Raw genomic sequence first — 57671 nt, forward strand, 5'->3', positions numbered from 1 at the left:
GAATGTGAGCGAAGCAGGCATGAGTGGCGTGCGCGAGAACCTGACCTACGAGAAGTTCGGCGTCGCCGTGCGCGAGCTCGCGCAGACCATCGCCGACGACGGCTACGAGCCCGACATAGTCCTCAGCATCGCCCGCGGCGGTGTCTTCGTGGCCGGCGGGCTCGCCTACGCCCTGGACTGCAAGAACATCCACCTGGTGAACGTGGAGTTCTACACCGGCGTGGGGACCACCCTCGAGATGCCCGTCATGCTCGCCCCCGTCCCCAACGTGATCGACTTCTCGCGGAAGAAGGTGCTGATCACCGACGACGTCGCCGACACCGGCAAGACGCTCAAGCTGGTCCGTGACTTCTGCCTCGACACCGTCGCCGAGGTGCGCAGCGCCGTCGTCTACGAGAAGTCCCAGTCGCTCGTGAAGTGCGAGTACGTGTGGAAGCGCACCGACGACTGGATCAATTTCCCGTGGAGTGTCTTGCCTCCGGTACACAAGTCCGGTGAGGCGCCCAAGGAGAACACGGAAGCGCTCTGACCTGCGGTTTCCTTGCGATTCATGCTGAGAGCCCTCTGGAGATCCTCCGGGGGCTCTCAGGCGTACTGGCCTTCTGATCCGTAGCTCTATGTGGATCAGTCACTGCGGTCATACCGGTCGCCGTACCGCCGCGTGAGTGCCCTACCGGACAGGACCGGTCGCTGTGGTTGCTGTATTTCGCTGCTGTACAGAAGATCGCGTGCGCGAGTGGGCGAGCGGGTGCCCATGAACTTTTCCTCATCGTATGTGGGACCCCGTCCTGCTCGCTTAGATGTCACCGTGGCTGAACAGTCGATCGCTCTCATCGGTGCTGCGAGCGCCCTTGCTGGTGCGGTTCTGGCAGGGGTCTTCACACTCATCAAGGGGCGCCAGGATCGCTTAGACAGGCAGCTGGATCGCACCCAGACCCGGGGCTGCCGGTTCCTCCGGAACTGCCTGGTGTGGAAGTAGCGATCACTGCCCTGTCGGAAGCTGGAGCCGCCGTGTCCCTCGAAGGGCCTGTTGAGATGAGTCTCGCGGCCCACGACTTGGTTGTGGCGTGCTCCTCTCTCCTCCAGGAGTGTGCCCAGCTGGCGCAGGACAACATTGGCAGCGATACGAGACTCTGGGCGTAGCTGTGCCGCGCGGTCGGTGGAGCGGCTTTGGGGGGGAGTTTCAATGGGCGAGTCAAGCGCTGCGGTGTGCGACCAGTAGCCGAAGAAGTGGTGGGCCGGGGGCCTGACCTGCGACCGTGCAATCGATCAACACTGCGACCTGCGACTTAGCTGTCGGTGGTTGTCAGCGTTGGTCGTGGTTGAGCGCTCTCGGACGGCCCAGAGACGGCCCCGCTCAGCTCGAAGACTGCGGTGGCTCCAGCCGGTGCTTGTCAGCGAAAGCGTTCATGAAGTCCACCGCGAACGCTCGTGTCTCTGGCCGGACGCTTTCTTCAGGATCTTCCCCGTACCAGAGGAACGTCTCCAGATTCTCCTCTGCCCCGTCCAACCACCAGGCCAGCCGGTTCAGCCTCCCCTCACTCAGCTGGATCGCGACCCGGTGTACTCGATCAGCCTGCTCAGTCTCGTAGGTCTCCAGGGTGCGAAGGGCGAGATCAAGCGACTCCGGAGCGAACGTTGCCCGGCACAGTTCGAGGACTTCAGCGGAGAGCGGCATACCCCGAGGATGGCTGCTGCGGGCCTCGACCGCCCCAGCCACGACGTGTTCTGACCCCATGCCGCCCGGCCAACCCTTACCAGGGCGCGCGTCGGCGCAGCGCGAGCGGCGCGGGCCGAAGGCGGGAGCGGCGCCCGCGCTGCACCGTCGACCGCCGCATCGGCAACGAGGAAGCTCTGGTGCTCCTCGGCGTCCCCGACCACCCGGCCCGGCTCATCGCCGCGTGCCTCGACCTGCACGCGCTGTACCCGGACCGCAAGCTCCGCGACTGGGCCCACATGCTCGGCTTCCGCGGCCACTTCTCCACCAAGTCCCGCCGCTACTCCACCACCCTCGGCGCCCTGCGCCAGACCCGCGCCGACTACCGCGCCAGCCAGCAACGCGAAGCCCTCGGCCTGCGCGACCCCGACGACGAGGGAGCAACCACCCTGACCCTCGCGCACTGGTCCTACGCCGGCCACGGCCACACCCCCGGCGAATCCTGGCTCGCCGCCAACATCCGCCGCGACATCCAACAAAACCGCGAAACCGCACGTGAGGAGACGGGAGGTGTCTGCGATGCGTCGAGCGACGAGCAACGCGATTCGACGCCTGAGGTCACGACGATGACTGCGGAGCAGTGGATTCAGCTGCACCTCAATCGCGCACCGCTTCGTGACGAAGAGTTCCACCGCCGCTCAGAGCTCCTGCTCAGAGCAGGATGAACGTTTCTTCAGGGGCGGCTCTACAGCATGAGATGTCAGCGCTGTCCACTCGAAGGAGTCACCCTCAAGGGTGACCCTTGTGCTTAGAGCGGAACGCAAACCTGCCTCAGCGCGTTGGGCAGCACGTCAATTGGGAATGAGTTTCCGCAAAGCGCGTGAGGCAGGGTGGGTGGGAGATTTACCCACCCTGCGACGTCCCGTCAGCGGGGGAGGTGTGCCATGCCCTATCGTCCTAGGTTTCTAACGGCCCAGGGAAGTGTTGCTGTCACGCCGAGCCCGAAAGTCATGTACACGGAAATGACCGCAGCCGGGCCGACGTCCATCCCCATGTTGGTGAGCAGCGCCATCGTATTTGGTCCCGTAGCGACCAAGCCGGCGATCATCGCCCCTTCGATGGGGCCCGGGGAGAGTCGACTGTGTTTGCGTGCATGGATAGCCGCGCACTCATCACAGTAATATGGACGGCCAGCATGATCGTGCTGGCCATCGGGGGCGAGAGTCATCGCGCTCCTGATTTGTGAGGCAGAGGCGCGGCGCCGGCATTACGTTCTTCGGCGTCCTTGCCCGACGCATGAAGAGCGCGGCGTCGCGTCCTCTGTGTTCTTGACCTCTTAACGACTCGCACTACTGGCGGGTTCGCCCCAACTACTCGAATGGGGGGTGCCCTGGGGTGAGTTGACTGACCCATCTAATAGGATCTTTGGTCAAGTCGGTTACGATTTTGGCGCTCAATGGCGAAGCAGAAGAAGTCATCGACGTTCATCTCGGCGGTGTTTTGCCTGCTCCGGCGTTGCCGAACTTCCTTGTGGAAGCGTGCCCGCTCCAGCTTCAGCTCGTCTCGGCTTCGCTCCTTCCGAGGGAGTAGCTGTAGAAGTTCTGCCACGCTGATTTGGCCGGAAGGCTCTGCGTCAATGAGTTGCCGGATCTCATCCTCGACCTGCCTGAGGTCTTCTTCGCGGTCCCAGCGCAGATCAGTCGAGTCGGCTCCCTCTGCGGCTCGCTGGCTCTGTTCTGCCAACACAAGTCGAGCTACGAGCCTGTCTACCGGCTCGCCGGTTCGAGCCACTTTGCCGCAGCCCCCGTTGACTACAGAGCACTGGTAGCTGAACCTCGCGGCTTTCGATCCCGGCTGCCAGCGCTGGTTGATCTGGCCTCGGATCTTGACCTTGCACAGTCCGCAGCGGGTGATGCCTGACGGCAAGTACTTCCGGGCGAGGGATCTTCCAGACTGATCCCTCTTCCGCTCGGCGATCGCCGCGCAGACGGCTTCCCATTCTTCGAGGGTGTTGATTGGCTCCCACTCGCCCATGACGGGCTGGCCGTCGTCACCGTGTAGAACCTCGCCGTGGTAGGTCCGGTAGCCGACCAACCTGGGGTTCGTCAGGATGTGCTCGACGTGATGATGGGCCATGCGCTTGGTGCCGTCGCGAGGGTTGCCCAACCCCTGCTCTTGCCAGCGAGTTCGGATCGTCCCGATGCGGACGCCGGCCAGGACCTCGCGTTGCGCCTGGCGGATGGCCTCGGCTGCCTGCGGGTCGACCTTGGTGCGGGCGTTCATGCACCATCCATACGACGCTGGCCCGCCGCTGTCCTTGCCCTGCTGGGCCAATTCGAAGTGTTTGCGCTTGAAGGCGGATACGTCGTTGTCCTCGTAGGCCTTCACGACCTGCCACGACCTGAGATCCGCGAGCCGCTCACAGTCCCGCTGCTGACGGGCGACTCCTAACGCCTCGCCCTCGTCATCCCGCGAGATCCGGGTGTAGACCCCCACCTTGCGTGCCACGATCAGCCCCCTGCCTCTGAGCAGGGCAGACCACTACCGTCATTGAGTCAAGTCAGCCCTGATTGTCGAACCGCCCGTCGTGCGCAGGGCCGGGCAGGTTCTCGACGCCTGACCGCCGTGACGCCAAAGAGGGGCTCCCCGATGTGGGGAGCCCCTCTTGCGTGTCGTGTGGCCTCAGACCGTGCCCAGCTTCACGATCGACAGCAGCGCGATCAGCTGGATCGCCGACGCGCCCAGGGCCTTCGGCCAGGGCAGGTCGTGGGAGCGGCTGACCATGAGGGTCAGCAGGGCGCCGCCCGCGACCCAGGTGGCCCAGCCCAGCAGCTGGACGAAGGTCGCGTCGCCGCCCGCGAACATCGCGAAGACCAGGCGGGGTGCGTCCGTGAGGGACATGATCAGCATCGACAGGCCGACCGTGGGCTGCCAGGCGCCGTCGCCGCCGAGCTGGCGGGCCAGGGTGTGGGTGACCACGCCCAGGACGAACGCGCTGAGCACCATCGCCACGGCCGTCGTCAGGACGATCGGCACCGCGTTCGACAGTGTGGCGTTTATCGCATCCTCGCGGGCGCCGTCGAAGCCGAAGACGGCGAGCAGGCCGTAGAGGAACGTGACGATGAGGGCCGGGCCCCACATCGAGTAGTCCCGCATCTGGAGGAACGTCTGGTTCGGGGCGAGGACGACCCCCCGGAGCAGGGCCTTCCAGTGCAGGCGCGGGCCGACCGGGCCGGGCGCGGGGGCCGCGGAGCCGGCGCGGTAGGTGTCGCCCTGCGTGTAGGGGTCCTCGCCGACGGAGAACGCCTGGGTGTGGCCCGGGTTGTTCGCCGCGTACGGGTCGGCCGGACCCTGCGGGCCGGGCGGGTACGCGCCGTCACCGAAGTACTCCGGCTCGCCCTGGCCGCCGTAGCCGCCGCCGTGCCCGGCGGTCGGCTGCGGCCACGAGGGGCCGCCGCCGTTGCCGTACGGCTGCTGCTGCGGGTACGGCTGCGGCGCCGGCGGGGAGCCGTACGACGGTCCCTGCGGCGTCTGCTGCCCGTACGGAGGGTTGTGCGGTCGCGTTTGAGGAGCGCCGTTGTTCCGGCCGCGTCCGATCCTGAATCCAGCCACGTCTTCGAACGTACCTGGTCCCCGGCAGTGGCGTGCCGGGCCCGGGCTTTCGGGCCCGGCTTTGCGGCCGAGCTGTGACATCCCTTAAGGGGAAGGGGCTTTGGGTGTCCGTGGAGTGTCAGGGTTGGGCCGTACGGGCCGTGTCCCAGGCCTCTGGGACCGACTCGGTCCCAGGGCCTGTCCCGGCCCGGTCAGTCGGCGAAGCCGCCGCCCAGCTCCGGCAGGGCGATCGCGCCGGTCCTCGTCGGGACCGTGCTCGTGCCGCGCATGAGCAGCGCGCCGCCCGCCGCGCCCACGGCCAGGTCCGCCTTGCCGTCGGCGGTCAGGTCGCGCAGGCGGAGGGTGTACCCGAAGGCGCTGTGGGAGTCGGCCGGACCGAGTACCGTCTGGGCGATCCACGAGGAACGCGCGCCGCTCAGGCCGCCGGAGCCGCCGCGGAAGACGTGGACGCCGCCCTGGTCCTCCTTGCCGTCGACGTCCTCGTGCGGGACGCCGACCGTGAGGTCCGCGTAGCCGTCGCCGTTGGTGTCGGCGGCCGAGATCGCGTATCCGAAGTTGTCGTCGGCCTCAGGGCTGCCGGAGACGCCGGAGGTGGCCTGGGTGAGGGTGACCGACGTGCCCGGACCCGTCGACGTGCCGCGCCAGATCGTGACCGCGCCCTTGCCGTTGTCCTTGTCGGGCACGCCGAGGGCGATGTCGCCGTGGCCGTTCTTGTCGAAGTCGCCGATCACCGGGCTCGGGTAGAGGCCCTGCTGCTGGTCGCTGAGGGTCTTGGAGACACCCGAGGAGAGGCCGGAGGAGGTGCCCTTGAGGTACCAGGCGCGCTCGCGGATCCGGCTGCCGTTGATCTCCGTGCCGATCACGACGAGGTCCGTCCTGCCGTCGCCGTCGACCTTTCCGGCGGCGAGGGCGGAGGAGTACCAGCCCGCGGACCCCTTGTCGATCTTGCTGACCTTGCCGGTGGTGCCCGGCTTGGTGAAGGGGCCGCGGTACAGCCACGCCTCCTCGCCGCCGATCACGGCCAGGTCGGGGGAGCCGTCGCCGGTGAAGTCACCGGTCGCCAGGTCGCCGCCGAAGTGGCCGCCGGCGCCGCCGACGGGGGCGATGTTGGTGCCGCCGGACAGGCCGGACTTCGAACCCCACAGGACGGTGACCGTGCCGCGGTAGTCGTCGCTGCCCACGTGCTCGGTGGGGTTGCCGACGACGAGGTCCGCGTAGCCGTCCTTGTTGAGGTCGGCGCTCGTGAGGGACTCGCCGAACTGGTCGTCCCCCTCGCCGGAGCCGGGGACGCCGGCGCTGTCCTGGTGGAAGCGTTTCGGGTGGGTGGTGTCGAGGCCGGTGGCGGTGGCGTACACGACGGTGATCGTGCCGCCCTCGCGGTCGACGTCGTTGTAGCCGCCGTAGGCGAGGTCGCGGCGGCCGTCGCCGTTGAAGTCGTCGTAGTGCTTGGCGACAGCAGCCGCGGCGGGGCCGCCGAGGAACACGGGGGTGACGCCGGTCGCGAGCAGGGCGGCGACCAGGGCGGTCGTGGTGGATCTGCGCATGGGGGTCTCCTGGTTCGTCAGCCGATGAGGCCGGCGCCGAACGCGCCGTAGGAGCGGGTCCGGCCGAGGCTGCCCGGGCCGAAGGTGCGGGCGCCGTCGGTGACGGGGCCGGTGGCGGAGCCGCGCAGGGCGGTGATCGCGCCGACGCCCTCGTCCTCGAAACCGGCCGTGACGGTGAAGTCGGCGTGGCCGTCCTTGCTGACGTCGGCCAGCAGAACGTCGGAGCCGAAGTAGTCGGAGGCCTCGGCGGAGCCCGGGACGCCGGCGGTGTCCTGGGTGAAGGTGCGGGCGCCGGTGCGCGACAGGCCGGAGGCGGAGCCGTTCATGAGGATCGTGGCGCCGGTGTTCTCGATGGTGCCGACGTCCTCGAAGACGACGCCGATGGCGAGGTCGCCGTAGCCGTCGGCGTTCGTGTCGCCGATGGAGAGGGCGCTGCCGAAGCCGTCGCCCGCCTCGTCGGCTCCGGGGACACCCTCGGAGTCCTGGGTGAGCTCGGCCAGGGGCGCGTCGCCGTTGACCGGGCCGCCCTGCGAGCCGCGGATGACGACGACCTTGCCGCCGAGGCTGCCGGTGTGGTCGTCCTCCTTGGAGAAGACGTTGCCGAGGGCGATCTCGTCATGGCCGTCGCCGTCGATGTCACCGACGGCGATCGACGTGCCGCCGTTCAGGGGGCGGGGGAGCGAGGTGTCCAGGCCGGTGGCGGTGCCGAGGTAGGCGGCGCCTTTGGACCAGCTGCCCGACTGGTCCGAGTCGAGGTGGACGCGGTAGGTGAGGACGAGGTCCGAGCGGCCGTCGTTGTTGGTGTCGCCCGCCGCCATGGCGTCGACGCTGTACGACGTCTCGGGCGTGCCGATCCGCTGCACGGCGCCAGTGGTGCCGGTGGTGGTGAAGCCGCCGCGGATGACGTACGGGTCGGCGTAGGCGCTCGCGGCCAGGTCGGCCTTGCCGTCGCCGTCGAAGTCGCCGGCGGTCAGCAGGTTGCCCCAGTTGTCGTGCGCGGAGACCGCCGGGTCCTTCACCGTGGTGCCGTTCTTCAGGCCGCTCGCGGAGCCCCACAGGACGGTGACGGAGCCGCCGTCGCCGTCGTCGCCGACGTCCTCGCCGGGGGAGCCCACCGCGAGGTCGGTGTAGCCGTCGCCGTTGAGGTCGGCCGGGGCGATCGCCTCGCCGAAGCTGTCCTCGGCCTCGGCCGCGCCGGGCACACCGGCGGTGTTCTGGCTGATCACGGTGTGCTTGGCCGGGTCGAGGCCGGTGGCGCCGCCGTAGACCACGGCGACGTAGCCGGCCATGCCCTGGCCGTCGACCTTCGCGTAGGGGGCGGCGAAGGCCACGTCGCCGTAGCCGTCGCCGTTGAAGTCGGCCGTGGGGCCGGCGGCGGGTGCGGCGGTGGCCGTCGTCGCGGGCAGGGCCGTGAGCAGCCCGGTGGTGAGGGCCGTGGCCAGGAGGAGGGTGCGCTTGCGCATCAGGGTCCCCGTTGCGTCGTCGGGTGTTCGGTTATGAGGTCGTCGGTGGTCGTCGGTGGTCGTCGGGCCGTCGCCCGGTGGGCCGTCGCCCGGTCGGCCGGCTGCCGTCGGGCGCCGGCCGTCGGGTCGGGCGGTGGGGCGTGGTCAGAAGTTGAGCGCTGTGCCGTAGCCGGGCGTGCCGGCCGTGGAGATGCCGGTCGTGCCCGGGCCGAAGCTCGTCGAGCCGGAGGTCGTCGGGCCGGTCGCCGTTGCGCGCAGGGACCAGACGGCGCCGTCGCCGGCGTTCTCGCCCGGTGCGGAGACGGACAGATCGGCGCGGCGGTCGCCGGTGTGGTCGGTGAGCGTGACGCGCTCGCCGAACCGGTCCCCCGCCTCGGAGGCACCCGGCACACCGGCGGTGTTCTGGGTGTACGACGTGGCGCCCTTGGTGGTCAGTCCGGACGCCGAGCCGTAGAGCACGGTGACGGCACCGGCGGAGCTGTTCTCACCCGCGGTGCCGATCGCCAGGTCGGCGTACCCGTCGCCGTCGATGTCGCCGAGGGAGACGTCGCTGCCGAAACGGTCGCTCTTTTCGGCGGCGCCGGGCACACCGGCGGTGTCCTGGGTGAGGACGAGCGGGGCGCGGTCCGGGTCCGGGCCCTCGGATCCGCCGTAGACGACGGTCACCTTGCCGCCGAGGGCACCACCGGGGTCGGCGGACGACTCCCGGTCGTTGCCCACGGCGATGTCGTCGTGGCCGTCGCCGTCGATGTCGCCGACGGCGGAGACGTAACCGGCGGGCAGTCGCTGCAGCCAGTCGGTGTAGTTGCTGATCTTCATGTCGGCCAGGGCGGTGGTGGCGGCGCCGTCGCGTGCGGTGCGGCCGTGCAGGACCACGTGGGGGTGGCCGTCGCCGGTGACGTCGCCGGAGGAGAGATGGGTGATGCCGCTCGCGGACGCCCAGCCCGTGCCCGAACCGCCGTTGGAGGCGCTGGTCCTGGTGATCGGGCCCGCCACGAGGGAGAGGGTGACCGGGCCGGTGGAGCCGACCGCGACGTCCACGTCCCCGTCGTTGTCGAAGTCGCCCGCGGCCAGGGCCTGGCCATAGCGGTCGTAGTCGGTGCTGAAGAAGCTGAACAGCGAGCGGGCACCGGACAGGCCGGAGGCGCTGCCCCACACGATGGTGACCGTGCCGTCGTTGTTGTCGCTGCCGTCCTCGCCGGGTGTGCCGACCAGCAGGTCGGCGTAGCCGTCGGTGTTCAGGTCGGCGGAGGACAGGGCCGAACCGAAGGCGTCGTCGGCCTCGGCGGTGCCCGGCATCCCGGCCGTGTTCTGCGTCAGCAGGGTCCGCGTGGAGCTCTTCGGGCCGCTCGTGCTGCCGTAGACCACCGACACGGCACCCGCCCGCGCCTGTCCGGCGACCGTGGCGCCCGGCGCGCCGATCGCGAGGTCGGCGTACCCGTCGCCGTTGAAGTCGTACGGGGCGGCCGCCGGCGCGGCGTGTGCGGCCGGGACGGACAGGGCGAGCGCGAGCGGGGTCAGGGCCGCGGCGAGGACGGTGGAAGCGATACGGGTGCGCATGAAGGTACGTGCCTCACGGGGAAGGGGACGGGGCGTCACTGGGCGATGGCGGAGCCGAAGTTGGCGCCGTACTTGAGGCCGACGGCGGTGGTCGTGAGGCCCTGGGCGCCGCTGGTGGTCAGGCCGGAGGCGGAGCCGCGCAGGAACCACAGGCCGCCCGTGGAGTTCTCGCCGTCGACGCCGACCGACAGGTCCGCCTTGCCGTCCTTCGTCACATCGGTCAGGTCGACCGCGGATCCGAACTGGTCCCAGGACTCGGCGGAACCGGGCACCCCGGCGGTGTCCTGGGTGTACGACTTCGCGCCACTGGTCCTCAGCCCCGACGCGGAGCCGAACAGCACGGTCACCGAACCGGCGTTGTACGCCGAGCCGAGGTCCTCGCCCGGGGCGGCGACCGCCACGTCGGCGTATCCGTCGCCGTTGATGTCGCCGGTGCTCACGGACGTGCCGAATCCGTCGTCCGGCTCGCCCGCGCCGGGCACGCCCTCCGTGTCCTGGTGGACGACGGTCGGCTGCTGCGCCGGGTCGGGGCCGTCCGGACCGCCGTACCAGACGGTGATCTGGCCGCCCTTGTGGCCGCCGGGCTTGAGGTCGTACGGGTCCCCGGAGTCGCCGAGGACGAGGTCGCCGTAGCCGTCGTGGTTGATGTCGCCGATCGCGCCCTGGGTGCCGTCCGCGTTCGGCAGCTCGGCCATCTTGTGCGACATGCCGTTCCAGCGGAAGTAGAGGATCTCGCCGCCGGAGTCGCCGTCCACGGTGAACGGGTAGACGCGCTCGGCCGCGCCGTCGCCGGTGAGGTCGCCCGCCATCACCTCGTAGGTGGTGCCGAGTTCGCCGACGCGGGAGTGGGTCAGCGGTCCGCCGGTCCTGGTGAAGGGGCCCTGGTAGAGACGGGTGTGGCTCTGGCCGGTCAGCGTGACGTCGAGGTCGCCGTCGCCGTCGAAGTCGCCGGTGGCGATGCCCTGGGAGAAGCCGCCGTACTCGGAGAGGGTGCTGGGCTGCGGCAGGCCCTTTCCGCTGGTCAGGCCCGACTTGCCGCCCCACAGGACCGTGCCGGAGCCGACGGCGTCCCGGTCGCCCACGCTCTCGCTGGTGGCGCCCACCACGAGGTCGGAGTAGCCGTCGCGGTCCAGGTCGCCGGTGGCCAGGGAGGCGCCGAAAAGGTCGCCCGACTCGGCGGTGCCGGGTACGCCCGTGGAGTTCTGGGTGATGACGGCCTTGCGGGTGGCCGACACGCCGGACGCCGAGCCGTACAGCACGACGACGGCACCGGCGCAGGAGGCGGAGCCGACGTTGGTGCACGGGGCGCCGGTCGCGATGTCCCGGTAGCCGTCGCCGTTGAAGTCCCCGGCGAGTCCGGAGGGGGCGGCGGTGGCGGGGGCGGCGGAGAGGAGGCCGGTGGTGAGGGCGGCGGCCATCAGGAGGGTGCGCTTGCGCAAGGTGGGACTCCGGGTGGGGAGGGGACCGGGTCTGGGGGGCCGGTCCCGAAGGGGATGCGGGGTGGCTCCGCCGGGGCGGGGGCTCGGGCGCCGTCGGTGGCTTCCGGGCCCCGCCGGGGAGGCGGCGGGGGCGGGGGGTGGCTCAGCCGGCGTGGGACGGCTCGATCGCCACGCGGTGGCTCAGCCGGCGAGGGGGGCTCGGTCGGCAGGGTCGGACTCGGTCGACAGGGGTGGGCCCGGTCGACAGGGGTGGGCCCGGTCGGCGCGGGCGGCTCAGTCGGCGAAGTTCGCGCCGAAGTTGGGGTAGCCCGTCGTCGAGACGCCCGAGTCACCGGGGGAGACGCTGCGCGAACCCGTGGCGGTGATCTTCGTGCCGTTGGACGGCAGGTAGAGGACCGCGCCGTTGCCGTCGTTCTCGTACGAGCCGGCCAGTACGTCGGCGCGGCCGTCGCCGGTGACGTCGTCGAGCTTCACGTCGGTGCCGAGGAAGTCGCCCTTCTCGTCCGAGCCGGGGACGCCCGCGGTGCTCTGCGCGAAGGACTGGGTGCCGGTGGAGGTGTTGATGCCCGCGGCCGATCCGTACAGCACGACGAGCTGACCGGCGTCGGCGACGGACCCGATGTCCTCGCCCGCCACCCCGACCACGAGGTCCTGGTAACCGTCACCGTTGACGTCACCCAGGTCCAGCTCGTATCCGAAGTAGTCGTTCTTCTCCGAGCTGCCCGGGACGTTGCCGGTGTTCTGGGTGATGCCGGTGGTGGAGCCGACTCCGTCCGCGGCGCCGTAGGTGATCCACACCTTGCCGCCGTCGGAGGCCCCGGGGAAGGTCACCCCGTCGTCGGTCTTGTTCCAGTGCATGCCGGTGACGATGTCGCCGTACCCGTCGCCGTTGACGTCGCCGATCCCGGTGATGACACCGGCCTTCAGCGGCTGCGCGCCTGCGGCGGACAGGCCCGAACCCGTTCCGGGCAGGAGGTAGTTGGTGTTCCAGTACTGGCCGGTGGAGGTCTCGAAGCCGTCGACGACCAGGTCGGTGCGGTGGTCGCCGTTGACGTCGCCCGCGGTGATGTTGAGCGGGCCCGAGCCGTCGCCCGACGCCTGGACCGGGGCCTTGACGCTGTACCGCCCCTCGACCGCCGTACCGGAGGCGCTGATGCCGCCCTTGAGCACGTAGACGACGTTGGAGGTGTTGCCGACGGCCAGGTCGGCCCTGCCGTCGCCGTCGAAGTCGCCGGCGGCGAGGTTCCGGCCCCACCGGTCGTGCTTGGTGGGGGCCGCGTCGGCGATCGAGACGCCCTTGCCGGTGATGCCCTGGGCCGAGCCCCACAGGATCGCGACGGCGCCGCCGTCCTTGTCGCTGCCGACGTCCTCCATCGGCGCGGAGACGGCGAGGTCGTCGTAGCCGTCGCCGTTGAAGTCGGCGAAGGCGCTGTCGGCTCCGAACACGTCGCCGGTCTCGGCGGTGCCCGGATTGCCGGTGGTGTTCTGGCTGATCGCGGACCGCTTCGCGGCGGACACACCGGTCTTCGTGCCGTACAGGACGACGAGCTGCCCGGCGTCCTTCTTGCCGCTCACGTACGCGCCCGAGGCGGAGAACGCCACGTCGCCGATGCCGTCGCCGTTGAAGTCGGCCCGCGGGGCGTGCGTGCCGTCCGCGGCCGTCGCCGGGCCGGCCGCGGCCGAGAGCAGCGTGCCGGTCAGCGCGGCCGCGGCGGCGGTCGCCAGGGCGAGCCGCACGCGGGAACGCCGGGACGGGTGGGCGGACGCGGGACGGCGCCCGGCGGGGCGCTCGTGCTGCTGCATGCGGGGTCTCCTGCTGCATGCGGGGGATGTCTGGCGGACATCCACAGTCGATGGAGGGCCGCACCGGCCGTGTTGGCCGGGCGTTGCCCGGGCGTTCACGCCTGGTCGGCGATCAAGAGACCCCTGGAGGGACGTAAGGGTTGTACGTGAGTTCGGTTAATTTCCGGGGCGCCGAGAGGGCCGGGCTCCGTCGCCGAGCGGTACGGGCGGGATGCGCATTTCGACCCGGGAGGCCGCGGTTCGGGCGCACCGTCCTCCACAGCTCGCTGCTCGCTGCTCGCCGCACGATCGTGTCCGGCGGGACGAGCTCCCGCCGGGCAGGCTGTTCCGTGTCGGGACACGGCTGTCCCATGTCAGGTCACGGCTGCTCCTGGCTCAGAACAGCTGAGGTGCCAGACCGGCGGTCGCGCCGCCGACGACGGGCACGAGCAGGACCGGCCAGCCGCGGGCGCTGCGCAGCGGGGACTCCTCCTGGCGGATGATCAGCGCCAGGGCCATGCCGGCCATGGCCGGCATGACGATGCCGAAAAGTGCCAGCGACAGCAGGTCGGGCACGGTGTGGCGGGTGACGGCCCACCCCGCGCCGAGGCTCAGCGCCGCGGCGGTGAGCAGCTCTCGGGTGGGCTGTATGAGACCCAGCCGCGGACGCTCGGCCCCGGCGACCCTCGCCCCGGTGCGGACGACGGCGAGCGTCCAGATGATGCCGGTGACGACCAGCAGGGTTTCGCAGACGAAGACGATCTTCGCTGCCAGCATGGATATGCCTCCGATCGTCGCTAGTGGCAGGCTGCCTTGACGCCTTCGAGCCCGAGGAGCTGGGCGCCGACCCACTGGAGGTCGTTGGCGAGTGTGTGTCCCTTGCCCTTGCGGATGGCCTTGATCGCGCTCACGATCCGCTTGACCCCGACGCGCTTCGCCACCTTCACGATCTTCACCATCTTCGCGGCGGGCAGGAGGTTGGTGCCGATGGCGACCGCGACGGCGCCCAGGCAGCCGAAGCCGGGCCAGCCCAAGCCGACCAGCGATTGCCCTGGCTTCCGGTTCTGCTGCTGCTGATTGAGGTAGGCGGCGGCTGCCTCGTCGCCCTGCGCGAGCACGTCCTCGGGTACGGACAGCATCGAGTTGAGCAGGGCTTCCCACTGGGCGTCGTCGGCGTCGTCGGCGACGGCGGAGGCCGGAGCGGTGATACCGGCGGAGACCGGAGCGGCCGTGCGAGGGGTGGCCTCGGCCGCGTGCGCACCGGTGCTCGCGGTGAAGATCGCGCCCGCGGTGAGGGCGGACACGAGCATGGCGGTGCCGCGCGTGAAGAGGGTCCGGTGGGTCGTTCTGGTGAACATCTGTCCCGTGTGTTTCTCATGGGTACTGCGCGCCCGCGCGACTGCCCGCCCTGGCAGGGCGGAAGAGACGCGCGTACGTGTGTGGTCGAGATCAACAGAAGCAGACCAAGATCGGACAGGCTGTGATGGAAGCCACGGTTCCGGCCTCTATGTCCGATAATTGTGGGGATGTCACGCCGTGATAACCATCTGATCCCAGGCGCGGCACCGATGGAACCTTCAAAACTCAACCAGCGCTGCTACGAGGCAAGACCTGCTGGCCTGCCCGTCTCCGCCGAGCCGGCCCTGGGCAGGACCGTCTTCGCCGTCAGCCCCCGAGACTGCCACGCGTTGTCCCGCAGCTTGAACAGCGCCCAGTAGCGGGTCGGGCACAGCAACACGATGTTCATGAACACGGCGGCCGGGGTGCCGACGAGCCAGGAGTGCCAGCGCTGACGGGCGGTCATGTCCGGGCGCATCAGCACGTAGAGCCCGGACTGGCCGAAGCGCACCACCAGGTACACAGCGAGATATACCAGGGCGATGCCCGGGTTGTGGTACCGCCCGCCCAGCGTCAGGAGCGTCATGACGACGATCCAGGCCAGCATCACCGGGGTGATGACCAGCTGGAGCAACCCGAACGTCGGCGATATGAGCTGCTTCAGCGACAGCCGCGCGAACACGAACGGCAGCATCCACCACCAGGAGCGGGCCCATCGCAGCCGCTGCCGGTAGGTCTTCCTCAGGGTCGTCGGCATGTCGGTGACCACCCCGGCCTCGTTGACGGCCACGACCTCGCCGCGCATGAGCGCCCTGAGCGCAAGCCAGCGGTCGTCACCCGTGCCGCACTCCACCTCGTAGGCGTCGAGGTGGTCGTAGAGCAACTCGGCACGGTAGAGGGCCAGGGCCCCCGATGTGGTCTCCAGGGCGCCGAGCATGGAGCGCGAGGAGCGCATCATCACGCACGAGGTGCCGATGTCGATGTCCGCGGCCCGGGAGACCCAGGTCTCCTCGAAGTTGCGGATGTAGATCATGCCGGTGGTGGCCTGGATTCGCGGGTTGCTCATGGCCCGCAGCTGCTGTTCCAGGGCGTCCGGGAAGGGCTCGCCGTCGGAGTCGATGGTGAGGACGAAGTCGAAACGCCTGCCCTGCTCCTGGAGGTGCTGGAGCACGGTGACCTGCGCACCGCGCTTGCCCTTGTTGTCCTGCCGGTGCCAGAAGACCCGGGGGTGGTCGAAGGGCTCGACGGGGTGCTGACGTGAGCCGTCGTCGATGACGTGGATCTCGTCGACCGGGTGGGTCTGCGCCAGCAGTGACCGCACCGTGCGGTGCAGGTTCTCCGTGGGTTCCTCGAACGCCGGGATGATCGCCACCGTCCGGCCCGGGGCGATGGGGAGGTGGGTGAAGGACCGGCCCTTCAGGAAGGACACCAGGCACAGCACGATCACCGCCATGCCCAGCCACCAGTAGAACGTCAGCACCGGGCTCTTGGACTGGATGTGCACCACCACGGTGGCGGCGGCCAGAGCCGCCACCACCACGCCGGTCACCGCGGTGAGCCTCACCCGCGGCGTACGGTTCCGGTACGCGCTCAAGCGGTCACTCGCTTGCCGCGGGTCGCCATGCGGAACGCGGCGACACCGCCGATCACAAGGAGCATGGCCGCCAGCACGATCCACCCGAGCGCGGTTCCGCCGGTCGCGGCCAGCGCGGCTCCGCCCGTGGCGGTCCCGATCGCGGCGCCCACACCGTTCTGTCCGTACATGTTGTACCTCTTCCTTAGGGGCTCTCTAGAGCCGTTCGATGTGGGGTGCGGCGGTCATGACGCCGCGGGTGTCGAGCACGAAAGCGGCCTCGTCGGCGAGTCGGGCTAGGTCGAACTCGCCGTGCGGGGTGAGCAGGACGACGGCGTCGAAGTCGCCGACGGTCGCCGCCGCGGACGTCGACCCGAACGGGATGTCGCGGCAACCGCCGTCCGTCTCGGGCAGATACGGATCGACGACGGTCACGTCAGCTCCCATCTGCCGCAGCCGGTCGGTGACTTCGACGGCGGGTGACTGACGGGCGTCCGAAGTGCCCGGCTTGTAGGCCGCCCCCAGCGCGAGGATCCGTGCCCCGTGGACGCTTCGGCGGAAGCGGCGGCTCAGGGCGTCCTGGAGGCGGCGGACCACGTAGTCCGGCTGGCTCTCGTTGATGTCCTGGGCCAGCTCGATGAGACGGAAGGTCTGCCCGTGCCGGGACTTCACGTGGTGGCTGAGGTAGACCGGGTCGATGGGCAGGCAGTGTCCGCCGACCCCGGGCCCGGGCAGGAACTTGGTGAACCCGAAGGGCTTGGTCGCGGCCAGTTCCAGCGTGTGCCAGACGTCGACGCCGAGCGTGTGCGCCATCCGCGAGAGCTCGTTGACCAGCGCGATGTTGACGTGCCGGTACGTGTTCTCGAACACCTTGGCCAGCTCGGCCTCCTCCAGGCCCGAGGCGGGCACGGTGACGTCGGTGACGGTGTCGTAGAAGCCCTTCACCCGCCGCAGACAGCCCTCGGTGAGGCCGGCGACGATCTTCGGTGTGTTCTCCAACCGCCAGTCGGCGTTGCCGGGATCGATCCGCTCGGGGCTGAACCCGACGTGGAAGTCCCGTCCGGCGACGAGGCCGGAGCCCTCCTCCAGCAGCGGGACGAGGACGTCACGCGTGGTGCCGGGGTGGGTCGTCGACTCGAGCACGACGGTCGCGCCCGGCTCGACCCACTCGGCGAGCGCCCGGCCGGCGTCCCGTACGCAACTCAGGTCCGGGGCACGGTCCGTGAGCGGTGTGGGGACGGTGATGACGGCGACGTCGAACCCCTTGAGGTCCTGCGGGTCGGAGGTCGCGTAGTAGGCGTCCGTGCCGAGCACCGCCCGGAGCCGCTCGTCACCGATGTCCTCGACGTACGACGATCCGGCGGCCAGCGCCGCGCAACGCGCGCGGTCGGGCTCGTAACCGGTCACGGTGTGCCCGGCCTCGGCGGCCCGCACGGCCAGCGGCAGGCCGACATAACCCTGCCCCAGCACACATATGTGCATGTGGATTCCTCACCCCTGAAGTACGGCTCCCTGTTCCTGAGGCAGGCAGCCGTGGCGTGGTACTGCGTGAGAAGCGGCGTGGGAACGGCACCACCGCCGCGTCACCGGTCTGCCGGGCCCCCTTGCCCGACCGTGCGCAAAGCGCAACCGGCGATCTTCACAAACCCCCCTCATTTGTGGACCTTCATGGTTCAACAATTATTCGCTGAACGGAACCCCATTTACTGATTCGAGATATGTGAGCTGGGCAACGCGCAGCTATGGCTAGAGGGTGACGCTCAGTCAACTGCGATCAGGTTGCAACAGCAAGGGATTGTGATCTTCACATTTCACGGCAAGGCCGGGCCCGACGTGTCGCGCTCGGAGCATGCATTCGCGAATATCGTGCGCCCCTGAGTGCGCCCCCGTATCGCTGCTCCGTACCACCGCACCGCAGAACCGCACTGCCACCGCCCCGCCACCGGTTACCCGCGGTCAGCCCAGGTGGCAGGGGATGCGGCGTCCGCCGCCGGTGTCAACCGCAGAGGACCTGAGCCACCGCCCTGCGGAAGTCGCCGGCCGCGAGCGCCCCGACCGGGATCGTGAAGTACAGCGTCCCGGCGTCGCCCCAGCCCCACCCGAGTTCGGGGTCCTCGGCCAGCTGGAGCAGGTGGACGGCCGGGCCGTCGGCGTCCCGGGGCGACACCGGCAAGGTGTGCGAGGTGTCGGGCCAGCCGAAGGCGCAGTGGCTGCCGGCGGTGTTGCCGTCGAGATCCGCCCACTCGGTGAGGAACAGCGACGCCGCTCCCCAGTGCTCGTCCCTGTCGTAGTCCAGGTCGCCGTCCTCGACGTCCCAGCAGTCGGGGAGCATGGCCACCTCGACCGCACGGACGGGCCTCGCCGGGTAACTCCGCGCGGGTTCGGGCGCCGTCACCGGGACGGCCCGCTCAGGGGCGGCGGGAATGACGCGCCCCGCCCCGGGTTGACAGACGTCCAGCTTGCGGTACTCCTCGTACGGCAGGTCCGGATCCAGGTAGAAGAAGTTCAGCAGGCCCGGCCGCACGGGCAGTTCGGGACCCAGCCAGGTGGCGAGGACGTCCGTGTCCAGAACGGCGTGCAGGGACAGCGGGACACCGCTCAGTTCGGGCCAGGGGGTTCCCGGTTCGAGGAGAGCGGCACCGCCGAGCCGGCACCGGCCCGTCGACCCGGCCCCGTCCGCCGCGGGGACCAGCCGAAAACCGCGACGCGCCATGGCGGCGAACTGCCGGCCGGCCTTCTCGCCGAGCCGCCGGACGCAGGCGTCGTCGAGACTGCCGTGATCGTCGAACTGCATGGAAGGATCCTGCCAACCACACGGCCGTCGTGCCACGGGCCGGTGCGTTCGGCGGTTCCGCGAAGGTCCCATGCTCCTCGCACGCGCCGACCGGAAAGCGGGCCGCCGCCCCGAAACGAAACTCCCGCTCCCTCGCCAATCCCGTGCGATAGAAAGGGCGTTCAGCCGAGTACACGGCTTCGACTCATCCTGTGGGGGGATCTTGTCCAGAACTCGGGCGGCTTCGGCCGCCATCGGTGTGATCGCACTCCTGGTGACGGGCGCTCCGGCGGCCGACGCCGCGGAGCCGCAGGCTCCCGACGTCCGGTACGCGCACAGCGCCACGGGCGATCTCGGCACCCTGGAGGTCGGCATCAGCTCCGACAGCGCCATCACGGGAATCCGGGCCCATCTCGTCTCCGCGGCCACGCAGCAGGAGGTCGCCGTCGTGGAGACCGAAGCGTTCGACCTGGTCTCCGGCACGGCGGACAACGGCGTGTGGCGCACCAAGAAGCCCCTGGACCTTCCCGACCTGGGCAGCTACACCGTCCGCATCGAGGCGACGGACGCCGACGGCGACCGCGACGTCGACAACTCCGCGGGCACCCTCGCCTACTACATCGCCGCGGTCTTCGAGGACGTCCGCCCCGACCGCACGGAGATCGACACCGACCATCGCCAGGTGCGCATCGACGGCACGCTGAAGGGCCGCTGGCCGGCGACCCGGGAGCTGAAGGCCCTGGCCGACCACCAGGTCGACCTCGACGTGGACAACTGGACGGAGAACACCGTCCGCACCGACGCGCAGGGCCGCTTCTCCGGCACGGTCACCGTGAACGACGCGGTGCCGGTCCAGGCCGTCTTCCGGCACGACAACGCCAACCCGTACGTCCTGTACGGCGAGTCCGAGTCGACGCGCATCGGCATCCGCCAGGTGGCCACGCGCTGGACCTTCCAGGCCCCGGCCGAAGCCAGGACGATCGACTACGGGGACGAGGTCACCGTCACGGCGACGCTGGAGCGCGAGACCCCGCAGGGCTGGGTGCCCTTCGAGGGCCAGAGCGGCGGCGTCCTCTACGAGGCCTCATCCGGCGGCCAGTGGGCCAGCGTCGGCTACTTCACCACCGGCGCCGACGGCAGGACCACGACCTTCACCCACACCCCGGGGGAGACCGGCACCTTCCGCGTGGCCTCGCACAGCGACGACCCGTTCATCGCCCCCGCCTCCGCCAACAGCGCCGAGATCACCGTCCTGCGGGCCTCCGCCTTCACCTCGTTCTCGGCCGCCCGCACCGAGGACGGTGGCGTGCGCGTCGAGGGCGCCATGGACTTCCCCGACGGCTGGACGCCCGCGGACATCCCGGTGCATATCCAGTACTCGCGCGACGGCAAGCGCTGGACGGACCTGGTGACGGCGCAGGCCACCTGGTCCGGTGAGGGCCACGCCTTCTCCGCGGACATCGCGGACGGGCGCCGGGGTTACTACCGCGCGCAGTTCGACAAGACGGAGTCGTTCCGCGGGGCGACGTCGGCGGTCGTGCGGGTGGGCCGCTGATGTCGGTGAGTCTGCGCAGACTCGCGAGCAGCGCGACGTGCGCCGCCGTGCTGCTCGCCGGGGGAGCTGCCGCCTGCGGGGAGGGCTCGGGGAGTGACTCCGCGCAGGAGAGTTCGACCGAGGCGACGCCCAGGGCGGTCGTGGCGAAGGCCGCGACGAACTCCGAGGACATCACCTCGCTGCACTATCGGATCACCGGGACCGTGCCGCAGACGGGCCGTCTGGAGGCCGAAGCCTCCATGACCACGGAACCGTCGGCCATGAGCATGCGGATCACCACGGCCGACCACGGTGAGGACGGCCGGCTGGAGGTCCGGTTCGTCGACGAGGTGATGTACGCGGGCGGGAGCGCGGTCGACTCCGGCAAACTGGACGGCAAGAGTTGGTTCAGCGCCGGCCCGGCCGTGTGGGGCCGTGGCGCGGTGGACAACAACTCCTACCGCGTACTGCCGAGTCAGCTGGAGGGCAGTCCGGTCGTGCAGTCCAGGATCCTGACCGCCGCCAAGGACGTGCGGAAGCTCGGGACGCAGACGGTCGACGGCACCCGGACCACTCACTACAGAGGAACGGTCACCTGGAAAGGCATCAGCGCGGCCCGTGACGCCGCCGCGAACAAGGCGGCCCGGGAGCGCCATATCGAGAGCCTGGATCAGTTCACGGCGCTGCGCATCGATGACACGCTCACCATGGACCTGTGGATCGACGACGCCGACCGCACACGGCAGTTCCGCATGCGAGGCGACACCCGTGCCACACGGGGCGGTGCCGAGGGCAAGCCGCTCGAATTCATCGACGGCGACCCCCTCGACATGACCGTCACCTTCCTCGACGTCAACCAGCCGGTGACCGTCGAACCGCCACCGTCCGAAGACACCACCGACATCGCCGCGCCGGCGGACAAGGCGCAGTCGGCCGGGGACTGAGCTGCACCGGGTCAGGACCATGTGGCCTGGCCCGGTGCATCCGTCTCGCACGGCGACCACTGGCGGGCCGACAGCGCCGGCGATGCCTACGCGGACGGCGGGCCGTACGGAAAGCGCTCGTAGTGCTTGTAGCCCAGCACCACGGCAGCGACGGCCCAGACGATCACGACATAGAGATCGGCCTCGTCGCCGAGGCACCGGCTCTTGTCGCGGCACTCCTCGCTCAGCTCCAGGACCCCCTTGCCGACCGCCCCGTTGACGGCGAGTTGGACCAGCCACGAGACACCGCTGGCCGACGGCGAGTTGGGCCAGCCACGAGACACCGCTGGCCACTTGCAGCCCGGCGACCGCGCCGAACGCGCAGGCGCCGGAGCGGGCATCGAACGGCGTCTCCGCGGGCAGCGGCCGGTAGTAGGCGAGCAGGATGAGCGCGCAGACGAGCCCCACGACCCCGTTCAGCAGGTCGTACTCACCCTCGTCCATGACCAGGACGAAGACGGTGGTGAAGGTGGTGGCGGTGAGAGCCCCCTGGTCGACGCCCCGCATGGTCGCTGTCACGGAGCAAGACGGTAGGGGGTCGAGGGCGAACTCGTCCCGACATCAGCGTGATTACCCCGGATCAGGCCGGTCGAGGGGGCAGGGGGCCTACTCCGGCACGAACTCGTACTGCAACTCGTAGAGATGCCCGGCCTTCACCATCGAGGTCGCTTCGATCGGGCGACCGTCGGCGGCGTGGACGACCCGAAGTGTGCACAGGACCGGCAGGCTGCCGGGAAGACGCAGGGCCTCGAACTGTTCCTGCGAGGGGACCCGGGCCGAGACCCGGTCCACACAATGGTGGGGTGCGTGCCCCAGTTCCCTGAGCAGGGTCGCGGTGCCGCCCTTGATCCGGCGCCGCTCCATCAACGGCGTACTCCGGGCGATGTCCAACGGGTAGTAGGACCGCACGAGTTCCGCCGGCTCATCGTCGATCAGCAGCAACTGGCTGCGCAGTACGGCCGTGTCGTCGTCGCTGAGGCCGAGAGCGGCCCTGATGTCCGCCGGCGCGCTCGTCTCCGTCACGTCGAGGAGCGTGATGCGGGCGTCCCTGCCGTGCTTGGCGGCCTCGGCCAGCCAGGGGTAGGGCTCGTCGGCTGCTGCCGGTGTGAGGGATGTGTCAGGGCGTATCGTCCGCTGCCTGTGCTCGCGTACGGTCACCGCCGCACCTGCTCGTCCCACCACCAAGCGCTCGTCCTTGAGGAGTTGCAGGGCCTTCTGGATCGTGGCGTTGGAGGCTTCGAAGCGGGTCCTGAGCTGTGCAGTGGAGGGCAGGTTCGCGCCGGCGGCAGTTCGCCGGTCATGATGTCGTCGCGCAGGTCGGCCGCGATCCGTTCGTGCAGTGAGCGGCGGTCGTGGGCTTCCGGTTCTGCCTTGGGCACGGTCATCCGATTCTGATCTCGTAGCGCAACTGCTGGCGCTGGGCGGGCATCACCATACGGTCCACCTGAATCGGCCGGTCGTCGTGACTCAGGGTGAGCCTGGTCAAGCGCAGGACGGGATCCGTCGCGGTGAGTCCCAGGGCCTCCTGTTCGTCTTCGTCCGGCAGGCCGGCGGTCACGTCCTCCCTGACCAGGGCGCCGACATGTCCCAAATTGGCGAGCAGGGTGACAGCTCCGCCCCGGATCCTGGCCGTTGCGGCAAGAGGGGTATCTCGTGCGATCGCGGTGGGGTAGTAGGTGTCGGTCAGTTCGTTCGGTTCGTCGTCGAGGAGGATCAGGCGGCGTCGCACGACGACCGGTTCTCCGTCGTGAAGCCCGAGCAACTGCGCGACTTCGGCCGGAGCGGGCACCTCTCCTGCATGGGCGATGCGCTGGGAGCCACGCCTGCCCCGGGCGGCCGCGTCCGCGCTCCAGGCGTCGCCCTGTCCCTGCTCGCGGGGCGTCAGGTACGGCATCGACGTACTGATCCACCTGCTCGCGCTCACGATGTCCTCCCACAACTGACGCTCGCCTCGACCTTGCCGCTTTACACGGTAAGCGACTTGGTGGCCAGGGGTGCAGGGTGAACGCAGCCCCTCGACCTTGCCGCCTTTCGCGAATAGCGATACGGTCACGCCATGACCGAGCTCCTGCGTCGTCTCCTCGCCTGGGTGGGCCTTTCATGCCGGCTCCGTCCGGCGCACCGTCACGCCTTATGCGAAACGCTCCCCGCAACCGGTGTCTCCGCTCCGTGGTTCCACCCTCTCCCCGACCACCGCAGCCCCTACTGCGCGGAGGTCGTCATCGACGGCACCTCCACCGTCGCGGCGCGCCCCTACCTCGTCGCCCACGAACAGCAACAGTGGCGCCCACAGGGCGACGCCCCATCGGCACGGCAGGGCGCGGAACTGTATCCGGCCGCCGGTAGCGAGGCCGCCTGATGCGCACCGACCCGCGTCGTACGCTCCGGCTCCTGCCCTGGACCGGTCCCGAGGCCAAGCCGTGCTTCCTGATCACGGACAACGACGGCGGACGTGTGTCCCGCCTGGCCGACATCGCCGAAGCGACCAAGCTCGACACGGGTGCCCAACTCCTCGCCCACGCCGACGACCTGCTCCCCGACGCCACCGAGGCCCAACTCCGCTTCCTAGCCGAGCGTCTCACCGAGGCCCTGCGGGACATCCTCCGTATCGCCGAGAGCCGGGACCAGGCACATGGCGACGGGCCCTCGGACTGTTCTCCATGAGGCCCGCCGACCAGTCGGGCTCGTCCCCCGAGTGCACACTCGCCGCCCACCCCGGTTACCAGGACCTTCACACCCACTGCCGTCAGACCCGGGACCTGCCCCTCCCCTTCGCCCTCGGCATCCTGCTCCAGCCGCGCTGCGGCTGCCCGTGCCACCCGTACGGCAGCAGTCGTGGAACGCCGACGCCCCCCGCCCGATGACTCGGGACAAGGGGCGTCGAAACCGTCGGAACAACCGGCTGGAACTGCCTACTTCACCGGCTCCGGCTCCGGCGCGCTCGTAGAGTCCGCCGTGCCGGCCGGCGGCTCGCCGTCGTCGCCGTCGTCGGTGGCCTCCGCCTGGACCGGCGTCTTCACCGAGTCCAGCAGCAGCTGGGCGACGTCCACCACCTGGATGGACTCCTTCGCCTTGCCGTCGTTCTTCTTGCCGTTGACCGAGTCGGTGAGCATGACGAGGCAGAACGGGCAGGCCGTCGAGACGATGTCGGGGTTGACGGAGAGGGCCTCGTCGACGCGCTCGTTGTTGATGCGCTTGCCGATCCGCTCCTCCATCCACATCCGCGCACCACCGGCGCCGCAGCAGAAGCCGCGCTCCTTGTGGCGGTGCATCTCCTCGTTGCGGACACCGGGAACCGCGGCGATGATCTCGCGCGGCGGCGTGTAGATCTTGTTGTGGCGGCCCAGGTAGCACGGGTCGTGGTACGTGATGATGCCCTCGACCGGCGTGACCGGGATCAGCTTGCCCTCGTCGACGAGGTGCTGGAGCAGCTGCGTGTGGTGGATGACCTCGTAGTCGCCGCCGAGCTGCGGGTACTCGTTGCCGAGCGTGTTGAGGCAGTGCGGGCAGGTGGCGACGATCTTCTTGGCCGACTTGGGCTTCGCCGACTCGGCGACGACCTTGCCCTCGTCGTCCATCTCCTCGCCGAACGCCATGTTCAGCGCCATGACGTTCTCCATGCCGAGCTCCTGGAACAGGGGCTCGTTGCCGAGACGCCGGGCGGAGTCACCGGTGCACTTCTCGTCGCCGCCCATGATCGCGAACTTGACGCCCGCGATGTGCAGCAGCTCCGCGAAGGCCTTCGTGGTCTTCTTGGCGCGGTCCTCCAGGGCGCCGGCACAGCCGACCCAGTACAGGTACTCGACCTCGGACAGGTCCTCGATGTCCTTGCCGACGACCGGGACCTCGAAGTCGACCTCCTTGAGCCACTCCAGGCGCTGCTTCTTCGCCAGGCCCCAGGGGTTGCCCTTCTTCTCCAGGTTCTTGAGCATCGTGCCCGCCTCGGACGGGAACGACGACTCGATCATCACCTGGTAGCGGCGCATGTCGACGATGTGGTCGACGTGCTCGATGTCCACCGGGCACTGCTCGACGCAGGCGCCGCAGGTGGTGCAGGACCACAGGACGTCCGGGTCGATGACGCCGTTCTCCTCGGCGGTGCCGACCAGCGGGCGCTCGGCCTCCGCGAGAGCCGCGGCGGGCACCGAGGCGAGCTGCTCCTCGGACGCCTTCTCCTCGCCCTCCATGGTCTTGCCGCCGCCGGCCAGCAGGTACGGCGCCTTGGCGTGCGCGTGGTCGCGCAGCGACATGATCAGCAGCTTGGGGGAGAGGGGCTTGCCCGTGTTCCAGGCGGGGCACTGCGACTGGCAGCGGCCGCACTCGGTGCAGGTGGAGAAGTCCAGCAGGCCCTTCCAGGAGTACTGCTCGACCTGGGAGACACCGAAGACGTCGTCGTCGCCCGGGTCGGCGAAGTCGATCGGCTTGCCGCCCGACGTCATCGGCTGGAGCGCGCCGAGGGCCGTGCCGCCGTTCGCCTCACGCTTGAACCAGATGTTCGGGAAGGCGAGGAAGCGGTGCCAGGCGACACCCATGTTGGTGTTGAGCGACACCACGATCATCCAGATGAACGAGGTGCCGATCTTGATCATCGCGACGAAGTAGACGAGGTTCTGCAGCGCGGAGACGCTCAGGCCCTTGAACGCGAGCACCAGCGGGTACGACGCGAAGTACGACGCCTCGTAGTGGTCGACGTGGTGGAGGGCGCCCTCCAGGCCCCGCAGCACGTAGATCGCCAGGCCGATGGTCAGGATGACGTACTCGACGAAGTACGCCTGGCCCGCCTTGGAGCCGGCGAAGCGGGACTTGCGGCCCGGGCGGCTCGGCAGGTTCAGCAGGCGGATCGCGATGAGCACCGCGATGCCCAGGATCGTCATCACGCCGATGAACTCGATGTACAGCTCGAACGGCAGGAACTCACCGATGACCGGCAGCACCCAGTCGGCCTGGAACAGCTGGCCGAAGGCCTGGGCGAGGGTCGGCGGCAGCGTCAGGAACCCGACGGCGACGAACCAGTGGGCGACACCGACGATGCCCCACCGGTTCATGCGCGTGTGGCCGAGGAACTCCTTCACCAGGGTCACGCTGCGCTGGTAGGGATTGTCGGTCCGGGTTCCGGCCGGGACCGGCTGGCCCAGCTTGAAGTACCGGACGAACTGGCCGATCGCGCGTGCGAGCAGCGCGACGCCGATCACGGTCAGTACCAGCGACACGATGATCGCGGCGAGTTGCATGGGGGCTCCTCGGGCCTGCGAGGGGTTTCGTCGGGGTGACCTGTTCGTTCTTCAGGCCTACCCGAAATTACTAAGCGGTAACTTATGCAGTCCGTCTGAGACTACCCCTATCTTCCGCCGCACTGTAGCCGGGTGGGCAGTGATCTGAATCGCTGAGGGTTGCCTCAGGAGCGGGCGGATCCGGCCACGGACCCGGCGTGCATCCCGACGCAGATCTCCTCGTGTTATTCGTACCGAAATGTCATATCCCCGCCTAACTTATATCCGTGCTCTACGGGATCACCGCCGCCGCCACCGCCCTTCTCCTCACCGCCCTGCTCGCGGCCGCACTGCGGGCACCCGCGCTGCGGCTTCGGCTGGTCGAGCGACGCCGCCAGCGGGATGTGCCGTTGTCCGGGGGTGTGGCCGTCGTGCTCGTCACGGGACTGGTCGCCGGGGGCGGGGAGTGGCTGGGGCTCGTGCCGCCCGGTGACGGGACGCACGGGGTACTGGCCGCCGCGGGCGCCGTCGCCCTGCTCGGGCTGGCCGGTGACGTCTGGCGGCTGCGGCGGAGGGTGCTGGCCGCCGGTACGGGCGTGGCGGCCGCGTGTGTCGTGCCGTTCGGGGAGACGGGGGTGGGGCCCGGGTTGCTGGCCGTCGGGTGGGTCGTGGCGGTGGTGGCCGGGTTCCGGGGGCTCGATCACGCCGACGGGCTGGCGGGTACGGTCGGCGTCGTCACCGCCTTCGGGGTGGCGGCCTGTGCGGCCGTCGGCATGATGGACGGGCTCGCGGGGCTGATGAGCGTGCTGGCCGCCGCGCTGACCGGCCTGCTCCTCCACAACTGGCATCCCGCGCGCGTCGCCCTGGGCGGCTGCGGGTCCATGGCCGCGGGGTTCGTGATCGCCGTGGGTGCCGTGTACAGCCGGGCCGGGTTCGAGGTCGTGGAGAGCGCGGGGGTCCTGTTCGGGCTGACCGCCGTACCGGCCGCGGACGCCGTGCTCGTGCTCGTGACGCGGAAGTCGGCGGGGCGGGGGCTCGCGCGCGGCGGGCCCGACCATCTCGCGCACCGGCTGCGGCGGCTCGGCCTGACCGCGCCGGCGGCGTGTCTGCTGCTGGGGGCCGGGGCGTTGTCGGGGATGCTCGTCGGGGTACTCGCGCATGCCGGCCGGATCGGGGCCGGTGCCCTGTGGTGGGTGGCGGGAGGGGCCCTCGTCGTCGTGCTCGCCCTCTTCCGTGTCCCTGTGTACGCACCCAGACGCAGCGTATCTACGCAGGTCAACGCTTCATTGCGTGTAAGGAGCGGATAAGAGTTGAGCCTGCCCGGCTCAGGTCTGTTGACCGGTGGGGAGCCGTCGTGCACACTTGAGTCCGTTCCACTCAAGTCAGCTGGAGGAATCAACCATGGCACGTGCGGTCGGCATCGACCTGGGCACGACTAACTCCGTCGTCAGCGTTCTGGAGGGCGGCGAGCCCACCGTCATCACCAACGCCGAGGGCGCCAGGACCACGCCGTCCGTCGTCGCCTTCGCCAAGAACGGTGAGGTGCTCGTCGGAGAGGTGGCCAAGCGCCAGGCGGTCACGAACGTGGACCGGACCATCCGCTCCGTGAAGCGTCACATGGGCACCGACTGGAAGATCGAGCTCGACGGGAAGCCCTTCAACCCGCAGCAGATCAGCGCCTTCGTGCTCCAGAAGCTGAAGCGGGACGCCGAGGCCTACCTGGGCGAGAAGGTGACCGACGCGGTCATCACCGTCCCGGCGTACTTCAACGACTCCGAGCGTCAGGCCACGAAGGAGGCCGGCGAGATCGCCGGTCTGAACGTGCTGCGCATCGTCAACGAGCCGACCGCGGCCGCCCTGGCGTACGGCCTCGACAAGGACGACCAGACCATCCTGGTCTTCGACCTCGGTGGCGGTACGTTCGACGTCTCGCTGCTGGAGATCGGCGACGGTGTCGTCGAGGTGAAGGCCACCAACGGTGACAACCACCTCGGTGGTGACGACTGGGACCAGCGCATCGTCGACTACCTGGTCCAGCAGTTCCAGTCCGGCCACGGCGTGGACCTGGGCAAGGACAAGATGGCCCTGCAGCGTCTGCGCGAGGCCGCCGAGAAGGCGAAGATCGAGCTGTCCTCGTCCACCGAGACCTCGATCAACCTGCCCTACATCACCGCCTCCGCCGAGGGCCCCCTGCACCTCGACGAGAAGCTCACCCGCGCCCAGTTCCAGCAGCTGACCGCGGACCTCCTGGAGCGCTGCAAGACGCCGTTCCACAACGTCATCAAGGACGCCGGCATCTCCATCAGCGAGATCGACCACGTCGTCCTCGTCGGCGGCTCCACCCGTATGCCCGCCGTCGCCGAGCTCGTCAAGGAGCTGACCGGCGGCAAGGACGCCAACAAGGGCGTCAACCCGGACGAGGTCGTCGCCATCGGCGCCGCCCTCCAGGCCGGTGTCCTCAAGGGCGAGGTCAAGGACGTCCTGCTCCTCGACGTCACCCCGCTGTCCCTCGGCATCGAGACCAAGGGCGGCATCATGACCAAGCTCATCGAGCGCAACACCACGATCCCGACCAAGCGGTCCGAGATCTTCACCACGGCCGAGGACAACCAGCCGTCCGTGCAGATCCAGGTCTACCAGGGCGAGCGCGAGATCGCGGCGTACAACAAGAAGCTCGGGATGTTCGAGCTGACCGGTCTGCCGCCGGCGCCCCGCGGCGTCCCGCAGATCGAGGTCTCCTTCGACATCGACGCCAACGGCATCATGCACGTGACCGCGAAGGACCTGGGCACGGGCAAGGAGCAGAAGATGACCGTCACCGGCGGCTCCTCGCTGCCGAAGGACGAGGTCGACCGCATGCGCCAGGAGGCCGAGCAGTACGCGGAGGAGGACCACAAGCGCCGCGAGGCCGCCGAGTCGCGCAACCAGGGCGAGCAGCTCGTCTACCAGACCGAGAAGTTCCTCAAGGACAACGAGGACAAGGTCCCGGGCGAGATCAAGACCGAGGTCGAGGAGGCCGTCGCCGAGCTGAAGGAGAAGCTCAAGGGCGAGGACTCCGCCGAGATCCGCACCGCCACGGAGAAGGTCGCGGCCGTCTCCCAGAAGCTCGGCCAGGCCATGTACGCGGACGCGGGCGCGGCCCAGGCCGCCGGTGGCCCCGCCGGTGACGCGGGCGCGGCCGACGGCGCCAAGTCCGCCGACGACGACGTCGTCGACGCCGAGATCGTCGACGAGGACCGGAAGGACGGTGCCGCGTGACGGAGGAGACCCCGGGCTTCGACGAGCAGCAGCCCGACGTCCCTTCCGGCGCCACCTCCGACGACGCCGAGCCGAAGGCCGCCTCCCCCTCCGCGGAGGAGGGGGCGGCCCCGGCCGGGGACACGGGCCAGGACGTGGCCCTGGTGGCCCAGCTGGACCAGGCCCGCTCCGCGCTCACCGAGCGCACGGCGGACCTCCAGCGCCTCCAGGCCGAGTTCCAGAACTACCGCCGCCGGGTCGAGCGCGACCGGATCGCGGTCAAGGAGATCGCCATCGCGAACCTCCTGACCGAGCTCCTGCCCGTGCTCGACGACATCGGCCGCGCACGTGAGCACGGCGAACTGGTCGGCGGCTTCAAGTCCGTCGCCGAGTCGCTGGAGAGCACCGCGGCGAAGATGGGCCTGCAGCAGTTCGGCAAGGAGGGCGAGCCCTTCGACCCGACGATCCACGAAGCCCTGATGCACAGCTACGCACCCGACGTCACCGAGACGACGTGCGTGGCGATTCTGCAGCCCGGGTACCGGATCGGCGAGCGCACCATCCGCCCCGCCCGCGTGGCGGTGGCCGAACCCCAGCCGGGGGCGCAGACGGTCAAGGCGGAGGAGTCCGCCGACGCCGACGACAAGGAGAGCGGTGGCCCGGACGAGGGCTGACGTCACGGACGAAGGGAAGGAGGGGCGTCGAGGATGAGCACCAAGGACTTCATCGAGAAGGACTACTACAAGGTCCTCGGCGTCCCCAAGGACGCCACCGAGGCCGAGATCAAGAAGGCGTACCGGAAGCTCGCCCGCGAGAACCACCCGGACGCCAACAAGGGAAACGTCAAGGCGGAGGAGCGCTTCAAGGAGATCTCCGAGGCCAACGACATCCTCGGCGATCCCAAGAAGCGCAAGGAGTACGACGACGCGCGCGCCCTCTTCGGCAACGGCGGCTTCCGCCCGGGGCCGGGCGGCGCGGGCGGCTCCTTCAACTTCGACCTGGGCGACCTCTTCGGAGGCGGCGCCCAGGGCGGCCAAGAGGCCGGCGGCTTCGGCGGCGGGCTCGGTGACGTTTTCGGGGGCCTGTTCAACCGCGGTGGCGCGGGCGGGCCGGGGACGCGTACGCACCCCCGGCGCGGCCAGGACATCGAGTCCGAGGTGACGCTCAGCTTCACCGAGGCGATCGAGGGCGCGACCGTCCCGCTGCGGATGTCCTCGCAGTCGCCCTGCAAGGCCTGTTCGGGCACCGGCGACAAGAACGGCACACCGCGCGTGTGCCCGACCTGCGTCGGCACCGGGCAGGTCGCCCGGGGCAGCGGCGGCGGTTTCTCCCTGACCGACCCCTGCCCGGACTGCAAGGGCCGCGGCCTGATCGCGGAGAACGCCTGCGAGGTCTGCAAGGGCAGCGGCCGGGCCAAGTCCTCCCGGACCATGCAGGTGCGCATCCCCGCCGGCGTCAACGACGGCCAGCGGATCCGGCTGCGCGGCAAGGGAGCACCGGGCGAGCGCGGCGGGCCGGCGGGCGACCTCTATGTGGTCGTGCACGTCGACTCCCACGCGGTGTTCGGCCGCAAGGAGGACAACCTCACGGTCACCGTCCCGGTGACCTTCGCCGAGGCGGCCCTCGGCGGTGAGGTGCGGGTGCCCACCCTGGGCGGCCCGCCCGTCACCCTGAAGCTGCCGCCGGGCACGCCCAACGGGCGCACCATGCGCGCCCGGGGCAAGGGCGCGGTCCGCAAGGACGGCACCCGCGGCGACCTCCTGGTCACCGTGGAGGTGAGTGTCCCGAAGGACCTGTCGGGGAAGGCTCGTGACGCACTCGAGGCGTACCGCGAGGCCACCGCGGGTGAGGATCCGCGGGCGGATCTGTTCCAGGCCGCGAAGGGAGCATGAGGCAGATGGACGGTCGTCGTCGCAATCCGTACGAACTGACCGAGGAAACCCCGGTCTACGTCATCTCGGTCGCGGCACAGCTGTCCGGCCTGCACCCGCAGACGCTGCGCCAGTACGACCGCCTGGGCCTGGTCTCCCCCGACCGCACCCCCGGCCGGGGCCGCCGCTACTCTGCCCGCGACATCGAACTGCTGCGCACCGTCCAGCAGTTGTCGCAGGACGAGGGCATCAACCTGGCCGGAATCAAGCGCATCATCGAACTGGAGAACCAGGTCGCCGCGCTCCAGGCCCGGGTGGCCGAGATGCAGGACGCGCTCGACGGAGCGGCCGCGGCCATGCGGCAGCGCGAGGCGGCGGTGCACGCGTCGTACCGCCGCGACCTGGTGCCGTACCAGGAGGTGCAGCAGACCAGCGCGCTGGTGGTGTGGCGGCCGAAGCGGCAGCAGCAGTCCGACTGACCCACGCGCCCGCGTGACAGTGCGTGAAAGGGACCGGGAGTCAACTCCCGGTCCCTTTCGTTTGCCTTGACCCGATTTCGCCGGGTCTCCTGTCAATGACTGAACGGTGCAGAGCACTTGAAGGCGATTCCGCACCGTCTTCACAACCACTGCGGAGCGTGGTGTTGTCATCTCGTTAAGTGGTTCCGCTTGACGCTGGGGGGCGCCTCCGCGTTGGCTTTTCAGTCACATGGGCCGTAAAGCTGTGCCCACGTCCGAATCACACGCGAAGTGAGCTCCCCCATGCGTCGTCGTATCTCCATATCCGTGGCCGCGGCCACGATGTCCGTCACGCTCGCCGGCTGCGGCGTGCTCAACGCGACGGGGAGCAGTGACGACGCGAGCCCGGCCAAGGGCAACGACATCACCGTGGGGCTGCTGCTGCCCGAGACGGCGAACACGCGGTACGAGAACTTCGACTACCCGATCATCAAGACCAAGGTCGAGTCGCTCACCAACGACAAGGGCCGCGTCGAGTACGCCAACGCCGAGGCGAGCGCGGACAAGCAGGCGAGCCAGCTGCAGCAGATGATCGACGACCGGGTCGACGTGATCCTGCTGGACGCGGTCGACTCGAAGGCCATCGCGAGCGGAGTGAAGAAGGCGAAGGAGGCCGGCATCCCGGTCATCGCCTACGACCGGCTGGCCGAGGGCCCGATCGACGCGTACATCTCCTTCGACAACGAGCTGGTCGGCGAGGTCCAGGGCCGCACGCTGCTGGAGGCCATCGGCGAGAAGGCGAGCCTCTCCGACAAGATCGTCATGATGAACGGCTCGCCGACCGACCCGAACGCCAAGCAGTTCAAGGCGGGCGCGATGTCCGAGCTGAACGGCAAGGTGACGATCGCCGACTCCTTCGACACCGAGGACTGGAAGCCGGAGAACGCCCAGGCCAACATGGCCCGCGCAATCCAGAAGGTCGGCAAGGGCAACATCGCGGCGGTGTACTCCGCCAACGACGGCATGGCCGGCGGCATCGTCAAGGCGCTGCAGGCGGCAGGGGTGACCGAGATGCCGCCGATCACCGGCCAGGACGCGGAGCTGCCCGCGGTGCAGCGGATCATCGCCGGTCAGCAGTACATGAGTGTGTACAAGTCGTACCCGCAGGAGGCGGAGAACGCCGCGGAGATGGCCGTCGCCAAGGTCCAGGGCCGTGACATCCAGTTCGCCGCCCTCACCCGCGACAAGGTCGACAGCCCCACCGACAAGGGCATCCCGGCGCAGCTCGTGCCCGTGGTCGCGCTCACCAAGGAGAACATCAAGGACACGGTGGTCGCGGACGACATCTACAAGCTGTCGGACATCTGCACGGCCGACTACAAGGCGGCGTGCCGGGCCATCGGCCTGAAGTAGCCACACCCCGAGCAGGGTTCACCACCCCCCGGGTTCTACTGCGCACAGGCCTGCGACGGCCTGCGAACAGGCCCGCGACGGGACCTGCCGCCAGGCCTGCGAACGGACTTGCGGCCAAGCCCGCGAACAGCCTGCAAGCGGAGCCGCGCACAGGCGCGCGAGGGAACCGCGAACATGCCTGCGACCGGACCCGCGAAAGGCCTGCGACCGGACCCGCGAACAGGCCTGCGCGCGGGCTCGTGGCCAGGGGCGGGTTCGGTCGGGCCGGGCTTGGAGATACCGGTGCGTACCGGTGGTTTCCGGTGGTCGTCACGCGGGGAGCCGTGTTGCGGAGCACGTCGGGTCCGCGCATAGTTGCGCTGCGGAAGACGGCGGAACCGGGGGTGGGATGGGCGATGGCCGGGCACGGGGCGGATGAGCATCCCCACGGTGCCGACCGGCTGTGCGACGCCGGGGATCGCGTGTATTCCCGGGCCGTGCGGCGCGGCCGGGTGCCGCGCCGGGACGCGGGGCCGGTGCCCTGCCTGCTGGAACTCGCCCTGCTGCACCCCGACCCCGACGACATGGACTGGCTGGTGCCGACGTCCCCGCAGGAGGTCATGACCCGCCTGCTGCGCGGGATGTTCGACGAGGTCAGCGCGAGTCAGCGGCGGGTGGGCTCGGCCGTGGCGGCCGTCGAGTGGTACGCGGGACTGGGCAGCCTGGTGCGGCCGGCCGAGTCGGCCGCGTCGGCGGCGGAGGGCCCGGCCATCCGGGTCCTGGACGGACTCGCCCGGATCCAGGCGGCGATGGACGAGGCCACCCAGGCGTGCACGGCCGAGGTGCTCACGGTCCAGCCGGGCGGCATTCGCCGCGAGGCGGAACTGTCCGAGGGGCTGCACCGGGCGATGTCCCTGCGCGGCCGCGGGGTGCGGATGCGGGACCTGTACACCCATGTCGCCCGGCACGGGCAGGGGTTGCTGACGTATCTGGAGCTGATGGGCGACGCGGTGGAGGCGCGCACGCTGGACGAGGTGATCGACCGGCTGATCCTCTTCGACCGGACGGTGGCCTTCATCCCCGCCAACACCGACCGCACGATGGCCCTGGAGCTACGGCACCCGGCGATCATCGAGTACCTCGTCACCGTCTTCGAACGGCTGTGGCGTCTGGCCATCCCGCTCACGGCCCCGCTCCCCGACACGGGCATCGAGGGCATCTCCCACCGGGAGCAGTCGATCGCGGCGCTGCTGGCGGAAGGGCATCAGGACGCCGTCATCGCGGAACGGCTGGGCATAAGCGTCCGGACGTGCCGGGCGCACATCGCGCGCCTGTCGGAGACGCTGGGCGCGGCGAGCCGTACGCAGTTGGGCGTCCGCATCGCCCAGGCGGGCCTGGACGGACCGCAGCGCCCCACCAAGCCCCTCAGCGTTCCTGGTCAAGAATCCCCGAGCGTCCGATGAGGAACCCGAGCTGCGCCCTGCTCCGACTGCCCAGCGTCGCGGCGAGCTTGGCGATGTGAACGCGGGCGGTGCGGATGTTCATCCCCAGCCGCTCGGCGATCACGGCGTCGGTGTGACCTTCGACGAGGAGGGCGGCTATGGCGTGCTGGCGGGGGGTGATGCCGTTGTGGGAGGGCTGGGGGGTGGCTTCGGGGAAGACCGGTGTGGCCAGGCGCCAGAGGCGGTCGAAGGTGGTGGCCAGGTACTCGATGATGGCCGGATGACGGATCTCGAGCGCCACACCGTTGCCGTCGGCGGGGATGAAGGCGACGTCCCGATCGACGATGATGAGCCGGTCGGTGATCTCGTCCAGAGCCCGCGCCTCGACGTCTCCCGAGAGCTGTTCGTGGTAGGCGACGGTCGTGGGGGAGTGCCGGAGTGTGTGCGGGTAAAGAGTGCGGATGCGGCCACCACGGTCCAGGAGCGCCTGGTCGCGGCGGATGGCGACGGCGTAGGCCGCCGCGACCTGTTCCCGTGGAAGGCCCGAGCGCGGCTGGATGGTGAGCAGTTCCCGTGACGCGTCCGCCAAGGCCTCCGTGAGGGCCTGATTGATCCGGCCCTTTCCGCCGAGGAGCCGGAGGGCCGGGGTGGCGTCCGCGACCGCGCGGTGCCCTTCGAGGTCCATGAGTGATTCGAACGCGGCGGTCAGCCGTTCCTCCCGCCGGCGTTCCTGCACGATCCGTTCGCCGGAGGCCCGCAGCAGCCGGTGCAGCGCGACGACGGGTGCGACGGGTTCCAGACGACGCAGGTCGTCGACGGCGGGACGCAGGAGGCCGAAGTCCACCAGACACGGCGCGGCTTGAGCCGCTTCGGCGGTCACATGCCCTTCGCGAAGGGCCCGTTCGTACAGCCCCGCCCCGCTGGAGCACAGTTCCTCCGCACCGTGCTCCGGGTGCAACACCGACGTCACCCGGGACTTCCTCCTGTTCCGTCGTCCTGTTTCAGCATCCCGGACCGCGCGATGAGGTAACCGAGTTGCGCTCGGCTTCCGCTGCCCAGGGCCGACGCGAGCTTGGCGATATGGGCCCGGCAGGTGCGCACGTTCATGCCGAGGCGGCGGGCGATGGCCTCGTCCACGTGACCCTCCACCAAGAGCTTGGCTATGGAGTGCTGGATCTCGGTGATGCCGTCGGACGCCACCTCGTAGGGCGCGCCGGTGCTCATCGGAACCGCGCGGTCCCACAGGTACTCGAAAACCTTGATCAGGTAACGGACGAGCCCCGGATGACGCAGCTCGAGGGCGACCTGCTGGTCGTCGCGCGCAGGGATGAACGCGACGGTCTCGTCGCAGATGATCAGGCGCTCGACCAACTCGTCGATGGTGCGGTACTCGACCTTCCCGTCGGAGAGCCGGGCAACGTACGCCAGCTTCTCCGGGTTGTAACGGGCGGTGTGCTGGTACAGGCTCCGGACCTTCACACCGCGATCGATGAGGGGCTTGTCCCGTTCGAGACTTCGCAGCAGGCTCCGCTCGGAGACACGGTCGCTGGGCTGCACTGTCAGAAGCTCCGTCCGGCACTGGGTGGTGGCCAGGTTGAGCGCGGCGTTGATGCGTTCACCGCCCTCCAGCACGGTGATGGAGTCACTGGTGGTCGTCGACTGCAGACCCATGGCCATGAACGGCTCGAAGGTGTCCGCGAGTTGCACGGACAGGCGCCTGCGCTCGGTGATCTCCCGCTCGAGGGGATGCAGATGCTGCGCCAGCGCGACCGCCGGAGGCACGGGGCGCAACCAGTCCTGATCGTCGGGATCGGGGTGGAGCAAAGCGAGTTCGATGAGGCAGGGAGCGGACTCCGCGTCGGTGCGCGCGACCCGCCCAGCCCGAAGAGCTGTGGTATAGAGGCGACTTCCTGCCTCGCACAGCTCGGTAATCGGGTGGGTATGCGCACCCTTAGTCCGATTGGAGCCCAAATCTCCACCCCCCAGGGTCCTGAACATGCAGGAACATGATGCATCGATTGTGTGGCCATGACGTGCCCGAATGAGCCATCGTCGTACTCGACGGGGGAAAAGGGGACCTTCAAGTGAGGACGAAGCCGACTATGCGTAACAAAATGCTTCGCTCGGTGCTTGTCGCCGCCTTCTCCGCTGTTGTAGCCCTCGGTGCACTGAGTGGCTTCTCCGATGAGGGGCGCGAGGCCCGGGCGAACACGCAGTGGCCGGCGGCAGCTGTGAGCGTCGCAGCAGCTACTGACAACACTCAGTGGCCGAGCCCTGGAGTCGACGGGGCGGGGAGCTGACCGTGACCACTCCACCCGACGACCGCTCCTTCCGCCGTGAAATGGCCACCGCCTACCGCTCCGGCTGGCACTTCATCGACCTGGTCACCGCCATCCCCCACAGTGGTGACTCGCTGATGGTGACTGTTTTCGGTGAACCGGTCGTCGTCACGCGGGACGACGACGAGGACGTACGGGCTTACCGGTGTCTGCGGCGGCCTCGGGGGGCGCCGCAGCCCGTGCGGTGCGCCGTACGGTACGGAATGATCTTTGTGAACCTGGACCAACGGGACCATCAGCAGGTGGAGGCCGACTCCCCTGCCCCGAGGACCATCTCTGCCACCCCCCGCAGTGCCTGACGCGATTCCCCCGTCGTAAAAAGATCGCTCAGGTGCTTCCCCCCGCAGCGGCGTCACCGTGACCTGAACACGGTGACGCCGCTGCAGTTTTCAGGGACATTTCCGGGTATCGACGCCGTCCCGCAGTGGCCGGATCCTGTCGATCACCGGTGTGGATGTTCACTTCGCTCAACCCCGCCCCATCGCCCGCGTCAGCTGGATCTCGATCACCACGCGTGCGGGATTGGGTGACGGGGTCCTGCCGTAGCGCTCCGCGTACCGCCGCTCCGCCTCGGCCACCCGGTCCCGCTCCTCGTGGACGAAGGCCCGGCCCTCCAGCGTCGCCCAGCGGCGGCCCTCCAGCTGGCAGACGGCGACGGCCGCCCCCTGCTCCCCGGCGGCCCGCACGTACCGCACCTTCGCGCTGCCCCGGTTGGTGATCACCCGAGCCAGACGGGCCTCGGGATCGTATGTGACCCCGACGGGTACCAGGTGCGGAGTGCCGTCCGGGCGGAGAGTCGTCAGGGTGCACAGGTGCCGCTCCCGCCAGAAGCCGAGAAACGACGGGTCCGGAGCGCCGGGGTCCACGGAGTACTTGGTCGCCATGCCCGGAACTTAGACCCCCGAGCCTCCACGAACCGTCCTTGAGTGCACTAGACTCAACTTTGTGCAAGCCGTTCGGGTCAGTGCAAGGAGGAGAACGCGAACGTGGACGCCGAGCTGACCAACCGGAGCCGGGATGCGATCAACGCTGCCAGCAACCGGGCCGTGACCGAGGGACACCCCGACCTCACCCCTGCCCACCTGCTGCTCGCGCTGCTCCAGGGACAGGACAACGAGAACATCACCGACCTGCTCGCCGCGGTCGACGCCGACCAGGCCGCCGTGCGCGCCGGAGCCGAGCGCGTGCTCGCCGGGCTGCCGAGCGTGACCGGGTCGACCGTCGCGCCGCCCCAGCCCAACCGCGAGATGCTGGCCGTCGTCGCCGACGCCCAGGCCCGCGCCAAGGACCTGGGCGACGACTACCTCTCCACCGAGCACCTCCTCATCGCCCTCGCAGCGAAGGGCGGCGCGGCCGGCGAGGTGCTGTCCCAGCAGGGGGCCGACGCCAGGAAGCTGCAGGCCGCCTTCCAGAAGACCCGCGGCCAGCGCCGGGTGACCACCGCCGACCCCGAGGGACAGTACAAGGCCCTGGAGAAGTTCGGGACCGACTTCACCGCCGCCGCACGCGAGGGCAGGCTCGACCCGGTCATCGGCCGCGACCAGGAGATCCGGCGGGTCGTGCAGGTGCTGTCCCGGCGGACCAAGAACAACCCCGTCCTCATCGGCGAGCCCGGCGTCGGCAAGACCGCCGTCGTCGAGGGACTCGCCCAGCGGATCGTCAAGGGCGACGTGCCCGAGTCGCTGAAGGACAAGCGGCTCGTCGCGCTGGATCTGGGCGCCATGGTCGCGGGTGCCAAGTACCGCGGCGAGTTCGAGGAGCGGCTGAAGACCGTCCTGGCCGAGATCAAGGACTCCGACGGGCAGATCATCACCTTCATCGACGAGCTGCACACCGTCGTCGGGGCCGGCGCCGGCGGAGACTCCGCCATGGACGCGGGCAACATGCTGAAGCCCATGCTGGCCCGCGGCGAGCTGCGCATGGTCGGCGCCACGACCCTCGACGAGTACCGCGAGCGGATCGAGAAGGACCCCGCCCTGGAGCGCCGCTTCCAGCAGGTGCTGGTCGCCGAGCCGACCGTCGAGGACTCCATCGCGATCCTGCGCGGGCTCAAGGGCCGCTACGAGGCCCACCACAAGGTGCAGATCGCCGACAGCGCGCTCGTCGCCGCCGCCTCGCTCTCCGACCGGTACATCACCTCCCGCTTCCTGCCCGACAAGGCCATCGACCTCGTCGACGAGGCCGCCTCCCGGCTGCGCATGGAGATCGACTCCTCACCCGTCGAGATCGACGAACTCCAGCGCGCCGTCGACCGGCTGAAGATGGAGGAGCTGGCGATCGGCAAGGAGACCGACGCCGCCTCCCGCGAGCGGCTGGAGAAGCTGCGCCGCGATCTCGCCGACAAGGAGGAGGAGTTGCGCGGCCTCACCGCCCGCTGGGAGAAGGAGAAGCAGTCCCTCAACCGCGTCGGTGAGCTGAAGGAACGCCTCGACGAGGTGCGCGGCCAGGCCGAACGCGCCCAGCGCGACGGCGACTTCGACACCGCCTCCAAGCTGCTCTACGGCGAGATCCCGGCCCTGGAGAAGGAGCTGGAGGCCGCCTCCGAGGCCGAGGAAGAGGTCGCCAAGGACACCATGGTCAAGGAGGAGGTCGGCGCCGACGACATCGCCGACGTCGTCGCCTCCTGGACCGGCATCCCCGCCGGGCGGCTGATGGAGGGCGAGACGCAGAAGCTGCTGCGCATGGAGGACGAGCTGGGCAAGCGGCTCATCGGCCAGACCGAGGCCGTGCGGGCGGTGTCCGACGCCGTACGCCGCAGCCGCGCCGGCATCGCCGACCCCGACCGGCCCACCGGGTCCTTCCTCTTCCTCGGCCCGACCGGTGTCGGCAAGACCGAACTGGCCAAGGCCCTCGCCGACTTCCTCTTCGACGACGAGCGGGCGATGGTCCGCATCGACATGTCGGAGTACAGCGAGAAGCACAGCGTGGCCCGGCTGGTCGGCGCCCCGCCCGGATACGTCGGCTACGAGGAGGGCGGCCAGCTCACCGAGGCCGTGCGCCGCCGTCCGTACTCCGTCGTGCTGCTGGACGAGGTGGAGAAGGCCCACCCGGAGGTCTTCGACATCCTGCTCCAGGTGCTGGACGACGGGCGCCTGACGGACGGCCAGGGCCGTACGGTCGACTTCCGCAACACCATCCTGGTGCTGACGTCGAACCTCGGCAGCCAGTTCCTCGTCGACCCGGTCACCAGCGAGCAGGAGAAGAAGGAGCAGGTGCTGGAGGTGGTGCGCAGCTCCTTCAAGCCGGAGTTCCTCAACCGCCTGGACGACCTGGTCGTCTTCTCGGCGCTGACCAAGCCCGAGCTGGAACGCATCGCCGAGCTCCAGCTGGAACGCCTGGCCAGGCGGCTCGCCGAGCGGCGCCTCACCCTGGACATCACGCCGGGTGCCCTGGCGTGGCTCGCGGAGGAGGGCATGGACCCGGCGTACGGCGCGCGCCCGCTGCGCCGGCTCGTCCAGTCGGCCATCGGCGACCGGCTCGCCAAGGAGATCCTCTCCGGAGAGATCAAGGACGGCGACACGGTCCGGGTGGACCGTTTCGAGGACGGGCTCCTGGTGGGCCCGGCGACGGGCAAGACGCTGTAGGACCGTCCCCGGTCACATCGTGAACGCCGAGAAGCGCACCCGCGCCGTCCGGGCGTCCGCGGTCACATCGTGAACGCCGAGAAGCGCACCCGCGCCGTCCGGGCGTCCGCGGTCACATCGTGAACGCCGAGAAGCGCACGCGCGCCGTCTCGGCGTTCTCGTACTCCACCCGCACCTGCACCACGTGCGCCTCCGCCGTGCCGGGGAGGCCGTCCTCGTGGGTCACGTCGAGGCAGAGCGCCCCGCAGACTCCACCGCCGGTGCGGGGCTCCGGAGCGTCCGGGTACGTTTCGCGCAGCCAGTCGCGGACGTCCTCGCGGGGCATCCGCAGCACCGCCGAGTACGACGTGTCGATGCCCCGCTGCACCGTGCAGTCGTGGACGTGGGCGTTCGCGGGGCGCTCGGCGGCGCCGAAGGCCAGGGCCTCGGTGCAGGGGACCGTCGCCGCCGCCCCCGTCCGGCCGTCGCCGCCGGTCCCGTCGTCGTCCGACCAGGCCCACAGGAACAGGCCGACGATCAGGACGCCGAGCACCACCACCGGCAGTGCCAGGAACGGCAGGACGACGCCCCACCGGGTATGACCTCTGTCCGCTTCCCGCATGCGCGCAGCCCCCTCCGTCGGCTGCTCAGGAGGACGGTTGTGGGAACCCGGAGGTTGCGGCTGACCGGATCGTGTCAGCCGTGGGCTGACAGGGCCTGTCGGGGCTTGCCACCCCCCTCCCCGCATGGGGGAGGATGGCGGAATCCGTACGAAGGGAAATTCACGGTGACCATCGACCCGTCCTCGATTCCGAACTTCGGGGGCCAGCCCGAGCCGCAGCCCGGCGGTCCGGCCGGCCCCGTCGTCCCGGATCAGGACCTCGTGAAGCAGCTCCTCGACCAGATGGAGCTCAAGTACGTCGTCGACGACGAGGGTGACCTCGCGGCGCCGTGGGAGCAGTTCCGCACCTACTTCATGTTCCGGGGAGAGGGAGACCAGCAGGTCTTCTCCGTGCGGACGTTCTACGACCGGCCCCACGAGATCGAGGCCAAGCCGCAGATCCTGGAGTCGATCGACGACTGGAACCGCCGGACCCTGTGGCCGAAGGTCTACAGCCACACCCACGACGACGGCACGGTCCGCCTGATCGGCGAGGCCCAGATGCTGATCGGCATGGGCGTCAGCCTGGAGCACTTCGTCTCCTCGACGGTCAGCTGGGTGCGCGCGGCGATCGAGTTCGACAAGTGGCTCGTCGAGCAGCTCGGCCTGGAGCAGGAGATCGACGAGGCGGAGAAGCCCGAGGACGACGAGTAGGCCCCGCCCGGGCCTCCACGGCGCGTCGGCGCGTACGAACGGGTACGCGCTGCACGCGCCGTCTGCCTTTTCGGGGTGGCCTCAGGCCCCCGCAAGGCCCTTCAGCCGCCGCGCCGCCTCCTCCAGGACCCCCGTGCGCTTGCAGAACGCGAACCGTACGAACGGGGCGCCCTCCTCGCGGTGGTCGTAGAAGACCGCGTTGGGGATGGCGACGACGCCGGCGCGTTCGGGGAGGGAGCGGCAGAAGGCGAAGCCGTCCGGTTCGCCGAGGGGGCGGATGTCGGTCGTGATGAAGTAGGTGCCCGAGGGGCGGAAGACGCGGAATCCGGCCTCCTCCAGACCCGCCGCCAGCAGGTTCCGCTTGGCCAGCATGTCGGCGCGGAAGTCCGTGAAGTACGACTCGGGCAGCGACAGGGCCTCGGCGACCGCGTACTGGAACGGGCCCGCCGAGACGTACGTCAGGTACTGCTTCGCCGAGCGCACCGCCGTGACCAGCTCCGGAGCCCCCGTGATCCAGCCGACCTTCCAGCCGGTGAACGAGAACGTCTTGCCGCTGCTGGAGAGGGTGACCGTGCGCTGGCGCATCCCCGGGAACGACGCCAGTGGCAGGTGCTCGGCGTCGTCGAAGACCAGGTGCTCGTACACCTCGTCCGTCACCACCAGCAGGTCCCGCTCCACCGCCAGCTCGGCGATCGCGGCCAGCTCCTCGCGGGTGAGGACCGTCCCGGTCGGGTTGTGCGGGGTGTTGATCAGCAGCAGCCGGGTCCGGTCGGTGACGGCGTCGCGCAGCTCGTCGAGGTCGAGCCGGAAACGGCCCTCCTCGACGTCCGCGCGCAGCGTGACCGGCACCCGGCGGCCGCCCGCCATCGCGATGCACGCGGCGTAGGAGTCGTAGTACGGCTCGAAGGCGATCACCTCGTCGCCGGGCTCCACCAGGGCCAGCAGGGCGGCGGCGATGGCCTCCGTCGCCCCCGCGGTGACCAGGACCTCCGTGTCGGGGTCGTAGGCCAGGCCGTAGCGGCGCTGCTGGTGGGCGGTGACGGCGGTGCGCAGCTCGGGAACGCCGGGGCCCGGCGGGTACTGGTTGCCGCGGCCGTCCCGCAGGGCCCGTACGGCGGCCTCCCGGATCTCCTCGGGGCCGTCGGTGTCGGGGAAGCCCTGCCCGAGGTTGATGGCGCCAGTACTCAGGGCCAGGGCGGACATCTCGGCGAAGATCGTCGTCCCGAACTCGGCGAGCCGACGGTTCAGGAGGGGGCGCGCGCTGGAGGTCATGCCGGCCATCCTCCGCCGAAGCTCTGGAGTTCCTCAACTCTGTGTTGGGCCGGGAGCGGGGAGGGCATCACCGCTTCACGCAAGAGCGAGGCGCCCACGGGGGGCCGCTTCGGGGGAAATGGAAGGAGGGTGACGCCATGATCGTCGGCATCATCCTGGCGGTGGTCGGAGTCGTCCTGATCGGGGCGCTGGTCTCCAAGGCCCGTAGGGGCGGTTCCCGGCGGACGGCGCGCCGCGGGGCGTGGGCGTCCTCCGGTTCGAGCGGCAGCAGCAGCCACAACAGCTGGTGGGCGGGCGGGGGAGACTCCGGCTCGTCCGACGGCGGCGGCGGACACCACGGGGGGCACTCCTGCGGTGGCGGCTCGTCGTGCGGTGGCGGGTCGTCCTGCGGGGGCGGCGGCGGTGGCTGCGGCGGCGGGGGCAGCTGACTGACGTCGGCGCACTCAGGCGGGGCGGCTGCCTCCATCGAACGCGGGGTCCGCACCTGGAGCGGGCCCCGCGTCGTCGTGCTGGGAGCTGGGAGCTGGGAGCTGGGAGCTGGGAGCCCGGGGCTCGGACGGGCGATGCTTCGAATGTCCGTCGGGCGGCTTCGCGTGGCCCGCGGTGACGTCCCATGTCTGTAGGACAACTCCCGTCGGTCAGGAGGCCGCCTCCGCAACAGCGCGGGCCGGGCGGTCGTTTGCGGGTTTCGTCGGAAACGCGGCCGCCCCTCCGTCCCGGTGGTGAGTGCGATGCACGGCGCATCGGCGCACGCCTCCCCGGCGGCGGCGCACGCCGTGGTTGAACAGTTGAGCTGTGGAGCCCTCTGATGGATGGAAACCCCGCCGGCTTGGGTAAAAACGCTATGTGGGTGCCACCGTTCATGATTCCCTCTAAGTCACCGACGCAGCCCCGCGGACACCTCTTCCGAACAGGCCGACCGGGCTGACCCCGGGCCGACATCCCCCGGTGCCACCGGGGCGCAGCGGACCCCTCTCACTCTCCATGTGTGCTTGCGGAGCCGATCCATGCTCACGACCCTGAACACCTCCTACACCGACACCCGCGCGACCGATCTCGCGTGGGCCCTGGGGCGCGAGCCGCTTCCCGCACTGGCCGTGCTCGACCTCGAACTGGCGGACACCAAACTGCAGTTGCGGCTTCTCGGTGCATCCCACCAGGTCCTCCTGGAGGAGGAGCGGGGCATCTGCTCGGAGACGGTGGCGTGCATCGCGGGCAGTAGCACCCCGCTTCCGCTCGGCGTCGCCAAGCGCGTGGACGACTGGGAGTACGAGTTCGCGGCCCGCGTCGAGGTCCTCTCGCCCGGCTCCTTCGCGGGCCGCGCCCAGGAGTTGCTGGCCCTCGTCTCCGACCACCCGCACGGCCTCGTCGGCGTCTTCCCCGGCAGCCCGTACGCCTTCACGGCCCTGCTCGCCCAGTACCACGAGGGCCAGGTGCACTGGCGGACGTGGCACGCCTACCCGCAGGAAGGGCAGTTGGTGGCCACCCGCACAAGGGTGGGCGTGCGCGTACCGGCGGCGGCTCTCGCCAACTGACGCCCGGCGAAGGCCCGTCGGTCCCGCCTCGCGGAGCCGCACGGGCCGCACCTCATCTCGTTCCGGTGTCCGTCCCCTGTAAACCAGCACCACACGTGTGGGTGACGAACCGCGGTCGAGGCGTGACGTAACGTCGCAGCGTGATCGAGCCGCACGCGCCCGCCCCGCCAGGTTGCCCGCCGCTCTGGAGCGCCCCGGGCGGCCCGGCCGGCCCGGCGCGACTGCCCGTGCGGCCCGGCACCGGACGGTTCCTGGTCCTCGCGGGCGTGTTCGTCTGCGCGGCCTGCGGACTGGTGTACGAGCTGGAACTCGTCGCGCTCGCCTCGTACTTGATGGGCGACTCCGTCACCCAGGCGTCCGTCGTGCTGTCCGTCATGGTCTTCGCGATGGGCATCGGCTCCCTCGCGGCGAAGCGGCTGCGTCCCCTCGCCGCGGCCGGCTTCGGTGCCGTCGAGGCCATCCTCGCGCTCGTCGGCGGATGCAGTGCCATGGCCCTGTACGCGGTGTTCGCCTGGACCGGCGACTGGGGCGGGATGTGGGCCAACGGGCCGCGTTGCCTGCTGGTCGCCTTCTCCCTGGCCACGGGGCTGCTCATCGGCGCCGAAGTGCCGCTGCTGATGGAGCTGATCCAGCGCATCCGCCGCCAGGACGCGGGCGGCGCGGTGGCCGACCTGTCCGCCGCCGACTACGTCGGCGCCCTCGTCGGCGGCCTCGCCTTTCCCTTCCTCCTGCTGCCGTTCCTCGGGCAGTTGACCGGCGCGCTGCTCACCGGCGCGGTCAACGCGGTCGTCGGCGGTGCACTGGTGCTCGGGCTGTTCCGCCGTGACCTGACCCGGCGGGCCCGGTGTCTGCTGCTGGTCGGCAACCTCCTCGTCCTCGCGGTCCTCGCCTCGGCGGCCGTCCTCGTCGACGACTTCGAACGGGCCGCACGGCAGGCGGTGTACGGCGACGACGTCCGCGTGGCGCTTCGCAGCGGAGTGCAGGAGGTCGTCCTCACCGGCGGCACGCACGGGCGGCCCCTCGACCTGTTCCTGGACGGCCGGCTGCGGGTCAGCGGACGCGACGAGCCGCGCTACCACGAGGCCCTCGTCCATCCCGCGATGAACGGGCCGCACGCGCGCGTGCTGATCCTCGGGGGCGGGAACGGCCTGGCCGTCCGCGAGGTGCTGCGCCACCGCGGAGTGGACCGGATCGACGTCGTCGAACTCGACCCGGAGGTGATCCGCCTGGCCCGCACCGACCCGGCCCTGTCCGCGCTCAACCGGCACGCCTTCGGCGACCCGCGCGTGCACGTGACGACCGACGACGCCTTCGGCTGGCTGCGCGGAGCGGACCCGGCGGCGTACGACGTGGTCGTATCGGACCTGCCGGACCCCGGGATCACGGCGAGTACGAAGCTGTACTCACAGGAGTTCTACGGCCTCGCGCGGCGCGTGCTGGCCCCCGGCGGCCGGCTCGTGGTGCACGCCGGGCCGGTCGCATCCGGCCCCCGGGTGTACTGGACGGTCGAGGCGACCCTGCGCGCGGCCGGTCTGCGCACCGCCCCGTACGGCATCGGCGGCCGCCGTCCCGGTTTCGCCACAGGTCCCGACCGCAGCCCCACCGACCGCTCCCGGGCGCCCCGCGACTGGGGTTTCGTGCTGGCCGCGCGCAGCGCACCGCGGCTGCGGCTCGACCCGTACGGCCCGCGGCCCCGGGCCCTCACGCAGGCGTCCCTGGCCGCGGGGGAACGGGCGGCGCGCGGCACGCGGATCGAGGGGCTGCCGGCGTCGACGCTGGTCCATCCGCGCTACTGACCCCCTCCCACCGGGGGGCGTCCGGCTCCCGCCGCGGGTCGGGAGGGTACGCCTGGTGGGGGTGGATCGGGGGTGAATCCCTCGGTCGGGGGTGCGTTTCGGGCTGTGCTGGGTAGAGTCCGTCGACATGGAGCACGAGGTGTTCGTTCCGGTTCCGGCCGAGCGGCTGAGGGAGGTGCTGGACGACCCCGCGCGGGTCGCCCGGGCCGTTCCGGGGCTCCAGCAGGATGCCGGCGCCGAGCCCGTCACCGGGCGGCTGAAGATCCGGGTCGGCAGTCACTCCATCACCTACCGGGGTGCCGTACGGGTGTCCCGGCGCGACGACGCGTACGCCGTCGAGGGCGAGGCCGAGGAGTCGCGCGGCAGCGGCTCGGTCAAGATCGCGCTGCGCATCGCCCTGCGCGAGGCGGAGGACGGCTGCTCCGTGGTGTACGAGGGCTCGGCCGTGGCGGACGGACGGATCAAGGACCTCCCTGCGGACGCGGTGGAGGGCGCGGTCACCCGGCTGCTCAACCGCTTCGCGGAGCACCTGGCCGCGGCGGCGCCGCAGACCACCACACCCCCCGCCACGCAGGACTTCGAACCGCGCGCGACGACCGACCACGAGACGACGCCGGACGCGGACGACGAGGCATCACCGCCCCCGCCTGCCACGGACGGCGAGGAGGGCGCCGACGGCGAGGCGGGTGCGGCCGAGGGCGAGGCGGGTGCGGCCGACGAGAAGGCCACCTCCGACCCCGGTCTCACCGAGGAGCCCCCGGCCCCCGAGCGGCCCTCCGCCTTCGGCGCCGACGCCCCGCTCTCCCCTCCCGGACTCGCGGACGACGAGAACGACGAGGACATCGCCGAGGCGGCGCACGCGCGGCGCACCATGATCGGACGCAGTGCCGAGGAGGTGGACCACGCACCTCCGCGCGGCCGGTACGCCCCCGTGCCGGCACCGCAGACCGTGACGGCCCCGGCCCCGCTGCGCTGGGCGGCCCCCGCGGCGGCCCTGGCCCTGGCGTCGGCCATCGTGGCGGTCCGGGCCCTGCGCAGACGCCGCTGAACCAAGGGGCGGCCGGGCGGAACATCCCCCGGCCCGGGCCCCGCAGACGCCGCTGCACCACGCGACGGCCCTGCCCGGGCCCGGCCAGACGCCGCTGCACCATGGAACCGCCCGACGGCACCGCCCCTGCCGGGGCGCATCCCGGCGAAGTGACCCGTCACCGGTGAGGCCCTCTTGATCGCCGCAGTAGGGTCGTCCCGTGAGTGACCGAGACATCACGCTGACCGCGGGTGACGCGGAGGTGACCGTGCAGCCGGGCAACGGCGGCCGGGTCGGAGGACTGCGGATCGGCGGCGTCGAACTGCTGCGCCAGGGCGAGCGCTTCGGCTGCTTCCCGATGGTGCCCTGGTGCGGCCGGATCCGGGACGGGCGGTTCCTGGACGGCGCCGAGGTGCGGCAGATGCCCCTCAACGCCCCGCCCCACGCCATTCACGGCACCGTCCGCGACCACGCCTGGCGCATCGCCCGCACGAGCACGGACGAGGCCGTCCTCACGTACGAGCTCGTCGACCCCTGGCCCTACCCGGGCGTCGTCACCCAGATCGTCGCCCTCACCGAGGACGCGCTGACGCTGACCATGTCCGTCGAGACGTACGAGTCGTCGTTCCCGGCGCAGATCGGCTGGCACCCCTGGTTCAACCGGAACCTCGGCGGTGAGGACGTCACCCTCGACTTCGTCCCGGCCTGGCAGGAGGAGCGCGGCGCGGACCACCTGCCCACCGGCAACCGCCTCGACCCGAAGCCCGGCCCCTGGGACGACTGCTTCGGCATGCCCGGCGGCGTCGAGGCGACCCTGACCTGGCCCGGGCAGCTGGAGCTGAAGGTGACCAGCCGGGAGGAGTGGGTCGTCGTCTACGACGAGCAGCGGGAGGCCGTGTGCGTGGAGCCGCAGACCGGCCCGCCCAACGGCCTCAACACCCTGCCGCGCCTGGTCACGCCCCTGGAGCCGCTGGAGGCCACCACGACCTGGAGCTGGCGCCGCCTCTAAGCTGAGTGCCATGACGGACACACGCGGCGCGCTGCTGCAGCAGATCAAGGACAAGGCCGTGGTGCACGGCAAGGTGACCCTGTCGTCGGGTCTGGAAGCCGACTACTACGTCGACCTCCGGCGGATCACACTCGACGGCGAGGCCGCCCCGCTGGTCGGCCAGGTGCTGCTCGACCTGACCGATGAGCTGGAGTTCGACGCGGTCGGCGGGCTGACCATGGGCGCCGACCCGGTCGCCGCCGCCATGCTGCACGCGGCCGCCACGCGCGGCAAGCGCCTGGACGCCTTCGTCGTGCGCAAGGCCGCCAAGGCGCACGGCCTGCAGCGGCGCGTCGAGGGCCCGGACATCGCGGGCCGCCGCGTGCTGGTCGTCGAGGACACCTCCACCACCGGCGGCTCCCCGCTCACCGCCGTCGAGGCCGTGCGCGAGGCCGGGGCCGAGGTCGTCGCCGTCGCGACCATCGTCGACCGGGCGACCGGTGCCGCCGAGAAGATCCAGGAGGGCGCCGGGGTGCCCTACCTCTACGCCTTCTCCAAGGACGAGCTGGGCCTGGACTGACCGGGGACCGACCAGGGCGTGGACGTGGCCTGGACCTTCCGGCCAAGTCTGGAAAGATGGGGCCGACGATGACGTCGCACCCCAAGGTCTAGGTCAGGGCCGTAGACAAAGCAGTACGTCAACCCGCAGATACAAGGAGCGGACGCATGCCCATCGCAACTCCCGAGGTCTACAACGAGATGCTGGACCGGGCGAAGGCAGGAAAGTTCGCCTACCCGGCCATCAACGTGACCTCCACCCAGACCCTGCACGCGGCCCTGCGTGGTTTCGCTGAGGCGGAGAGCGACGGCATCGTCCAGATCTCCACGGGTGGCGCCGAGTTCCTGGGTGGTCAGTACAGCAAGGACATGGTCACCGGCGCCGTCGCCCTGGCCGAGTTCGCGCACATCGTCGCCGAGAAGTACCCGGTGAACATCGCGCTGCACACCGACCACTGCCCCAAGGACAAGCTCGACGGGTACGTACGTCCGCTGCTGGCGCTGTCCCAGAAGCGTGTCGAGGCCGGTCTGAACCCGCTGTTCCAGTCGCACATGTGGGACGGCTCGGCCGAGACCCTCGCCGACAACCTCTCCATCGCGCAGGAGCTGCTGGAGCTGGCCCGCGCCGCGAAGATCATCCTCGAGGTGGAGATCACCCCGACCGGTGGCGAGGAGGACGGCGTCTCCCACGAGATCAACGACTCCCTCTACACCACGGTCGACGACGCGATCCGCACCGCCGAGGCCCTCGGCCTCGGTGAGAAGGGCCGCTACCTGCTGGCCGCGTCCTTCGGCAACGTGCACGGTGTGTACAAGCCGGGCAACGTCGTCCTGCGCCCCGAGCTGCTGAAGGAGCTGAACGAGGGCGTCGCCGCCAAGTTCGGCAAGGGTTCCCCGTTCGACTTCGTCTTCCACGGCGGCTCCGGCTCCACGGAGGAGGAGATCCGCACCGCGCTGGAGAACGGCGTCGTGAAGATGAACATCGACACGGACACCCAGTACGCCTTCACCCGCCCGGTCGCGGACCACATGTTCCGCAACTACGACGGCGTTCTCAAGGTCGACGGCGAGGTCGGCAACAAGAAGACCTACGACCCGCGCACCTGGGGCAAGCTGGCCGAGGCCTCCATGTCCGCGCGCGTCGTCGAGGCCTGCGGCAACCTGCGCTCGACCGGCACGAAGATCAAGTAGGTCCGGTTCGCGGCGGTTCGCACCGGCTGGATCCGGCGCGCATCGGCTCGCGTCCGGTTCGCTCGCGTGGAGCCCGGCACCTCCTGAGGTGCCGGGCTCTTCCGTATGCTCCCTGCATGCCCGATGTCCGGTTGGCCTCCCCGCAGGGCAAGTGGGTCCTGCTCACCACCGTCCTCGGCTCCAGCATGGCGATGCTGGACTCGACCGTCGTCAACGTCGCCCTGCCACGCATCGGCCGCGACCTCGACGCGAATCTGTCCGCCCTGCAGTGGACGGTCAACGCCTACATGGTCACGCTGGCCGGGCTGATCCTGCTCGGCGGGGCGCTGGGGGACCGGTTCGGGCGGCGGAAGGTGTTCGTCGTCGGCGTGGCGTGGTTCGCGGTGGCGTCGCTGCTGTGCGGGATCGCGCCGAACGCGGGCGTGCTGATCGCCGCGCGGGCGCTTCAGGGGGTCGGCGGCGCGCTCCTGACCCCCGGGTCGCTGGCGCTGATCCAGGCGTCCTTCCACCCCGACGACCGGGGGCGGGCGGTGGGCCTGTGGTCCGGCTTCGGCGGGATCGGGGCGGCGGTCGGGCCGTTCGTCGGCGGCTGGCTGGTGGACGGGCCGGGCTGGCGGTGGGTGTTCCTGCTGAACGTGCCGCTGGCGCTGGTGTGCGTTCCGGTGGCGCTGCGGCACGTCCCCGAGTCGGGGGACGGTTCGGCCCACGGGCGGTTCGACGTGCTCGGGGCGGTGCTGGGGGCGCTGGCGCTCGCGCTGGTCACGTACGCGCTGATCGAGGCCGGTGAGGGCGGCCCGGTCGTGGCGGTGTCGGCGGTGGCCGGGCTGGCCGCGGCCGTGGCGTTCGTGCTCGTCGAGCGGCGCCGGCCCGATCCGATGATGCCGCCGGACATCTTCGCGTCCCGGCAGTTCACGGCCGTCAACCTCGTCACGCTGTGCGTGTACGCGGCCCTCGGCGGATTCTTCTTCCTCGCCGCGCTCCAGCTCCAGGTGGTCGTCGGCTACTCGGCCCTCGCCGCCGGTACGGCCCTGCTGCCGACGACCGTGCTGATGCTGCTGCTGTCCGCGCGCTCCGGGGAGCTGGCCGACCGCATCGGGCCGCGGATCCCGCTGACGGTGGGGCCGCTGCTGTGCGCGGCCGGGATGCTGCTGATGCTGCGGGTCGGGCCGGGAGCGTCCTACCTCGCGGATGTGCTGCCGGCGCTGGTCGTGCTCGGGCTGGGCATGGTCACGCTGGTGGCACCGCTGACGGCGACGGTGCTGGGCTCGGTGAGCGTGGTGCGGGCCGGGCTGGCGAGCGGCATCAACAACGCGGCGGCCCGGGCGGCGGGCCTGATCGCGGTGGCGGCGCTGCCGCTGCTGGTGGGCATGGGGGAGGAGGCGTACCGGGAGCCGGCCGCCTTCGACGCGGCGTTCGGAAAGGCGATGGGGTGGTGTGCGGGGGCGCTGGTGGTGGGGGCGGTGATCGCGGCCGCTGTGGTGCGCAGGCCGCCGCCGGACTGCAAGCGCCCGGAATGCCTGCGGCACGGGGGTGTCATGGCGCCGCCGCTGGAGGGGGAGCCGGTGCGGAAGCGGCTGGGGTAGCGGGCCCCTCGCGATGCCTCAGACTTGAGGCATGTCCATTCACGAGAACCTTCTCGGGGGTCCGCCCCCGACCCACCTCCCCGATGACCCCGGGCCGCGGGAAATGCTCGCGGCGGGCGCCGCGTCCGTCGAGGTCGCCGGTGCGCACCCCACCTCCTCGCTCGCCTGGGCGCAGCTCGCCGACGAGGCGTTCGAGCGCGGCGCGGCCGTGGAGTCCTACGCGTACGCCCGCACGGGCTACCACCGCGGTCTGGACGCGCTGCGCCGCAACGGCTGGAAGGGCCACGGCCCGGTGCCGTGGGAGCACGAGCCGAACCGCGGCTTCCTGCGTGCCCTGCACGCCCTCGCCCGCGCCGCGCAGGCGATCGGCGAGCAGGAGGAGTACGAGCGCTGCTCCCAGTTCCTGAAGGACTCCTCGCCGACGGCGGCGCAGGTCCTGGGCTGAGACACGGCCGGTGTACGCGAGGCCCGTCCGCATGAGGCGGGCCTCGCGGTTTCGGGGGACGATTGCGTTTCGCAGGACGATTGCGCAAGATGCCCCCTGGGGACCGGGGCCCCCGTGTCGGATTCGGCAGGGGCGGACCGCTACCCGGAGTTATACGCAGGAGACAGCGATGTCCCACGAGGCTCACGAGCCCGAGACCCCGCATCTCGACTTCCACGGCACGACGCCGTACGAGGACTACGTCAAGGCGGACGTACTCACCCACCTCCAGCACACCCTCTCCGACGACCCCGGAGAGATGGTCTTCCTGGTGACGACCCAGGTGATGGAGCTGTGGTTCACCGTCATCGTCCACGAGTGGGAGACGGCGGCAGGCGCGCTCAGGGGGGACGACATCCCCACCGCCATCGCCGCGCTCAAGAGGTCCGTCCGCGAACTGGAGGCGCTCAACCACTCCTGGAAGCCGCTGGCCCAGCTCACGCCGGCCCAGTTCAACTCGTACCGCAGCGCCCTCGGTGAGGGCTCGGGCTTCCAGTCGGCGATGTACCGGCGCATGGAGTTCCTGCTCGGCGACAAGTCCGCGTCGATGCTCGTCCCGCACCGGGGCGCGCCGCGTGTGCACGCCGAGCTGGAGAAGGCGCTGCACGAGCCGAGCCTGTACGACGAGGTCGTGCGGCTGCTGGCGCGGCGCGGGCACGACATCCCGGAGGCCGTGCTGCGGCGTGACGTCGCACGGCGCTACGAGCCGTCGCCGCAGGTGGAGGCGGCCTGGACGGCCGTCTACTCGGGCGACGAGAGCGACGAGGTCGCCCGGCTGGGCGAGGCGCTGAGCGATGTCGCCGAGCTGGTGTGGCGCTGGCGCAACGACCACCTGGTGGCCACCCGCCGGGCGATGGGCGCCAAGACCGGCACGGGCGGCTCCGCGGGGGTGGCCTGGCTGGAGAAGCGCGCGCAGAAGAACGTGTTCCCCGAGCTGTGGACGGCGCGGTCCTATGTCTGAGCCGACCGGGTCGACAGGGTCGACCGAGCTGCCCGAGCAATCAGAGCAGTCAGAGCAGTCAGAGCAGTCCGAGCTGTCCGAGCGTGCGCGGAAGCTGGACGCCGTCGACGAACTGGGCGGCAAGCGCAGGGAGTTCGTCCTCGACGCCGCGTCCGATCGTGCGGCTGACGCCGCGGTGGTCTACCTCGACGGCAACTCGCTGGGCGCGCTGCCCGCCGTGGTCCCCGGCCGGGTCGAGGACGTCGTACGCCGCCAGTGGGGCGAGCTGCGCATCCGGTCCTGGGAGGAGAGCGGCTGGTGGACGGCGCCCGAGCGGATCGGTGACCGGATCGCCCCGCTGGTCGGGGCGGCGCCCGGGCAGATCGTCGTGGGCGACTCCACCAGCGTCAACGTCTTCAAGGCGCTGGTGGGCGCGGTGCGGATGGCCGGGGAGGGCCGGGACGAGATCGTCGTCGACGCGACGACCTTCCCCACCGACGGCTACATCGCCGAGTCCGCCGCCCGCATGACCGGCTGCACGCTGCGGCCCGTGGCCCCGGCGGACGTGCCGGGCGCGCTGGGCGAGCGCACCGCGGCCGTGCTGCTCAACCACGTCGACTACCGCACGGGCCGGCTGCACGACCTGCCCGCGCTGACGGCGGCCGTGCACGAGGCCGGGGCGGTCGCCGTCTGGGACCTGTGCCACAGCGCGGGCGCGCTGCCGGTCGGGCTCGACGAGCACGGCGTGGACCTCGCGGTCGGCTGCACCTACAAGTACCTGAACGGCGGGCCCGGTTCACCGGCGTACCTGTACGTGCGGCGGGAGCTGCAGGACCGCTTCGACTCGCCGCTGCCCGGCTGGAACTCCCACGCCGAGCCGTTCGGGATGCGCACCGGCTACGAACCGGCTCCCGGCGCCCTGCGCGGCCGGGTCGGTACACCCGACATCCTCTCCATGCTCGCCCTGGAGGCGGCCCTCGAGGTCTGGGACGGGGTGCCGGTCGAGGCGGTGCGGGCCAAGTCACTGGCGCTGACGGACTTCTTCCTGGAGTGCGTGGCGGCGTATGTGCCCGCGGGCCGGGTGGAGTGCGTGACCCCGGTGGCGCACGAGGAGCGGGGCAGCCAGATCGCGCTGCGCTGTGAAGACGCGGGTGCCGTGATGAAGCGGCTGATCGAGCGGGGCGTCGTCGGTGACTTCCGGGCGCCGGACGTGCTGCGCTTCGGCTTCACCCCGCTGTACGTCGGGTTCGCCGACGTGGAGCGGGCGGCACGGGTGCTGGCGCGGACGCTGGCCTGAGCGGCGGCGGGCCGGGACGGCCCTGTGGCGTCCCGGCCCGCGGCGGCCCGTCCGGGCTTCACCGAGCGTGACATCTGCATGTTCGCGCATGTCACGTGCCTGGTACCGTCCCGGCCAAGGCTGACCCCTCAACTGGTCTGCCCCGTAGGGTTCATCGCTGGAGGGCTGGAGCATGACGGACGACGTCGCAGCAGCACGGGCCGCTGCCGAGGAGAAGTCGGCGTTCTCCCACGCGCCCGTCGACCCCGACGCCACCGCGGCCTACGGCGACCACCCCGACCAGCTGATCGACTTCTTCGCACCGCGCCGGGCGGGCGGCCCCGGGCCGGCCCCGCTCGTCGTCGCGCTGCACGGCGGCGCCTGGCGGGCGCCGTACGACCGGCGTCACCTCAGCCCCTTCGCGGACGTCCTCGCCCGCCGCGGGTTCGCCGTGGCCAGCGTCGAGTACCGGCGCGGCGGCGACGGCGACGCGGTCGCGGGCCGCTGGCCGGACACGTTCGACGACATCGCCGCGGCGCTGGACGCCCTTCCGGCGCTGGTACGGGAAGTGCTGCCGCAGGCCGACCCGCGCCGTACGGTCCTCACCGGTCACTCGGCGGGCGGGCATCTCGCCCTGTGGGGCGCCGCCCGGCACGTCCTGCCGGCCGGTTCGCCCTGGCGCAGCGGCAGTCCGGTGTCGCTGCGCGGTGTCGTCGCCCTCGCCCCGATCGCGGATCTGGCCGTCGCCGACAAACTGGACGTGTGCGGCGGTGCCGCTCGCCAGCTCCTGGGCGGGGACGAATACTTCGCCGAGCGGCAGCCGTACGCGGACCCGTCGCTGCTGCTGCCCACCGGCATCGCCACCACGCTCGTCCAGGGCCGCGCGGATCTCGACGTGCCGCAGGCGGTCGCCGAGTCGTACGCGGAGACGGCGGCGAAGGCCGGGGAGATGGTGGGGGTGACGCTGCTGGAGGACGTGGGGCACTTCCCGCTGATCGACCCGGCGGCGGACGCGTGCGCGGTCGTCGTGGAGGAGATCGCGCAACTGGCCTGGTGAGCAGCGCGCACGGACGCCCTTCCGGCTGCCGATCCAGAGCCGCGAACCGCAGGGCTGTCCGGCCGCCGGCCCAGGGCACGCCTTTCCGGCTGCCGATCCAGAGCCCCGCACCACAGGGCTGTCCGGCCGCCGGCCCAGCAGCCGGTGCACGGCACGGCTTTCCGGCCGTCGGCCCAGCAGCCGCGCACGGCACGGCTTTCCGGGTGAGCGGCAGTGCCCTCCGTCGGCCCGCGGGGCCGGGCCCCGGTCATACCCGTAGTACCTGAGAGCTACGCCGCAGGTGAGTTCCCCGGTGGGACGCGGACGAGGTCTCCTGATCCGTAACTTCCCTTTCACGCAGGCCCGATGGACGGGTGCGCTGGAGGGGGACGACCATGGGGTCCGCGCCGCAGTACCACCATGACGGCGGCAGGCGCCGCGCCGGCCGATGGCGCCGCGCCGCGCTCGCCGCCCTCGTCACGGGTGCGGTGGTGTTCCCCCTCTCCGCGGCCGTACGCCCGCAGACCCCCGCCCCGCCCCCCGCCTCCCTCGCACCGCTGCGCGCGTCGACACTCGACGGGGCCTATGCGGCCAACCGGGCCAACGCCGCCGAGGCGGCCCGTACGGCGGCGGCCCACCACGACCGGGCCCGAGCCGAGACGGATCGTCAACTGGCCTCCAAGAAACGGCACTTGCTCCGCTACGACGGCCGCGGCCCCGGCCTGGTGACGGAGGTCCTCGGCGACCTCGCCCGGGCCGACCGCATCGCCGTCCTGGTCCCCGGCTCCGACACGAGTCTCGACACCTACGGCCGGTTCCGCGCGGCGGCCGTGGCCCTGCACCGGCAGCTCGCCCGGCAGGCCCCGGCGGGCACCCGCACTGCGGTCGTGGCCTGGCTGGGCTACGAGACGCCGGGCACGGTCAGCACGACGGTCACCACGACCGGCAGGGCGGATCAGGCGGCTCCGCGACTGCGGGCACTCGTCGCCGACCTGCGGGCCGTGACGGGCCCCGGAGCGCGTATCGCGCTGCTGTGCCACTCCTACGGCTCGGTGGTCTGCGGCCGCTCCGCCGCCGGGCTCGCCGTCGACGACATCGCGCTCGTCGGCAGCCCCGGCACCGGCGCGGACTCCGCCGCCGGGCTGCACACCCGGGCCCGTGTCTGGGCGGCCCGGGGCGCCGACGACTGGGTGGAGCACGTACCGCACGTCAGCGTGGACCTGTTCGGCGCCACCGCCGGCTTCGGCACGGACCCGGTCTCCCCGGCCTTCGGCGCCCGGGTCTTCGCGGCCGGCGACGCCGGTCACAGCGAGTACTTCAGCCCCGGCTCGACCTCCCTGACCAACCTGTCCCGGATCGTCCTGGGCGAGACCAAGGCGGTGACCCATGACTGACATCGGCGTACGAGCGGTCCGGGAGGGAGTGCGCCGGGGTGCCGGCCGCATCGGCGCGGCCACCCCGCCCGGCCGCGACCGGGCCGTGGACGCCCTGAGGGCCGCCGCCGTCCTCGGTGTCGTCCTGGGCCACTGGCTCGTCACGGCCCTGGTGTCCGACGGCCGCACCCTGCGCACGGCGAGCCCGCTTCAGCACATGCCGTGGCTGGCCCCCGTCTCCTGGATGCTTCAGACGCTCGCCGTGTTCTTCCTGGTCGGGGGGCATGTCGCCACCCGCGGTCACGCCTCGGCGCGGGCCCGTGGCGTTCCCTACCACCGGTGGCTGACGGACCGGCTGTCCCGGCTGTTCAAGCCGGTCGCCGCCGTTCTCGGCCTGTGGACGGTCACCGCCGCCCTGCTGCTGCTGTCGGGCACCGAGTACGGCACGGTGCGGACCCTGGTGAAACTGGCCCTGTCGCCGATGTGGTTCCTCCTGGTCTTCGCCTGCCTGACCGCGGCGACCCCGC

51 protein-coding genes and 2 pseudogenes (1 of these 53 only partly in view) are annotated in these 57671 nt (G+C 70.7%); 30 read left to right on the forward strand and 23 right to left on the reverse strand.

The genetic code is table 11. The features are described 5' to 3' along the window. The first annotated feature begins 19 nt into the window (after positions 1-19). Complete coding sequence (locus ACIQU3_RS11705) at positions 20-529, forward strand: phosphoribosyltransferase (RefSeq protein WP_403734785.1); 510 nt, start codon at positions 20-22, stop codon at positions 527-529. Between the two features lie 828 nt (positions 530-1357). Here the strand turns inward: ACIQU3_RS11705 and ACIQU3_RS11710 are convergent. Beyond that, complete coding sequence (locus ACIQU3_RS11710; protein ID WP_403734782.1) at positions 1358-1678, reverse strand: hypothetical protein; 321 nt, start codon at positions 1676-1678, stop codon at positions 1358-1360. A gap of 143 nt (positions 1679-1821) precedes the next feature. Here ACIQU3_RS11710 and ACIQU3_RS11715 point away from each other — a divergent pair. Continuing rightward, positions 1822-2220: pseudogene (locus ACIQU3_RS11715) on the forward strand (replication initiator); the annotation flags it as partial. A gap of 850 nt (positions 2221-3070) precedes the next feature. On the opposite strand, the gene ACIQU3_RS11720 reads toward ACIQU3_RS11715, so the two are convergent. The 13 genes from ACIQU3_RS11720 to ACIQU3_RS11780 form a co-directional block, all read right to left on the reverse strand. Beyond that, positions 3071-4165 (reverse strand): recombinase family protein, encoded by a 1095-nt coding sequence (locus tag ACIQU3_RS11720; RefSeq protein WP_403924568.1) that lies wholly within the window; start codon positions 4163-4165, stop codon positions 3071-3073. 174 nt (positions 4166-4339) lie between these two features. After that, positions 4340-5350, reverse strand: a complete 1011-nt coding sequence (locus ACIQU3_RS11725; RefSeq protein ID WP_403924571.1) for a Yip1 family protein — start codon at positions 5348-5350, stop codon at positions 4340-4342. 110 nt (positions 5351-5460) lie between these two features. After that, positions 5461-6813: an FG-GAP and VCBS repeat-containing protein gene (locus ACIQU3_RS11730; protein ID WP_403734768.1), complete on the reverse strand. Its 1353-nt coding sequence runs from the start codon at positions 6811-6813 to the stop codon at positions 5461-5463. 17 nt (positions 6814-6830) lie between these two features. Beyond that, a complete protein-coding gene (locus ACIQU3_RS11735) occupies positions 6831-8276 on the reverse strand; it encodes an FG-GAP repeat domain-containing protein (protein ID WP_403734765.1) in 1446 nt (481 codons plus the stop codon). A gap of 144 nt (positions 8277-8420) precedes the next feature. Beyond that, complete coding sequence (locus ACIQU3_RS11740) at positions 8421-9836, reverse strand: hypothetical protein (RefSeq protein WP_403734762.1); 1416 nt, start codon at positions 9834-9836, stop codon at positions 8421-8423. Between the two features lie 35 nt (positions 9837-9871). Then, a complete protein-coding gene (locus tag ACIQU3_RS11745) occupies positions 9872-11275 on the reverse strand; it encodes an FG-GAP-like repeat-containing protein (protein WP_403734759.1) in 1404 nt (467 codons plus the stop codon). Positions 11276-11548: 273 nt separating this feature from the next. Next, positions 11549-13078, reverse strand: coding sequence for a VCBS repeat-containing protein (locus ACIQU3_RS11750; RefSeq protein ID WP_403734756.1), 1530 nt, complete (start codon positions 13076-13078; stop codon positions 11549-11551). Between the two features lie 375 nt (positions 13079-13453). Continuing rightward, a complete protein-coding gene (locus ACIQU3_RS11755) occupies positions 13454-13834 on the reverse strand; it encodes a hypothetical protein (RefSeq protein ID WP_403924574.1) in 381 nt (126 codons plus the stop codon). A 20-nt stretch (positions 13835-13854) separates the two neighbouring features. Next, complete coding sequence (locus tag ACIQU3_RS11760; RefSeq protein WP_403924577.1) at positions 13855-14415, reverse strand: hypothetical protein; 561 nt, start codon at positions 14413-14415, stop codon at positions 13855-13857. Between the two features lie 239 nt (positions 14416-14654). Beyond that, positions 14655-15944: a glycosyltransferase gene (locus tag ACIQU3_RS11765; RefSeq protein WP_403924579.1), complete on the reverse strand. Its 1290-nt coding sequence runs from the start codon at positions 15942-15944 to the stop codon at positions 14655-14657. A 41-nt stretch (positions 15945-15985) separates the two neighbouring features. Next, a complete protein-coding gene (locus ACIQU3_RS11770) occupies positions 15986-16159 on the reverse strand; it encodes a hypothetical protein (protein WP_361297021.1) in 174 nt (57 codons plus the stop codon). A 25-nt stretch (positions 16160-16184) separates the two neighbouring features. Then, complete coding sequence (locus ACIQU3_RS11775; RefSeq protein ID WP_403924582.1) at positions 16185-17450, reverse strand: nucleotide sugar dehydrogenase; 1266 nt, start codon at positions 17448-17450, stop codon at positions 16185-16187. 514 nt (positions 17451-17964) lie between these two features. Further along, positions 17965-18762, reverse strand: coding sequence for a DUF1963 domain-containing protein (locus ACIQU3_RS11780; protein WP_403924585.1), 798 nt, complete (start codon positions 18760-18762; stop codon positions 17965-17967). A 202-nt stretch (positions 18763-18964) separates the two neighbouring features. On the opposite strand from ACIQU3_RS11780, the gene ACIQU3_RS11785 reads away from it, so the two are divergent. Then, positions 18965-20296 (forward strand): hypothetical protein, encoded by a 1332-nt coding sequence (locus ACIQU3_RS11785; protein WP_403924588.1) that lies wholly within the window; start codon positions 18965-18967, stop codon positions 20294-20296. After that, positions 20296-21219, forward strand: coding sequence for a hypothetical protein (locus tag ACIQU3_RS11790; protein ID WP_403734734.1), 924 nt, complete (start codon positions 20296-20298; stop codon positions 21217-21219). The genes ACIQU3_RS11785 and ACIQU3_RS11790 overlap by 1 nt, the downstream gene beginning before the upstream one ends. A gap of 86 nt (positions 21220-21305) precedes the next feature. Here ACIQU3_RS11790 and ACIQU3_RS11795 read toward each other — a convergent pair whose 3' ends face one another. From ACIQU3_RS11795 to ACIQU3_RS11805, 3 genes and pseudogenes are all read right to left on the reverse strand, one after another. Continuing rightward, positions 21306-21542, reverse strand: a complete 237-nt coding sequence (locus ACIQU3_RS11795) for a hypothetical protein (protein ID WP_403734731.1) — start codon at positions 21540-21542, stop codon at positions 21306-21308. A gap of 322 nt (positions 21543-21864) precedes the next feature. Then, positions 21865-22643 (reverse strand): annotated as a pseudogene (locus tag ACIQU3_RS11800) (GntR family transcriptional regulator). Next, positions 22640-23182, reverse strand: a complete 543-nt coding sequence (locus ACIQU3_RS11805; RefSeq protein WP_403924717.1) for a GntR family transcriptional regulator — start codon at positions 23180-23182, stop codon at positions 22640-22642. Before ACIQU3_RS11805 ends, ACIQU3_RS11800 begins: the two are co-directional and overlap by 4 nt. 132 nt (positions 23183-23314) lie before the next feature. Between ACIQU3_RS11805 and ACIQU3_RS11810 the strand changes: the two genes are divergently transcribed. Together ACIQU3_RS11810 and ACIQU3_RS11815 are read left to right on the forward strand one after the other, a co-directional pair. Next, positions 23315-23617 carry a hypothetical protein gene (locus tag ACIQU3_RS11810; protein WP_403924591.1) on the forward strand — a complete coding sequence of 101 codons (303 nt, stop codon included), beginning with the start codon at positions 23315-23317 and terminating at the stop codon, positions 23615-23617. After that, entirely contained in the window at positions 23617-23922 is a 306-nt protein-coding gene (locus ACIQU3_RS11815; RefSeq protein WP_403734719.1) for a hypothetical protein, read from the forward strand. Before ACIQU3_RS11810 ends, ACIQU3_RS11815 begins: the two co-directional genes overlap by 1 nt. Positions 23923-24170: 248 nt before the next feature. Here ACIQU3_RS11815 and ACIQU3_RS11820 read toward each other — a convergent pair whose 3' ends face one another. Next, a complete protein-coding gene (locus ACIQU3_RS11820; protein ID WP_403924594.1) occupies positions 24171-26489 on the reverse strand; it encodes a (Fe-S)-binding protein in 2319 nt (772 codons plus the stop codon). Positions 26490-26755: 266 nt separating this feature from the next. Here ACIQU3_RS11820 and ACIQU3_RS11825 point away from each other — a divergent pair, with 266 nt between their 5' ends. From ACIQU3_RS11825 to ACIQU3_RS11855, 7 genes are all read left to right on the forward strand, one after another. Next, entirely contained in the window at positions 26756-27775 is a 1020-nt protein-coding gene (locus ACIQU3_RS11825) for an undecaprenyl/decaprenyl-phosphate alpha-N-acetylglucosaminyl 1-phosphate transferase (protein WP_403924597.1), read from the forward strand. Between the two features lie 94 nt (positions 27776-27869). Beyond that, on the forward strand, positions 27870-29726 hold the full coding sequence (gene dnaK, locus ACIQU3_RS11830) for a molecular chaperone DnaK (protein ID WP_403734713.1): 1857 nt from the start codon (positions 27870-27872) through the stop codon (positions 29724-29726). Beyond that, a complete protein-coding gene (gene grpE, locus ACIQU3_RS11835; protein ID WP_398109019.1) occupies positions 29723-30379 on the forward strand; it encodes a nucleotide exchange factor GrpE in 657 nt (218 codons plus the stop codon). The genes dnaK and grpE overlap by 4 nt, the downstream gene beginning before the upstream one ends. A gap of 33 nt (positions 30380-30412) precedes the next feature. Further along, positions 30413-31597 (forward strand): molecular chaperone DnaJ, encoded by a 1185-nt coding sequence (gene dnaJ / locus ACIQU3_RS11840; protein ID WP_403924600.1) that lies wholly within the window; start codon positions 30413-30415, stop codon positions 31595-31597. Positions 31598-31602: 5 nt separating this feature from the next. Then, on the forward strand, positions 31603-32055 hold the full coding sequence (locus ACIQU3_RS11845; protein WP_142166878.1) for a heat shock protein transcriptional repressor HspR: 453 nt from the start codon (positions 31603-31605) through the stop codon (positions 32053-32055). A gap of 282 nt (positions 32056-32337) precedes the next feature. Continuing rightward, positions 32338-33447: a sugar ABC transporter substrate-binding protein gene (locus ACIQU3_RS11850; RefSeq protein ID WP_403734705.1), complete on the forward strand. Its 1110-nt coding sequence runs from the start codon at positions 32338-32340 to the stop codon at positions 33445-33447. A gap of 395 nt (positions 33448-33842) precedes the next feature. Then, the gene (locus ACIQU3_RS11855) at positions 33843-34889 is read left to right on the forward strand and encodes a LuxR C-terminal-related transcriptional regulator (protein ID WP_403734703.1); all 1047 of its coding nucleotides are present in this window, start codon (positions 33843-33845) and stop codon (positions 34887-34889) included. On the opposite strand, the gene ACIQU3_RS11860 is transcribed toward ACIQU3_RS11855, so the two are convergent. Beyond that, positions 34852-35838, reverse strand: coding sequence for a helix-turn-helix transcriptional regulator (locus ACIQU3_RS11860; RefSeq protein WP_403924602.1), 987 nt, complete (start codon positions 35836-35838; stop codon positions 34852-34854). The genes ACIQU3_RS11855 and ACIQU3_RS11860 overlap by 38 nt on opposite strands. Next, a complete protein-coding gene (locus ACIQU3_RS11865) occupies positions 35835-36866 on the reverse strand; it encodes a helix-turn-helix transcriptional regulator (RefSeq protein ID WP_403734698.1) in 1032 nt (343 codons plus the stop codon). The genes ACIQU3_RS11860 and ACIQU3_RS11865 overlap by 4 nt, the downstream gene beginning before the upstream one ends. Positions 36867-37170: 304 nt before the next feature. Here ACIQU3_RS11865 and ACIQU3_RS11870 point away from each other — a divergent pair, with 304 nt between their 5' ends. After that, positions 37171-37506, forward strand: coding sequence for a hypothetical protein (locus ACIQU3_RS11870; RefSeq protein ID WP_030846386.1), 336 nt, complete (start codon positions 37171-37173; stop codon positions 37504-37506). A gap of 168 nt (positions 37507-37674) precedes the next feature. Here ACIQU3_RS11870 and ACIQU3_RS11875 read toward each other — a convergent pair whose 3' ends face one another. Next, on the reverse strand, positions 37675-38091 hold the full coding sequence (locus ACIQU3_RS11875; RefSeq protein ID WP_403734694.1) for a pyridoxamine 5'-phosphate oxidase family protein: 417 nt from the start codon (positions 38089-38091) through the stop codon (positions 37675-37677). Positions 38092-38193: 102 nt separating this feature from the next. Between ACIQU3_RS11875 and clpB the strand changes: the two genes are divergently transcribed. Further along, on the forward strand, positions 38194-40791 hold the full coding sequence (gene clpB / locus ACIQU3_RS11880) for an ATP-dependent chaperone ClpB (RefSeq protein ID WP_403734691.1): 2598 nt from the start codon (positions 38194-38196) through the stop codon (positions 40789-40791). Positions 40792-40903: 112 nt separating this feature from the next. Here the strand turns inward: clpB and ACIQU3_RS11885 are convergent, their stop codons facing one another. Beyond that, complete coding sequence (locus ACIQU3_RS11885) at positions 40904-41392, reverse strand: hypothetical protein (protein ID WP_403734685.1); 489 nt, start codon at positions 41390-41392, stop codon at positions 40904-40906. A 165-nt stretch (positions 41393-41557) separates the two neighbouring features. On the opposite strand from ACIQU3_RS11885, the gene ACIQU3_RS11890 reads away from it, so the two are divergent. Next, complete coding sequence (locus ACIQU3_RS11890; RefSeq protein ID WP_234848941.1) at positions 41558-42085, forward strand: YbjN domain-containing protein; 528 nt, start codon at positions 41558-41560, stop codon at positions 42083-42085. An 81-nt stretch (positions 42086-42166) separates the two neighbouring features. Here ACIQU3_RS11890 and ACIQU3_RS11895 read toward each other — a convergent pair whose 3' ends face one another. Further along, positions 42167-43366 carry a pyridoxal phosphate-dependent aminotransferase gene (locus tag ACIQU3_RS11895; RefSeq protein ID WP_403924605.1) on the reverse strand — a complete coding sequence of 400 codons (1200 nt, stop codon included), beginning with the start codon at positions 43364-43366 and terminating at the stop codon, positions 42167-42169. A 128-nt stretch (positions 43367-43494) separates the two neighbouring features. Between ACIQU3_RS11895 and ACIQU3_RS11900 the strand changes: the two genes are divergently transcribed. The 14 genes from ACIQU3_RS11900 to ACIQU3_RS11965 form a co-directional block, all read left to right on the forward strand. Further along, positions 43495-43785: a hypothetical protein gene (locus ACIQU3_RS11900; protein ID WP_403734678.1), complete on the forward strand. Its 291-nt coding sequence runs from the start codon at positions 43495-43497 to the stop codon at positions 43783-43785. A 579-nt stretch (positions 43786-44364) separates the two neighbouring features. After that, positions 44365-44892: a DUF2617 family protein gene (locus tag ACIQU3_RS11905; RefSeq protein ID WP_403734673.1), complete on the forward strand. Its 528-nt coding sequence runs from the start codon at positions 44365-44367 to the stop codon at positions 44890-44892. A 140-nt stretch (positions 44893-45032) separates the two neighbouring features. Further along, positions 45033-46688, forward strand: coding sequence for a polyamine aminopropyltransferase (locus ACIQU3_RS11910; RefSeq protein WP_403924608.1), 1656 nt, complete (start codon positions 45033-45035; stop codon positions 46686-46688). A gap of 127 nt (positions 46689-46815) precedes the next feature. After that, entirely contained in the window at positions 46816-47736 is a 921-nt protein-coding gene (locus ACIQU3_RS11915; protein WP_403924611.1) for an SRPBCC domain-containing protein, read from the forward strand. Between the two features lie 199 nt (positions 47737-47935). Next, positions 47936-48724, forward strand: a complete 789-nt coding sequence (locus tag ACIQU3_RS11920) for an aldose 1-epimerase (protein WP_403924614.1) — start codon at positions 47936-47938, stop codon at positions 48722-48724. Between the two features lie 10 nt (positions 48725-48734). Then, positions 48735-49283 (forward strand): orotate phosphoribosyltransferase, encoded by a 549-nt coding sequence (pyrE, locus tag ACIQU3_RS11925; protein ID WP_403924617.1) that lies wholly within the window; start codon positions 48735-48737, stop codon positions 49281-49283. Between the two features lie 146 nt (positions 49284-49429). Next, complete coding sequence (fbaA, locus tag ACIQU3_RS11930; protein WP_403734658.1) at positions 49430-50452, forward strand: class II fructose-bisphosphate aldolase; 1023 nt, start codon at positions 49430-49432, stop codon at positions 50450-50452. Positions 50453-50568: 116 nt separating this feature from the next. After that, entirely contained in the window at positions 50569-52035 is a 1467-nt protein-coding gene (locus ACIQU3_RS11935; RefSeq protein WP_403734654.1) for an MFS transporter, read from the forward strand. A 31-nt stretch (positions 52036-52066) separates the two neighbouring features. Further along, positions 52067-52480: a DUF3151 domain-containing protein gene (locus ACIQU3_RS11940; RefSeq protein WP_190198187.1), complete on the forward strand. Its 414-nt coding sequence runs from the start codon at positions 52067-52069 to the stop codon at positions 52478-52480. 169 nt (positions 52481-52649) lie between these two features. Next, on the forward strand, positions 52650-53480 hold the full coding sequence (locus ACIQU3_RS11945) for a tryptophan 2,3-dioxygenase family protein (protein WP_403734649.1): 831 nt from the start codon (positions 52650-52652) through the stop codon (positions 53478-53480). Continuing rightward, entirely contained in the window at positions 53473-54756 is a 1284-nt protein-coding gene (kynU, locus tag ACIQU3_RS11950; RefSeq protein ID WP_403924620.1) for a kynureninase, read from the forward strand. The genes ACIQU3_RS11945 and kynU overlap by 8 nt, the downstream gene beginning before the upstream one ends. A 172-nt stretch (positions 54757-54928) precedes the next feature. Next, positions 54929-55792, forward strand: coding sequence for an alpha/beta hydrolase (locus ACIQU3_RS11955; protein ID WP_403924623.1), 864 nt, complete (start codon positions 54929-54931; stop codon positions 55790-55792). Positions 55793-56166: 374 nt separating this feature from the next. Beyond that, a complete protein-coding gene (locus ACIQU3_RS11960; RefSeq protein ID WP_403924626.1) occupies positions 56167-57165 on the forward strand; it encodes an alpha/beta hydrolase in 999 nt (332 codons plus the stop codon). Beyond that, on the forward strand, positions 57158-57671 hold the 5' end (the start) of the coding sequence (locus ACIQU3_RS11965) for an acyltransferase (protein WP_403924628.1). It continues 776 nt past the right edge of the window; the window shows 514 of its 1290 coding nt (coding positions 1-514); the start codon lies at positions 57158-57160; its stop codon lies off the right edge, out of view. Before ACIQU3_RS11960 ends, ACIQU3_RS11965 begins: the two co-directional genes overlap by 8 nt.

Origin of the sequence: Streptomyces sp. NPDC101110 (genome assembly GCF_044759525.1) — a bacterium.
Lineage (GTDB): Bacteria > Actinomycetota > Actinomycetes > Streptomycetales > Streptomycetaceae > Streptomyces.

Coding starts and splice junctions, on each gene's coding strand:
- ACIQU3_RS11705 (WP_403734785.1), top strand. CDS start 20: ATGAGTGGCGTGCGCGAGAACCTGACCTACGAGAAGTTCGGCGTCGCC.
- ACIQU3_RS11710 (WP_403734782.1), bottom strand. CDS start 1,678: ATGCCGCTCTCCGCTGAAGTCCTCGAACTGTGCCGGGCAACGTTCGCT.
- ACIQU3_RS11725 (WP_403924571.1), bottom strand. CDS start 5,350: ATGTCACAGCTCGGCCGCAAAGCCGGGCCCGAAAGCCCGGGCCCGGCA.
- ACIQU3_RS11730 (WP_403734768.1), bottom strand. CDS start 6,813: ATGCGCAGATCCACCACGACCGCCCTGGTCGCCGCCCTGCTCGCGACC.
- ACIQU3_RS11735 (WP_403734765.1), bottom strand. CDS start 8,276: ATGCGCAAGCGCACCCTCCTCCTGGCCACGGCCCTCACCACCGGGCTG.
- ACIQU3_RS11740 (WP_403734762.1), bottom strand. CDS start 9,836: ATGCGCACCCGTATCGCTTCCACCGTCCTCGCCGCGGCCCTGACCCCG.
- ACIQU3_RS11750 (WP_403734756.1), bottom strand. CDS start 13,078: ATGCAGCAGCACGAGCGCCCCGCCGGGCGCCGTCCCGCGTCCGCCCAC.
- ACIQU3_RS11755 (WP_403924574.1), bottom strand. CDS start 13,834: ATGCTGGCAGCGAAGATCGTCTTCGTCTGCGAAACCCTGCTGGTCGTC.
- ACIQU3_RS11760 (WP_403924577.1), bottom strand. CDS start 14,415: ATGTTCACCAGAACGACCCACCGGACCCTCTTCACGCGCGGCACCGCC.
- ACIQU3_RS11770 (WP_361297021.1), bottom strand. CDS start 16,159: ATGTACGGACAGAACGGTGTGGGCGCCGCGATCGGGACCGCCACGGGC.
- ACIQU3_RS11775 (WP_403924582.1), bottom strand. CDS start 17,450: ATGCACATATGTGTGCTGGGGCAGGGTTATGTCGGCCTGCCGCTGGCC.
- ACIQU3_RS11780 (WP_403924585.1), bottom strand. CDS start 18,762: ATGCAGTTCGACGATCACGGCAGTCTCGACGACGCCTGCGTCCGGCGG.
- ACIQU3_RS11790 (WP_403734734.1), top strand. CDS start 20,296: ATGTCGGTGAGTCTGCGCAGACTCGCGAGCAGCGCGACGTGCGCCGCC.
- ACIQU3_RS11810 (WP_403924591.1), top strand. CDS start 23,315: ATGACCGAGCTCCTGCGTCGTCTCCTCGCCTGGGTGGGCCTTTCATGC.
- ACIQU3_RS11815 (WP_403734719.1), top strand. CDS start 23,617: ATGCGCACCGACCCGCGTCGTACGCTCCGGCTCCTGCCCTGGACCGGT.
- ACIQU3_RS11820 (WP_403924594.1), bottom strand. CDS start 26,489: ATGCAACTCGCCGCGATCATCGTGTCGCTGGTACTGACCGTGATCGGC.
- dnaK (WP_403734713.1), top strand. CDS start 27,870: ATGGCACGTGCGGTCGGCATCGACCTGGGCACGACTAACTCCGTCGTC.
- dnaJ (WP_403924600.1), top strand. CDS start 30,413: ATGAGCACCAAGGACTTCATCGAGAAGGACTACTACAAGGTCCTCGGC.
- ACIQU3_RS11845 (WP_142166878.1), top strand. CDS start 31,603: ATGGACGGTCGTCGTCGCAATCCGTACGAACTGACCGAGGAAACCCCG.
- ACIQU3_RS11850 (WP_403734705.1), top strand. CDS start 32,338: ATGCGTCGTCGTATCTCCATATCCGTGGCCGCGGCCACGATGTCCGTC.
- ACIQU3_RS11855 (WP_403734703.1), top strand. CDS start 33,843: ATGGCCGGGCACGGGGCGGATGAGCATCCCCACGGTGCCGACCGGCTG.
- ACIQU3_RS11865 (WP_403734698.1), bottom strand. CDS start 36,866: ATGTTCAGGACCCTGGGGGGTGGAGATTTGGGCTCCAATCGGACTAAG.
- ACIQU3_RS11875 (WP_403734694.1), bottom strand. CDS start 38,091: ATGGCGACCAAGTACTCCGTGGACCCCGGCGCTCCGGACCCGTCGTTT.
- ACIQU3_RS11885 (WP_403734685.1), bottom strand. CDS start 41,392: ATGCGGGAAGCGGACAGAGGTCATACCCGGTGGGGCGTCGTCCTGCCG.
- ACIQU3_RS11895 (WP_403924605.1), bottom strand. CDS start 43,366: ATGGCCGGCATGACCTCCAGCGCGCGCCCCCTCCTGAACCGTCGGCTC.
- ACIQU3_RS11900 (WP_403734678.1), top strand. CDS start 43,495: ATGATCGTCGGCATCATCCTGGCGGTGGTCGGAGTCGTCCTGATCGGG.
- ACIQU3_RS11905 (WP_403734673.1), top strand. CDS start 44,365: ATGCTCACGACCCTGAACACCTCCTACACCGACACCCGCGCGACCGAT.
- ACIQU3_RS11915 (WP_403924611.1), top strand. CDS start 46,816: ATGGAGCACGAGGTGTTCGTTCCGGTTCCGGCCGAGCGGCTGAGGGAG.
- pyrE (WP_403924617.1), top strand. CDS start 48,735: ATGACGGACACACGCGGCGCGCTGCTGCAGCAGATCAAGGACAAGGCC.
- fbaA (WP_403734658.1), top strand. CDS start 49,430: ATGCCCATCGCAACTCCCGAGGTCTACAACGAGATGCTGGACCGGGCG.
- ACIQU3_RS11935 (WP_403734654.1), top strand. CDS start 50,569: ATGCCCGATGTCCGGTTGGCCTCCCCGCAGGGCAAGTGGGTCCTGCTC.
- ACIQU3_RS11940 (WP_190198187.1), top strand. CDS start 52,067: ATGTCCATTCACGAGAACCTTCTCGGGGGTCCGCCCCCGACCCACCTC.
- ACIQU3_RS11945 (WP_403734649.1), top strand. CDS start 52,650: ATGTCCCACGAGGCTCACGAGCCCGAGACCCCGCATCTCGACTTCCAC.
- kynU (WP_403924620.1), top strand. CDS start 53,473: ATGTCTGAGCCGACCGGGTCGACAGGGTCGACCGAGCTGCCCGAGCAA.
- ACIQU3_RS11955 (WP_403924623.1), top strand. CDS start 54,929: ATGACGGACGACGTCGCAGCAGCACGGGCCGCTGCCGAGGAGAAGTCG.
- ACIQU3_RS11960 (WP_403924626.1), top strand. CDS start 56,167: ATGGGGTCCGCGCCGCAGTACCACCATGACGGCGGCAGGCGCCGCGCC.